54 protein-coding genes and 1 tRNA gene (1 of these 55 only partly in view) are annotated in these 56,286 nt (G+C 66.2%); 24 read left to right on the top strand and 31 right to left on the bottom strand.

Translation table 11 applies throughout. The features are described 5' to 3' along the window. A protein-coding gene (gene leuS, locus QX132_RS31405; RefSeq protein WP_315784989.1) for a leucine--tRNA ligase crosses the window boundary here: on the bottom strand, positions 1-1,448 show its 5' portion. Its footprint begins 1,177 nt before the window's first position; the window shows 1,448 of its 2,625 coding nt (coding positions 1-1,448); it begins with the start codon at positions 1,446-1,448; its stop codon lies beyond the left edge, outside the window. A 324-nt stretch (positions 1,449-1,772) separates the two neighbouring features. On the opposite strand from leuS, the gene QX132_RS31400 reads away from it, so the two are divergent. After that, positions 1,773-2,759, top strand: a complete 987-nt coding sequence (locus QX132_RS31400; protein ID WP_316163708.1) for a GGDEF domain-containing protein — start codon at positions 1,773-1,775, stop codon at positions 2,757-2,759. A gap of 23 nt (positions 2,760-2,782) precedes the next feature. On the opposite strand, the gene QX132_RS31395 is transcribed toward QX132_RS31400, so the two are convergent. Continuing rightward, entirely contained in the window at positions 2,783-4,480 is a 1,698-nt protein-coding gene (locus tag QX132_RS31395; protein ID WP_316163692.1) for a diguanylate cyclase domain-containing protein, read from the bottom strand. Between the two features lie 112 nt (positions 4,481-4,592). Between QX132_RS31395 and QX132_RS31390 the strand changes: the two genes are divergently transcribed. Then, positions 4,593-5,276 carry a YggS family pyridoxal phosphate-dependent enzyme gene (locus QX132_RS31390; protein ID WP_315759092.1) on the top strand — a complete coding sequence of 228 codons (684 nt, stop codon included), beginning with the start codon at positions 4,593-4,595 and terminating at the stop codon, positions 5,274-5,276. Positions 5,277-5,301: 25 nt separating this feature from the next. On the opposite strand, the gene QX132_RS31385 is transcribed toward QX132_RS31390, so the two are convergent. Both QX132_RS31385 and QX132_RS31380 read right to left on the bottom strand, forming a co-directional pair. After that, the gene (locus tag QX132_RS31385) at positions 5,302-6,087 is read right to left on the bottom strand and encodes a fumarylacetoacetate hydrolase family protein (RefSeq protein WP_315798583.1); all 786 of its coding nucleotides are present in this window, start codon (positions 6,085-6,087) and stop codon (positions 5,302-5,304) included. Positions 6,088-6,107: 20 nt separating this feature from the next. Beyond that, on the bottom strand, positions 6,108-6,629 hold the full coding sequence (locus tag QX132_RS31380) for a L,D-transpeptidase (protein ID WP_315798584.1): 522 nt from the start codon (positions 6,627-6,629) through the stop codon (positions 6,108-6,110). Between the two features lie 274 nt (positions 6,630-6,903). Between QX132_RS31380 and QX132_RS31375 the strand changes: the two genes are divergently transcribed. Together QX132_RS31375 and QX132_RS31370 are read left to right on the top strand one after the other, a co-directional pair. After that, positions 6,904-7,590 carry a response regulator transcription factor gene (locus tag QX132_RS31375; RefSeq protein WP_315716813.1) on the top strand — a complete coding sequence of 229 codons (687 nt, stop codon included), beginning with the start codon at positions 6,904-6,906 and terminating at the stop codon, positions 7,588-7,590. A gap of 66 nt (positions 7,591-7,656) precedes the next feature. Beyond that, a complete protein-coding gene (locus tag QX132_RS31370; protein WP_315740402.1) occupies positions 7,657-8,100 on the top strand; it encodes a cyclic nucleotide-binding domain-containing protein in 444 nt (147 codons plus the stop codon). A gap of 33 nt (positions 8,101-8,133) precedes the next feature. Here QX132_RS31370 and QX132_RS31365 read toward each other — a convergent pair whose 3' ends face one another. From QX132_RS31365 to rsmI, 4 genes are all read right to left on the bottom strand, one after another. Further along, the gene (locus tag QX132_RS31365) at positions 8,134-8,952 is read right to left on the bottom strand and encodes an exodeoxyribonuclease III (protein ID WP_315784980.1); all 819 of its coding nucleotides are present in this window, start codon (positions 8,950-8,952) and stop codon (positions 8,134-8,136) included. Between the two features lie 115 nt (positions 8,953-9,067). Further along, positions 9,068-10,009, bottom strand: coding sequence for a glutathione synthase (gene gshB, locus QX132_RS31360; RefSeq protein ID WP_315813465.1), 942 nt, complete (start codon positions 10,007-10,009; stop codon positions 9,068-9,070). 33 nt (positions 10,010-10,042) lie between these two features. Further along, complete coding sequence (locus QX132_RS31355; RefSeq protein ID WP_315778149.1) at positions 10,043-10,453, bottom strand: YraN family protein; 411 nt, start codon at positions 10,451-10,453, stop codon at positions 10,043-10,045. Continuing rightward, positions 10,440-11,399 carry a 16S rRNA (cytidine(1402)-2'-O)-methyltransferase gene (rsmI, locus tag QX132_RS31350; protein WP_316163691.1) on the bottom strand — a complete coding sequence of 320 codons (960 nt, stop codon included), beginning with the start codon at positions 11,397-11,399 and terminating at the stop codon, positions 10,440-10,442. Before rsmI ends, QX132_RS31355 begins: the two co-directional genes overlap by 14 nt. Before the next feature lie 303 nt (positions 11,400-11,702). On the opposite strand from rsmI, the gene QX132_RS31345 reads away from it, so the two are divergent. Then, the gene (locus tag QX132_RS31345) at positions 11,703-12,911 is read left to right on the top strand and encodes a penicillin-binding protein activator (RefSeq protein ID WP_315740397.1); all 1,209 of its coding nucleotides are present in this window, start codon (positions 11,703-11,705) and stop codon (positions 12,909-12,911) included. Positions 12,912-12,924: 13 nt separating this feature from the next. Here the strand turns inward: QX132_RS31345 and hemW are convergent, their stop codons facing one another. From hemW to rph, 3 genes are read right to left on the bottom strand one after another with little or no spacing between them, the layout of a single operon-like run. Then, the gene (gene hemW / locus QX132_RS31340; RefSeq protein ID WP_315740396.1) at positions 12,925-14,082 is read right to left on the bottom strand and encodes a radical SAM family heme chaperone HemW; all 1,158 of its coding nucleotides are present in this window, start codon (positions 14,080-14,082) and stop codon (positions 12,925-12,927) included. Further along, a complete protein-coding gene (gene rdgB / locus QX132_RS31335) occupies positions 14,069-14,713 on the bottom strand; it encodes an RdgB/HAM1 family non-canonical purine NTP pyrophosphatase (protein WP_316163690.1) in 645 nt (214 codons plus the stop codon). The genes hemW and rdgB overlap by 14 nt, the downstream gene beginning before the upstream one ends. Continuing rightward, a complete protein-coding gene (rph, locus tag QX132_RS31330; RefSeq protein WP_315759102.1) occupies positions 14,710-15,423 on the bottom strand; it encodes a ribonuclease PH in 714 nt (237 codons plus the stop codon). The genes rdgB and rph overlap by 4 nt, the downstream gene beginning before the upstream one ends. Positions 15,424-15,607: 184 nt before the next feature. Here rph and hrcA point away from each other — a divergent pair, with 184 nt between their 5' ends. Both hrcA and grpE read left to right on the top strand, forming a co-directional pair. Then, entirely contained in the window at positions 15,608-16,696 is a 1,089-nt protein-coding gene (gene hrcA / locus QX132_RS31325) for a heat-inducible transcriptional repressor HrcA (protein ID WP_315740393.1), read from the top strand. A gap of 132 nt (positions 16,697-16,828) precedes the next feature. Beyond that, positions 16,829-17,449, top strand: a complete 621-nt coding sequence (grpE, locus tag QX132_RS31320) for a nucleotide exchange factor GrpE (RefSeq protein WP_315740392.1) — start codon at positions 16,829-16,831, stop codon at positions 17,447-17,449. A gap of 164 nt (positions 17,450-17,613) precedes the next feature. Here grpE and QX132_RS31315 read toward each other — a convergent pair whose 3' ends face one another. Then, a complete protein-coding gene (locus tag QX132_RS31315; RefSeq protein ID WP_315778145.1) occupies positions 17,614-18,549 on the bottom strand; it encodes a hypothetical protein in 936 nt (311 codons plus the stop codon). Positions 18,550-18,757: 208 nt separating this feature from the next. Beyond that, a complete protein-coding gene (locus tag QX132_RS31310) occupies positions 18,758-20,266 on the bottom strand; it encodes a hypothetical protein (protein ID WP_315784961.1) in 1,509 nt (502 codons plus the stop codon). Between the two features lie 421 nt (positions 20,267-20,687). On the opposite strand from QX132_RS31310, the gene dnaK reads away from it, so the two are divergent. The 8 genes from dnaK (at position 20,688) to QX132_RS31270 (ending at position 27,943) form a co-directional block, all read left to right on the top strand. Then, positions 20,688-22,583: a molecular chaperone DnaK gene (dnaK, locus tag QX132_RS31305; protein ID WP_315740389.1), complete on the top strand. Its 1,896-nt coding sequence runs from the start codon at positions 20,688-20,690 to the stop codon at positions 22,581-22,583. A gap of 145 nt (positions 22,584-22,728) precedes the next feature. Beyond that, positions 22,729-23,859 carry a molecular chaperone DnaJ gene (dnaJ, locus tag QX132_RS31300; protein WP_315740388.1) on the top strand — a complete coding sequence of 377 codons (1,131 nt, stop codon included), beginning with the start codon at positions 22,729-22,731 and terminating at the stop codon, positions 23,857-23,859. Between the two features lie 236 nt (positions 23,860-24,095). Continuing rightward, positions 24,096-24,698, top strand: a complete 603-nt coding sequence (locus QX132_RS31295; RefSeq protein WP_315740387.1) for a class I SAM-dependent methyltransferase — start codon at positions 24,096-24,098, stop codon at positions 24,696-24,698. 45 nt (positions 24,699-24,743) lie between these two features. Further along, positions 24,744-25,322: an NAD(P)H-dependent oxidoreductase gene (locus QX132_RS31290; protein ID WP_316163689.1), complete on the top strand. Its 579-nt coding sequence runs from the start codon at positions 24,744-24,746 to the stop codon at positions 25,320-25,322. Between the two features lie 6 nt (positions 25,323-25,328). Beyond that, positions 25,329-26,060, top strand: coding sequence for an orotidine-5'-phosphate decarboxylase (gene pyrF, locus QX132_RS31285; protein ID WP_316163688.1), 732 nt, complete (start codon positions 25,329-25,331; stop codon positions 26,058-26,060). A 32-nt stretch (positions 26,061-26,092) separates the two neighbouring features. Then, positions 26,093-26,395 (top strand): DUF1330 domain-containing protein, encoded by a 303-nt coding sequence (locus QX132_RS31280; RefSeq protein WP_315759109.1) that lies wholly within the window; start codon positions 26,093-26,095, stop codon positions 26,393-26,395. Between the two features lie 81 nt (positions 26,396-26,476). Continuing rightward, a complete protein-coding gene (dapB, locus tag QX132_RS31275) occupies positions 26,477-27,295 on the top strand; it encodes a 4-hydroxy-tetrahydrodipicolinate reductase (RefSeq protein ID WP_316163687.1) in 819 nt (272 codons plus the stop codon). A gap of 24 nt (positions 27,296-27,319) precedes the next feature. Further along, complete coding sequence (locus QX132_RS31270) at positions 27,320-27,943, top strand: 2,3-bisphosphoglycerate-dependent phosphoglycerate mutase (RefSeq protein ID WP_316163686.1); 624 nt, start codon at positions 27,320-27,322, stop codon at positions 27,941-27,943. 363 nt (positions 27,944-28,306) lie between these two features. Here QX132_RS31270 and QX132_RS31265 read toward each other — a convergent pair whose 3' ends face one another. The 4 genes from QX132_RS31265 to QX132_RS31250 all read right to left on the bottom strand — a co-directional run bounded on the left by QX132_RS31265 (position 28,307) and on the right by QX132_RS31250 (position 31,580). Then, positions 28,307-29,056, bottom strand: coding sequence for a DUF3800 domain-containing protein (locus QX132_RS31265; protein WP_316163685.1), 750 nt, complete (start codon positions 29,054-29,056; stop codon positions 28,307-28,309). A gap of 367 nt (positions 29,057-29,423) precedes the next feature. After that, entirely contained in the window at positions 29,424-30,323 is a 900-nt protein-coding gene (locus tag QX132_RS31260) for a bifunctional helix-turn-helix domain-containing protein/methylated-DNA--[protein]-cysteine S-methyltransferase (protein WP_316163684.1), read from the bottom strand. 229 nt (positions 30,324-30,552) lie between these two features. Next, positions 30,553-30,888 (bottom strand): GIY-YIG nuclease family protein, encoded by a 336-nt coding sequence (locus tag QX132_RS31255; RefSeq protein ID WP_316163683.1) that lies wholly within the window; start codon positions 30,886-30,888, stop codon positions 30,553-30,555. A 158-nt stretch (positions 30,889-31,046) separates the two neighbouring features. Then, entirely contained in the window at positions 31,047-31,580 is a 534-nt protein-coding gene (locus QX132_RS31250; RefSeq protein WP_316163682.1) for a DUF2244 domain-containing protein, read from the bottom strand. A 22-nt stretch (positions 31,581-31,602) separates the two neighbouring features. On the opposite strand from QX132_RS31250, the gene nth reads away from it, so the two are divergent. The 4 genes from nth to QX132_RS31230 all read left to right on the top strand — a co-directional run bounded on the left by nth (position 31,603) and on the right by QX132_RS31230 (position 35,808). Further along, the gene (gene nth, locus QX132_RS31245) at positions 31,603-32,427 is read left to right on the top strand and encodes an endonuclease III (RefSeq protein ID WP_316163681.1); all 825 of its coding nucleotides are present in this window, start codon (positions 31,603-31,605) and stop codon (positions 32,425-32,427) included. 209 nt (positions 32,428-32,636) lie between these two features. After that, positions 32,637-33,689 (top strand): type III polyketide synthase, encoded by a 1,053-nt coding sequence (locus QX132_RS31240; protein ID WP_316163680.1) that lies wholly within the window; start codon positions 32,637-32,639, stop codon positions 33,687-33,689. Further along, entirely contained in the window at positions 33,686-34,192 is a 507-nt protein-coding gene (locus QX132_RS31235; RefSeq protein WP_315716838.1) for an isoprenylcysteine carboxyl methyltransferase family protein, read from the top strand. The genes QX132_RS31240 and QX132_RS31235 overlap by 4 nt, the downstream gene beginning before the upstream one ends. Continuing rightward, positions 34,189-35,808 carry a DHA2 family efflux MFS transporter permease subunit gene (locus tag QX132_RS31230; protein ID WP_315813480.1) on the top strand — a complete coding sequence of 540 codons (1,620 nt, stop codon included), beginning with the start codon at positions 34,189-34,191 and terminating at the stop codon, positions 35,806-35,808. Before QX132_RS31235 ends, QX132_RS31230 begins: the two co-directional genes overlap by 4 nt. Here the strand turns inward: QX132_RS31230 and QX132_RS31225 are convergent. Further along, positions 35,746-36,498: a sulfate transporter family protein gene (locus QX132_RS31225; RefSeq protein WP_316163679.1), complete on the bottom strand. Its 753-nt coding sequence runs from the start codon at positions 36,496-36,498 to the stop codon at positions 35,746-35,748. The two genes, QX132_RS31230 and QX132_RS31225, sit on opposite strands and share 63 nt — an antisense overlap. A gap of 76 nt (positions 36,499-36,574) precedes the next feature. Further along, the gene (locus tag QX132_RS31220) at positions 36,575-39,274 is read right to left on the bottom strand and encodes a heavy metal translocating P-type ATPase (RefSeq protein ID WP_316163678.1); all 2,700 of its coding nucleotides are present in this window, start codon (positions 39,272-39,274) and stop codon (positions 36,575-36,577) included. Positions 39,275-39,320: 46 nt separating this feature from the next. Between QX132_RS31220 and QX132_RS31215 the strand changes: the two genes are divergently transcribed. Further along, positions 39,321-39,596, top strand: a complete 276-nt coding sequence (locus QX132_RS31215; protein ID WP_315716843.1) for a metal-sensitive transcriptional regulator — start codon at positions 39,321-39,323, stop codon at positions 39,594-39,596. Between the two features lie 16 nt (positions 39,597-39,612). Here QX132_RS31215 and QX132_RS31210 read toward each other — a convergent pair whose 3' ends face one another. Next, on the bottom strand, positions 39,613-40,590 hold the full coding sequence (locus tag QX132_RS31210) for a YiiX/YebB-like N1pC/P60 family cysteine hydrolase (protein WP_315758191.1): 978 nt from the start codon (positions 40,588-40,590) through the stop codon (positions 39,613-39,615). Positions 40,591-40,783: 193 nt separating this feature from the next. Between QX132_RS31210 and QX132_RS31205 the strand changes: the two genes are divergently transcribed. After that, positions 40,784-42,196 carry a flavin monoamine oxidase family protein gene (locus tag QX132_RS31205; RefSeq protein WP_316163677.1) on the top strand — a complete coding sequence of 471 codons (1,413 nt, stop codon included), beginning with the start codon at positions 40,784-40,786 and terminating at the stop codon, positions 42,194-42,196. 134 nt (positions 42,197-42,330) lie between these two features. Here the strand turns inward: QX132_RS31205 and QX132_RS31200 are convergent, their stop codons facing one another. The 8 genes from QX132_RS31200 to infC form a co-directional block, all read right to left on the bottom strand. Continuing rightward, positions 42,331-43,275, bottom strand: coding sequence for an MBL fold metallo-hydrolase (locus QX132_RS31200; RefSeq protein ID WP_316163676.1), 945 nt, complete (start codon positions 43,273-43,275; stop codon positions 42,331-42,333). A gap of 33 nt (positions 43,276-43,308) precedes the next feature. Beyond that, positions 43,309-44,085 (bottom strand): sulfite exporter TauE/SafE family protein, encoded by a 777-nt coding sequence (locus QX132_RS31195; RefSeq protein WP_315784929.1) that lies wholly within the window; start codon positions 44,083-44,085, stop codon positions 43,309-43,311. Further along, on the bottom strand, positions 44,082-46,490 hold the full coding sequence (gene pheT / locus QX132_RS31190) for a phenylalanine--tRNA ligase subunit beta (RefSeq protein ID WP_316163675.1): 2,409 nt from the start codon (positions 46,488-46,490) through the stop codon (positions 44,082-44,084). The genes QX132_RS31195 and pheT overlap by 4 nt, the downstream gene beginning before the upstream one ends. Continuing rightward, the gene (locus tag QX132_RS31185) at positions 46,487-46,987 is read right to left on the bottom strand and encodes an endonuclease domain-containing protein (protein ID WP_315740368.1); all 501 of its coding nucleotides are present in this window, start codon (positions 46,985-46,987) and stop codon (positions 46,487-46,489) included. Before QX132_RS31185 ends, pheT begins: the two co-directional genes overlap by 4 nt. A gap of 155 nt (positions 46,988-47,142) precedes the next feature. Next, positions 47,143-48,225, bottom strand: coding sequence for a phenylalanine--tRNA ligase subunit alpha (gene pheS / locus QX132_RS31180; RefSeq protein ID WP_316163674.1), 1,083 nt, complete (start codon positions 48,223-48,225; stop codon positions 47,143-47,145). A gap of 143 nt (positions 48,226-48,368) precedes the next feature. Then, positions 48,369-48,728 carry a 50S ribosomal protein L20 gene (gene rplT / locus QX132_RS31175; RefSeq protein ID WP_012040570.1) on the bottom strand — a complete coding sequence of 120 codons (360 nt, stop codon included), beginning with the start codon at positions 48,726-48,728 and terminating at the stop codon, positions 48,369-48,371. A 77-nt stretch (positions 48,729-48,805) separates the two neighbouring features. Beyond that, positions 48,806-49,006, bottom strand: a complete 201-nt coding sequence (gene rpmI, locus QX132_RS31170; RefSeq protein ID WP_008539890.1) for a 50S ribosomal protein L35 — start codon at positions 49,004-49,006, stop codon at positions 48,806-48,808. A 453-nt stretch (positions 49,007-49,459) separates the two neighbouring features. Then, entirely contained in the window at positions 49,460-49,999 is a 540-nt protein-coding gene (gene infC / locus QX132_RS31165) for a translation initiation factor IF-3 (protein WP_315740503.1), read from the bottom strand. Between the two features lie 326 nt (positions 50,000-50,325). Between infC and QX132_RS31160 the strand changes: the two genes are divergently transcribed. Beyond that, complete coding sequence (locus QX132_RS31160; protein ID WP_316163673.1) at positions 50,326-51,111, top strand: alpha/beta hydrolase; 786 nt, start codon at positions 50,326-50,328, stop codon at positions 51,109-51,111. A gap of 11 nt (positions 51,112-51,122) precedes the next feature. Here QX132_RS31160 and queG read toward each other — a convergent pair whose 3' ends face one another. Together queG and QX132_RS31150 are read right to left on the bottom strand one after the other, a co-directional pair. Beyond that, positions 51,123-52,307 carry a tRNA epoxyqueuosine(34) reductase QueG gene (queG, locus tag QX132_RS31155; RefSeq protein ID WP_316163707.1) on the bottom strand — a complete coding sequence of 395 codons (1,185 nt, stop codon included), beginning with the start codon at positions 52,305-52,307 and terminating at the stop codon, positions 51,123-51,125. After that, positions 52,256-52,948: a glutathione S-transferase family protein gene (locus QX132_RS31150; RefSeq protein WP_315758183.1), complete on the bottom strand. Its 693-nt coding sequence runs from the start codon at positions 52,946-52,948 to the stop codon at positions 52,256-52,258. Before QX132_RS31150 ends, queG begins: the two co-directional genes overlap by 52 nt. Positions 52,949-53,305: 357 nt before the next feature. Here QX132_RS31150 and QX132_RS31145 point away from each other — a divergent pair, with 357 nt between their 5' ends. Then, a complete protein-coding gene (locus QX132_RS31145) occupies positions 53,306-54,112 on the top strand; it encodes an undecaprenyl-diphosphate phosphatase (protein ID WP_315740364.1) in 807 nt (268 codons plus the stop codon). 109 nt (positions 54,113-54,221) lie between these two features. Here the strand turns inward: QX132_RS31145 and QX132_RS31140 are convergent, their stop codons facing one another. Continuing rightward, entirely contained in the window at positions 54,222-55,190 is a 969-nt protein-coding gene (locus tag QX132_RS31140; protein ID WP_316163672.1) for a complex I NDUFA9 subunit family protein, read from the bottom strand. Positions 55,191-55,412: 222 nt separating this feature from the next. On the opposite strand from QX132_RS31140, the gene QX132_RS31135 reads away from it, so the two are divergent. Next, positions 55,413-55,499, top strand: a tRNA-Leu gene (locus QX132_RS31135). Positions 55,500-56,286 lie beyond the last annotated feature (787 nt).

Below are 56,286 nucleotides of genomic sequence, written 5' to 3'. Positions count from 1 at the left end.
TGGTCGAGCGCGTTGCCGGGCTTGTCGAAGGTGACGTCATCAGGCAGCACGACCGGCAGGTCCTGCGCCGGCACCGGCACGACATCGCATTTGGGGCAGTGGATCACCGGGATCGGGCAGCCCCAATAGCGCTGGCGCGAGATGCCCCAGTCGCGCAGGCGGAAATTGACCTGGCGCTCGCCGACCGGCGCGCCGCCGCGCGGCTCGCTCTCGAGCCGCCTGGCGACCTCGTCCTTGGCCTGCGCGATCGTCATGCCGTCGAGGAAGCGCGAATTGATCAGGCGGCCGTCGCCGTCGAACGCGGTGTCGGTGATGACGAAGCTCGCTGGGTCCTGGCCCTCGGGGCAGACCACCGGGACATTGCCGAGGCCGTATTTGTTGACGAAGTCGAGGTCGCGCTGGTCATGCGCCGGGCAGCCGAAGATGGCGCCGGTGCCGTACTCCATCAGCACGAAATTGGCGACATAGACCGGCAAGGTCCAGCTCGGATCGAACGGGTGCACGGCGCGGATGCCGGTGTCGAAGCCCTGCTTCTCCGCGGTGTCGATCGCCTCCTGCGCGGTGCCGATCCGCTTGATCTCGGCGATGAACGCGGCGAGCTCCGGGTTCTTCGCCGCCGCGGCCTGGGCCAGCGGGTGGTCGGCCGAGATCGCCATGAACTTGGCGCCGAACAGCGTGTCCGGCCGGGTCGTGAAGATCTTCAATTCGGTCTCGCCGGCCGGCGTCGTCGCCGGATCCAGCGCAAAACGGATCAGCAGGCCTTCCGAGCGGCCGATCCAGTTGCGCTGCATCAGCCGCACCTTGTCGGGCCAGCGGTCGAGACCATCGAGCGCGTCCAGCAGCTCCTGCGAGTACTTCGTGATCTTGAACACCCACTGGTTCATCTCACGCTGTTCGACCACCGCACCGGAGCGCCAGCCGCGACCGTCGATGACCTGCTCGTTGGCGAGCACGGTCATGTCGACCGGATCCCAGTTCACCTTGCGCTTCTCGCGCTCGACCAGCCCCGCCTGCATGAAGTCGAGGAACATCTTCTGCTGGTGCTTGTAGTAGGACGGATCGCAGGTCGCGAACTCGCGCGCCCAGTCGAGCGACAGCCCGATCGAGCGCAGCTGCTTCTTCATCGCGGCGATGTTGTCGTAGGTCCACGCCTTCGGCGCCACCTTGCGCTCGATCGCGGCGTTCTCCGCCGGCAGGCCGAACGCATCCCAGCCCATCGGGTGCAGGACGTTGAAACCCTTGGCGCGCATGAAGCGGGCCAGCACGTCACCGAGCGTATAATTACGGACGTGGCCGATATGGATGCGTCCCGACGGATAGGGAAACATCTCGAGTACGTAGTATTTCGGGCGCGGATCGTCGTTCTTCGTGGCGAAGATCGCCTTCTCGTCCCACTGGCGCTGCCAGCGCGGCTCGGCTTCACGGGCGTTGTAGCGTTCGGATGTCATGGAATCGCTTATAATTTTCGAGGATTCGCGTCGTTTGAAGACGGCGGACTAGGCCACAAAAGCGGCAGCCCGGTCAATGGGGCGACAGATGATGATACCATTTTGGGCATCGGCTAAGCGACGGTAATCGTGAGTTTTTTTGCGGGCTCTGCCGGCAGTGTCGAAGGTCCGATTGAGGCACGGTTAAGACTTGAATGGGAGACTGAGTGCATACATCCAGGCATCCGCCCGCATCTGGGGTCACTCCACATCGTGTCCGGCGCTACGTTCGACGAGCTTGACTTCGAGTACGCGACGACGGTCGCGGAAAAGGCCATGAAATCCATGGCTCAACAGCGCGTGCCACCGACGCCTAACAACTTCCATCTGTGGTTCAAGTACTCCCTGGGCTCGGCGTCGGACCTCAAGCGCGCCGTCGACATCCTGGTCAGCAACAAGCGCAAGTTCGACAAGACCACCAACCAGGCGCTGTTCGACATGTACATCGGCCAGCAGGGTACGGAAGCGGCCGTCGTCCACAAAGTCTCGCAGCAGTTGCATGGCGTGATGGACTCCGCCAAAAGTTATCTGACCGCCGCGATCGCCGACAACCGCACGCACATGGCGGCGATCGATGGCGTTGCCGAACGCAGCGAGCAGGGCGTCGATCCGAAGATCCTGATCGAGAACCTGGTCAGCGAGCTCGCCCAGGCGACCGCGCGTGCTGCGAAGCTCGAAGTGAGCTTTGCCGAAAAGTCACGCGAGCTCGACACCATCAGGGACTCGCTCAACAAGTCCGAGCAGCGCGCGCGCACCGACACGCTGACCGGATTGCCGAACCGCCGCGCGCTCGAGGAGTTCTTCCGCCACGCGCAGATCGAGGCGATGGAGCGCGACGAGCCGCTCAGCATTCTCCTGATCGACGTCGACCACTTCAAGAAGTTCAACGACAATTACGGCCATGGCGTCGGCGATCAGGTGCTTCGCCTTGTCGCCAAAGCCTTGCGCGAGCGCGTCCGCGACAACGATCTTCCGGCGCGCTATGGCGGCGAGGAACTGATCGCGGTGCTGCCGCAGACCGACCTCGAAGGTTGCACTGTCATCGCGGAGCGGATCCGACGCACCATCGCCGACTGTCAGTTCACGCGTCGCTCGACCGGCGAGGTGTTGCCGCAGATCACGGTGTCGATCGGCGTCGGCCAGTTCCAGTTCGGCGAATCGATGGCTGATCTCATCGACCGTTGCGACCGCGCGTTGTATCTTGCCAAGAAGCTCGGTCGCAACCGCGTCGTCACCGAGCTCGAGCTCGACCGCAAGCTCGCGGTCGGCTGACTGCGGGCCGCGGCCGCAGCGTCCTATCCGGCGCGCACTACGTCGCTCCTGTCGTCAGCGAAATCCGCGAAGCCATGTGCAACCACCGTGTTGCGACCGCGATGCTTGGCCGCATAGAGCGCGGCGTCGGCGGCTTCGATCAGGTCGGAGGGCATCAGTGATTCGTTCGGCCGCGTCGAGGCGACGCCGACGCTCACGGTGACGCATTGATGCGCCGAGGTCGCATGCGGCAGCTCGAGCTCCAGCACCGTGGCGCGCACCTGCTCGCCGATCGCGAGCGCCTCTCTGGCACCCATGCCCGGCAACAACAGGCAGAACTCCTCACCGCCATAGCGGCCGGCGAAAGCCGTCATTGCGCCGGCGATCTGCGACAGCGTCTCGCCGAGACGTGACAGGCAGGCGTCACCCTCGGGGTGACCATAGGTGTCGTTGTAGAGCTTGAAGTGGTCGACATCGATCATCAGCAGCGACAGCTCGGTGCCGGCCTGCTGCGCGCGGCTCCATTCGACGTCGATGCGGTTCTGGAAGCCGCGGCGGTTGGCGAGCCCCGAGAGCATGTCGATCGACGCCATCACCGTCAGCCGGTCATTCGCGGCGACCAGCTCGCGCTCGCGCTGGCCGAGTTTGGCGGCCATCGCATTGAAGGACTTTGCCAGCGGCACGAACTCCGACGGCAGATGCTTGGTGGTGACGCGCGCCGACCAGTGGCCATGGCCGAAGCGCTTGGCGGTCGCGGCGAGCATGCTGACGGGCTTCACGATCAACTTCTCGGCGGCGATCAGCGCGCCGAGCAGCACGATCAGGCAGACCAAGCCGGCCTGCAGATAGGCGTTGCGGATCTCGCGGTCGATGGCGGCGGTGACGCGGGTCTCATCGATGCTGACGATCAGCCGCGATCCAGTGTCGGCGATCCGGGTGAAGGTGATCGCGCGCTTGGATCCATCCGCCGCCGTGAAGCCCATCGTCTCGGTCGGCTTCCCCGAACTCAGCGCGGTCTCGGCAACGGCCGACAACAACGGCACGCTGTCGAGCGGCCGGCCGATCAGCTCGGTGCGGTCGACGGGCGCCGCCAGCACGGTTCCTTCGCTGTCGACCAGCACCGCCGTGATGCCGGGGCGGCCGCCAAGATTGTTCATGATCTTGGACATCCATTCCAGGTTCACGCTCGCCAGCATCACCGCGTCCGGCTCGCCGGTGATCGCGCCGACCGGATAGGCGGCCATGACGATCGGCACGTGCGACGGTTTCGACAGCAGGTAGTCGCTGAACACGAAATCGCGTGATTCCTGGGCGCCACGGAAATACGGCCGGTCGCTGAAATCGAGCCCGACATATTGGTTGTTGGTCGAGCACTGGATGCGGCCGTCGCGGCCGGCGATCATCAGGGTGCGGATCCAGGGCAGGGTCGCCGGCAGGCTGGCGCGCATCATGTCGCAACTGCGGCTCACGCCGGTGCTCGACGCCCGGACATAGGCGGTCGACTTCAGCACCGTCTCCACCGACATGATGACCTCGCGCTGCATGTCGGCGCTTTGCCGGGCGAGGCCGAAGAATTCCTCCGATGCGAGCGCGATCTGCCTCGTCCTGGCGCTTTCCAGGGAGCGCGCGCGTTCCAGCATCAGCGGCGCCACCAGGATCAGGGCGAGCAGCGCCAGCCGGGCGCGGATCCCCATCAGCCGGTTCAGCTTCACTCTATTGCGATTGAAGCGGATGCTTGGCATTTCTTTCCCCTACCCCGGCCGTGCAGGGTAAGGAGAAGGGCTCAAGAACCTTTTCTCGAACTCTGTAAAATTGCAGCCAAACCCGCAAATCTAACGACCGACGGACGCCATCGTGCCTGAATTGAACGCCTCATCCCCGTCCTCGCCGTCTGCGCTCGCCGCCGTCGAGCAGGAGATTCTGCGCGCCTGCCGCGATGCCGAGCGCGATCGCGCCTCGGTCACGCTGATCGCCGTGTCGAAGACCTTCGATGCCGAGGCAATCGAGCCGGTGATCGCGGCCGGACAGCGCGTGTTCGGTGAAAATCGCGTTCAGGAAGCCAAAGCCAAGTGGCCGCCACTGATGGCCGCGCATCCGGGACTCGCACTGCACCTGATCGGGCCGCTGCAATCCAACAAGGCCAAGGAGGCGGTGGCGCTGTTCGAGGCCATCCATTCGGTGGACCGGCCAAGCCTGTGCGCGGCGCTCGCCAAGGAGATTTCCGCCCAGGGCCGGCATCCGCAGCTGTTCGTCCAGATCAATACCGGCGAGGAGCCGCAGAAGGCGGGAATCGCGCCCGGCGACGCCGACGCCTTCATCGCCGCCTGCCGCAAGGACTACGGGCTCGCGATTTCAGGGCTGATGTGCATTCCGCCGGTAGAGGACGCGCCCGGTCCGCATTTCGCGCTGACCGCCAAGATCGCCGCCCGCAATGGCCTTGCGCATCTGTCGATGGGCATGAGCGCCGACTTCGCCACCGCCATCCAGTTCGGCGCCACGCATGTCCGTGTTGGCTCGGCGATCTTCGGGCATCGCTGAAGGGGGGCGCAATCGCGGCCGGCCCCTACTCGAACCGCACCGATACCTGCCCCAGATCGCCGAAATCGGCCTCCATGTGGTCCCCGCTGCCGATCGGCAGCGGCGCATGACAGGTGCCGGTCGTGACCACCTGCCCTGCCCGCGCGGGCACGCCAAGCGCGCTGAGCTCGTTGACCAGCCAGGCCAGCGCTATCAGCGGATCACCAAGCACGTTGCGGCCGTGGCCGATGAAGGTCTCGCCACGCAGCGCGATGCGCGGCCGCTCCGCGATCAGGTCGCGGCTGCGCCAGTCGGCGGTGGTGGCCTCGCCCAGCACGAACAGATGCGCGCAGGCATTGTCGGCGATCAGTTGCGCCTCGCCGGCGCTGACGAAGTCGGCGAACCGCGAATCCGGGATCTCGATCGCGGGATGCAGGGTGTCGACCGCGGCCAGCACCTCTGCGACATCATAGGGTGTCGGCCGCGGCAGCAGGTCCGCTCCCAGGCGGAACGCGAACTCCGGCTCCGCGACCCGCATCGCGTTACCGGCCATCGCTGCGGTGCCACCCGCTGGCAACACCGTCTCGGCCAGGATCCGCCCGGCCATCGGACCGGCGACATTGATATGGCGCTGGCCGGCCTCGCTGGTCGCCGCAATTTTCCAGCCAAATAGTGGCTTGGGCGAGTGGCGCTCGAGTTCGGCCTGGATGGCATAGCCCTCGGCGCGGTCCCTTGGACGCAACTCCGGCGGCAGCGCCGCCAGCTTCCGGCCTTCGCTCCAATGCTGACGCAGAAGGCCCGCGGCGCTGGCTGGCTGATCCGGTGCGCGCATGCCGTCCTCCCCTTCTCTTGTTATTGGATGACGATCCTGGTGCGCGGGCCGATCCTTTGCAACAGACGCAGCATCGCCGGGCGGGTCATGGCCACGCAGCCTGCGGTCGGGCCGAAGTTCGGCCGCGCCAGATGCAGGAACACGGCACTGCCGCGGCCCGCGATCCGCGGCCGCGTGTTGTGGTCGATCTCGATGATGAAATCGTACAGATGGTCCTGGCGCGCCAGCCGGTCTCCGGGCCGGTCGCCGCGCAGCCGGATCGCCTGATTGTAATGCCGGTCGGCCGGGTCCTCGCACCAGGCATCCTCCGGACCGATCGGCCGAACCGGCAGGACCGTGTGTGGGCGGGGGTGACGGTCGGCCCGCCACCACAGCCGCCGCGGCCGGAACACGCCTCGTGGCGTACCACCATCGCCTTCGCGCTTGTTGGCCAGGATGCCGCCGCGGCCGAGCGCCACCGGGATGACCTGGCCCCAGACCTGGATCCAGCCGCGCTGCCGCGACCCCGCCGTGGCGCGAATCGAGATCAGCGATGCTGGCATGCCAGGCTTCACCTTCCATAACGACATGAAACAACGCGCCTTTTCATTGCCCTTTATTGCCCGGTAATTGCCTTAATGTCGGCAAATGGTCCGCCGCGAGGGTCGAACAGGACAATCATCTCAATCCCTGCCCAATTCTGAAGTAGAGTCCGGGCGCTTGTGAATCGGTAACAGCCCCCTACTTCAAGACGGAACAGGGCTGATGAGCCTGTTTGCCCACCGTTTGACGGCGCCACCCATCCGATCCCGCCGGCGCCACCTAGAGGATTGTACAATGGCCAATGCCCGCAAGATCCTGATCGTGGATGACGACACCGATCTGCGCGATGCCCTGATGGAGCAGCTCTCGCTGCATGACGAGTTCGAAGCCCAGGCCGTCGATACCGGCGCCAAAGGCGCCACCGCCGCAAAGGCCAATTCACCCGACCTGGTTCTGATGGACGTTGGCCTGCCCGACACCGATGGCCGCGAAGTGGTGCGGTCCCTGCGCAAGGGCGGCTTCAAGGCGCCGATCATCATGCTGACCGGGCACGATACCGATTCCGATACGATTCTCGGGCTCGAATCCGGCGCCAACGACTATGTCGCCAAGCCCTTCCGCTTCGCCGTGCTGCTGGCCCGCATCCGCGCCCAGCTTCGCCAGCACGAGGCCAGCGAGGACGCGGTGTTCTCGGTCGGCCCCTACAGCTTCCGGCCGGGCTCGAAGATGCTGACGGGCGCCAACGCCCGCAAGGTCCGCCTGACGGAGAAGGAAACGGCGATCCTGCGCTTCCTGTACCGCGCCGGCCAGCAGCCGGTGTCACGCGAGACCCTGCTCCAGGAGGTCTGGGGCTACAATTCCGGCGTCACCACCCACACGCTGGAAACGCACATTTACCGTCTGCGGCAGAAGATCGAGAAAGATGCCGCGAATCCAGAGATTCTGGTGACGGAGGCCGGTGGCTACAAGTTGGTACCGTGATAGGTTCGGGGATGGCGGTTTCGCCATTTATGATATTGGTTCCATTCCGCCTTCCCCGGGCCCTTGATGTCGATCGAAGACGATATTGCGCTATTGGAGCGCGTCCCAACATTGCGCCTGCTGGGAAGCGACTCGCTTCGCATGATCGCCATCGGCTCCGAGCAGCGTAACATCCAGAGCGGCGAGACCCTGTTCCGCGAAGGTGACACCGCCGATTGCGGCTATGTCGTCCAGCGTGGGTCATTGCGCATCAGCGACGAGGTCGGTGCCGAGATCGTCGCCACGCCGACCATGCTGATCGGCGAGCTGGCGCTGCTGGTCGAGATGCGGCGCCCGGCGACCGCGACGGCCCTGGAATATTCGACCGTGGTGCGGATTTCGCGCAGCCTGTTTCAGCGTGTGCTCGAGAGCGACGCCATGGCTGCGCGCCGGCTGCGCGACGAGTTCGCCCACCGCGCCAGCCGAATCGCCAATGACATCATGGCGGCCGGGACCAAGCTGACGTCGTGATCTTCTTGTCCGGGCGGGTCAGCTTCGCTTTCGCTACGACACGTCCAGCGTCACCGTGACCGGCACATGATCCGACGGCCGCTCCCAGCTGCGGGCGTCGCGCAGGATCCTGAAGTCGCTGACCCGGTCCTTCAGTGCGCGTGACACCCAGATGTGGTCGAGCCTTCGGCCGCGATCACCGACGGTCCAGTCGGCGGCACGGTAGCTCCACCAGGTGTAGACCTTCTCCGACATCGGGATGCGCTCGCGGGCGACGTCGACCCATTCGCCATGGGCCTGCGCCGCCAACAGCTTCTCGCATTCGACCGGCGTGTGCGACACCACCTTCAGGAGCTGTTTGTGCGACCAGACATCGTGTTCATGCGGCGCGACGTTGAGATCGCCGACCAGGATGTGCCGGTCGTCGCCGCGCGGATGCAGCGGCTCGCACGCCTTCATCTCGTCGAGGAATTGCAGCTTGTGCTCGAATTTCGGGTTGAGCGCGGGGTCGGGAATGTCGCCCCCTGCGGGCACGTAGAAATTGTGCAGCACCAGCGGCTGCGCGAGCTGCGCCTTCTCGCCGAACGCCACCGTGATGTGGCGCGAATCCACCTTGTCGCAGAAGGTGCGGACGTTGGTCTCCTCGAACGGCCATTTCGAGATCACGGCGACGCCGTGATAGCCCTTCTGCCCGTTCAGCGCGACGTGCTCATAGCCGAGCCGCTTGAAACGCTTCAGCGGGAAAGCGTCGTCGATGCACTTGGTCTCCTGCAGGCACAGCACATCGGGCCTGACCTGCTTGATGAGCTTGGCGACGAGGTCGATGCGCAGGCGCACCGAATTGATGTTCCAGGTGGTCAGGACGAGACGCATGAGACCCGCGTCATATCATGAAATGCGTCGATGTCGGCGATTCCGCTCCGCTTCTGACGCATCGGAATGACCGCGTTGGCTGGCCTTATCCCCAGCCATGTGGGACGGTGCCTGATCAGCGCCGCTTGCTCTCGATGACGTCCCATACGCGGGCGGCGATGTCGGGGCCCCCGAGCCGCGAGATCGCGCGGATGCCGGTCGGCGACGTCACGTTGATCTCGGTGAGGTTGCCATCGATGACGTCGATGCCGACCAGCAGCAGGCCGCGCGCGCGCAATTCCGGACCCAGCGTGTCGCAGATCTCGCGCTCACGGGCGCTCAGATCGGTGGCCTGCGCGGCGCCGCCGCGCACCATGTTGGAGCGCAGATCGTCCGCCGCCGGCACGCGGTTCACGGCGCCGGCGAACTCGCCGTCGACCAGGATGATGCGCTTGTCGCCATGCTTCACCTCGGGGAGGAAGCGCTGGATCACCCAGGGCTCCTTGAACGTCACCGAGAACATGTCGAACAGCGAGCCGAAATTCATGTCCTGCGGCATGACGCGGAACACTGCCGCGCCGCCATGGCCATGCAGCGGCTTCATCACGACAGCGCCGTGCTGATCGCGGAAGGCGTTGATCTCGTCGAGATCGCGCGAGATCAAGGTCGGCGGCATCAATTGCGGGAAGTTCATCACGAACAGCTTTTCCGGCGCGTTGCGCACGCTGGCGGGATCGTTGATCACGAGCGTCTTCGGATGGATGCGCTCGAGGAAATGCGTCGAGGTGATGTAGGCGAGATCGAACGGCGGATCCTGGCGCAGCAGCACGACGTCGAACGAGGTCAGCGCCGTCGGCTTGGGCTCGCCGAGCGTGAAGTGGTCGCCGACCTGGTCGCGCACGGTCAGCGCCTGCACCGGCGCGTACAGCTCCTCGCCGCGCAGCGACAGCTTGTCCGGCGTGTAGTAGCACAGGCCATGTCCGCGCCGCTGTGCTTCGAGCAGCATCGCAAAGGTCGAGTCGCCGCGGATGTTGATGCGCGCGATCGGATCCATCTGGACGGCGACATTCAGTTTCATGGGCAGGTCCCTGCTCTCTGCAGTCAGTTCATGTCAGGTGCTGGCGTCGAAGGCCGCCATCAGATGGCGCGGCAGGCTGCGCGGCGCAACCAGAATCGCATCGAAGCGCAGCTCGAATTCGGCATGGTCCGGATGAGCCATCAGCCAGGCCTGGGCGGCATCGATGATGCGCTGCTGCTGGCGAGGCGTCACGGCATAGGCCGCATCGTCGAGCGAGGCGCGCGCCTTGACCTCGACGAAGGCGACCAGGCTGCGCTTGCGCACTATGATGTCGATCTCGCCATGGGGCGTGCGGAAGCGTCTGGCGAGGATGCGGTAGCCCTTGGCGATCAGCAGCGCTGCGGCACGGGCTTCCGCCGACAATCCGGTGCGGAAGGCGGCGACGCGCTCGGGTGCCGCCGTCTTCGCCGGCTTGTCTGGGGAGGCACGCTCAGTCTTCGCCATCGGCCTCCCCCGACCGCGCGCCCTTCGAGAGCTCGAGCGCGCGCGCATACACCTCGCGTCGCGGCCGGCGCGACAGCTCGACGGCATGCATCACGGCGTCCTTGACGCTCGATCGCTGCAACAGATCCCTGAGCACGGCGTCCAGTGCGTCCTGGGTCAGCACCTCGGCATCGCGAGGCGGTGGACCGATCACCAGCACGAATTCGCCGCGCGTTTCGAGATCGCCGGCCCGTGCAGCGAGATCGCCGATTGCTCCGCGCAGCACCTCCTCGTGCAGCTTGGTGAGCTCGCGGCAGATCGCGGCCTGACGCCCAGCCATGGCATCGGCGAGATCGGCCAGCGTCTCCTGCACCCGGCTGCCCGCCTCGAACAGAACCAGCGTCGCCTCGATCCGCGCGAGCTCGGACAGCCGCGTGCGCCGCGCCTGCTGCTTGGCCGGCAGGAATCCCTCGAAGAAGAAGCGGTCGGTCGGCAACGCCGCCACGCTCAGCGCCGCGAGCACGGCGGAAGGTCCCGGCAGCGCGGTGACGGCGTGTCCGGCCTCACAGGCCTCGCGCACCAGCTTGTAGCCGGGATCGGAGATCAGCGGCGTGCCGGCGTCCGACACCAGCGCGATGGCTGCCCCTCTGGCCAGACGTTGCAGGATCCGCGGCCTGACCGCTTCGGCATTGTGCTCATGATAGGCTGCGAGTTCCGCGCCCAGGCCGTAGCGCTCGGTCAGGCGCCGCGTGATTCGCGTGTCCTCGCAGAAGATGATGTCGGCGCCGGCCAGGGTTTCCAGTGCACGCAGCGTGATGTCGCCGAGATTGCCGATCGGCGTTGCCACCAGATGCAATCCAGGCCGTGCCTTGGGTGCCACGACGATTTGACCCGCCACCAGGTAGGTCGACGTGGTGGAAGATTTGCCGTCGTCTGGCGACGTCTTGGGGATTGCCTTCGCGCCCATCGAGGTAATTTAAAGGGCATGCCGCGGGATTGCCACAGGGGAACAGCCGCGCAGCAATTTTGAAGTTCCGATCGGCATGGGCGTGTGGCCGTTCATCGAACCTTCAAGTCCGAAACTGCACGTCAATGGGGATGTGTACGAGCAGGGGATAGGCCGTGCAAAACGTCGAATTGATCGGCTTTGTGGCGGTGACAGCCTTTTGTTTTGCTTAACTATTCGTCGACAATATGAGTGAATCAGCACGGCTTGGCGGACGTGCGTTTGGGGAACTTCTGGCCGGTCTTGGCCGAACGAAGAGATGCCATGGTGGGCCCGCGTCATCCCAACTCTCTCGGTCCGGGACCCCATGGGGTCGCCCGGCGAACGGCGCTGGGCCTGATCGTCGGCGCGCCGCTGCTGTCGGCGTGCTCCAACGTCCAGCAGGGCTTCAATCCGTTCGAGCAGCCGACGGCGCCGGCGGGACCGCCGCAGCAGCCGGCGGTTGCCGGTAACGGCCAGGTGAAGGTCGGGCTGATTCTGCCGCTGTCGGCGTCGGGCAATGCCGGCGTGGCTGCGCAATCGATGAAGAACGCGGCCGAGATGGCGCTCGCCGAGTTTCAGAACCCCAACATCCAGCTCCTGATCAAGGACGACGCCGGCAGCCCGCAAGGGGCGCAGCAGGGTGCGCAACAGGCCTGCGACGAAGGCGCCGAGATCATTCTCGGTCCGCTGTTCGCGGGCTCGGTACCGGCGACCGCCCAGGTGGCGCGCGCGCGCAACATCTCGGTCATCGCCTTCTCGACCGATTCGAGCGTGGCTGGGCGCGGCGTCTATCTGCTCAGCTTCCTGCCGGAGTCCGACGCCAGCCGCATCGTCGAATATTCCGCCAGCGTCGGCAAACGCTCGTTCGCGGCGCTGCTGCCCGACAATGCCTATGGAACCGTCGTCGAGGGTGCGTTCAAGACCGCGGTCAGCCGCCGCGGCGGACGCATCGTTGCGTTCGAGAAATATTCCAGCGACCGCGCCGGGCCTGCGCGCACGGTGGCGCAGGCGCTCGGCGGTGCCGATGCGCTGCTGCTTGCCGACGACGGCGAATCGGTCGCGGCGACGGCCGATGCGCTGACCGCTGCCGGCGCCAATCTGCGCAACATTCAGTTGCTCGGCACGGGGCTGTGGGACAATCCGCGCGTTTATGCCAGCGCCAGCCTGCAGGGTGGCCTCTATGCTGCGCCGGATCCCTCCGGCTTCCGCGCCTTCGCCGGTCGCTACCGGACGCGGTTCGGTGGCGATCCCGTGCGCACGGCAACCCTTGCCTACGATGCGGTGGCGCTCGTGGCCGCTTTGGCGCGCACCCAGGGCAACCAGCGCTTCGCGCCCGATGTCCTGACCAATGCATCGGGCTTTGCCGGCATCGATGGGCTGTTCCGGTTCCGCAGCGACGGCACCAATGAGCGCGGGCTTGCCGTGATGCGCGTCGGTTCGGGTGGCGGACAGACGGTCGCCGGCGCGCCGAAGAGCTTCAGCGCGACGTGAGTCGCAGCATCCTTCAGGCGGCGAGATCGGCGACGACCGCGTCGAGCACCGGAAAGCCATCCTGAGTCACGCGCAGCCGTCCATCCGGATCGACCGCGATGGCGCCCTCCTCGCGCAGCAGCGCGATGCGGCGCGGATCGAGCGCACGGCCGGAGATCGCGGCATACCGCCTGGGGTCGATGCCTTCGGCCAAACGCAGCCCCATCAGCAGGAATTCGTCGGCGCGCTCCTCGCGGTTGAGCTCGTCGTCGGTCATCACACCATGACCGTTGGACTCCACCCGCATCAGCCAGGCCTCCGGCCGCTTGTCGGTCGCGGTCGCATGCCTGATGCCGCCGATGTCGAGACGACCATGGGCGCCGGGGCCGATGCCGGCATATTCGTGGCCGCGCCAATAGATCAGATTGTGCCGGCACTCCGCGCCCGGGCGGGCATGATTGGAGATCTCATAGGCCGGCAGTCCGTGACGGCCACAGATCTCCTGCGTGACGTCGTACAAGGTGCGGGCCAGGCCTTCATCCGGCGTCTTCAGCTTGCCTGCGGCGTGCAGGCCGAAGAACGGCGTGCCTTCCTCGATCGTTAGTTGATACAGCGACAGGTGCTCAGCCGCCTCACCGATCGCGCGCGTCAGCTCCTCGGTCCACATCGCCGGCGTCTGGTCGGGCCGGGCGTAGATCAGATCGAACGAATAACGCTCGAACGCATTGCGCGCGATCGCCACCGCCTTCATCGCCTCCTCGGCGGTGTGCAGGCGTCCCAGCATCTTGAGCGACGCATCGTCCATCGCCTGGACGCCGAGCGAGACCCGGTTGACGCCGGCGGCGCGATAGCCGGCAAAGCGTGTCGCCTCGACGCTGGTCGGATTGGCTTCGAGTGACACCTCGACATCGCCAGCGACGTGCCAGTGCTTGCCGATCGCGTCGAGAATGGCGCCGACCGTCTGCGGCTGCATCAGCGACGGCGTGCCGCCGCCGAGAAAAATCGACGTGACGGTGCGCGGCCCGATGCGGGCGGCCGTGGTCGCGATCTCCTGCGCAAAGGCGCGGGCGAAGCGGTCCTGATCGATGGCGGCATGCCGGACGTGGCTGTTGAAGTCGCAATACGGACATTTCGACAGGCAGAACGGCCAGTGCACATAGACGCCGAACGCTTCGCTGTCAGCGCTGGTCAAGGCAGATCTCCGCGAGCTTCACAAAGGCGCGCGCCCGGTGCGACAGGCCGAGCCCGAGCGGCGGCAGGCCATGCTTCTCGATGCTGGTCATCTCGCCGAAGGTCCGGTCGTGCCCCTCGGGCAGGAACATCGGGTCGTAGCCGAAGCCGGCCGTGCCGCGCGGCGGCCAGACCAGGGCGCCGTCGACCCGCGCCTCGACCTCCTCGACATGACCGTCCGGCCACGCCACGCACAGCGCCGAGACGAAATGGGCGGTGCGCTTGTCGGCACTCCTCGCGCCCCGCTCCTGCAGCAGGCGCTCGATCCGCGCCATCGCGCTGGTGAAATCCTTGTCCGGTCCGGCCCAGCGCGCCGAATAGATCCCCGGCGCCCCATCGAGCGCATGAACCACGATGCCGGAATCGTCGGCAAAGGCAGGAAGCTGCGCGGCCTTGGCCGCGGCGACCGCCTTGATGCGGGCGTTGGCCTGGAAGGTCTCGCCGGTCTCGTCCGGCTCGTCCAGGCCGAGATCGCCGGCCGACACCGCCTCGACGCCATGGGGAGCGAGCAGCTCCCGCATCTCGGCAAGCTTGCCGGGATTGTGGGTCGCGATGACGAGGCGCCCCGTGAGCTTGCGATGACCGCTACTCACGCGACCGCCATCTTCTGCAGGTCGACCAGTCGCGCCACGCCCTTGCGGGCCAGTGCCATCAGCGCCAGGAGCTCGGCCTCGGTGAACGGCGTCTTCTCCGCCGTGCCCTGCACCTCGATGATGCGGCCGTCGCCGGTCATGACGAAATTGGCGTCGGTCTCCGCCTCGGAATCCTCGGCGTAGTCGAGATCCAGCACCGGCGTGCCGTTGTAGATGCCGCAGGAGATCGCGGCGACGTTGGCGCGCAGCACCTCGGTCTTGATCATGTTGCGCGACTTCATCCACTTGATGCAGTCGGCCAGCGCCACCCAGGCGCCGGTGATCGACGCCGTGCGCGTGCCGCCGTCGGCCTGCAGCACGTCGCAATCGACCGTGATCTGGCGCTCGCCGAGCGCTTCCAGGTCGATCGCGGTGCGCAGCGAGCGGCCGATCAGACGCTGGATCTCGACGGTGCGACCGGTCTGCTTGCCGGCGGAGGCCTCGCGCCGGGTCCGTTCCAGCGTGGCGCGCGGCAGCATGCCGTATTCGGCCGTGATCCAGCCGCGCCCCTGGCCCTTGAGCCAGGGCGGCAGCCGGTCCTCCAGCGTGGCGGTGACCAGCACATGGGTGTCGCCGAACTTCACCAGGCAGGAGCCCTCGGCGTATTTGACGACGCCGCGTTCCAGGCTCACGGCCCGCAGTTCATCCGGTGCACGGCGGCTCGGCCGCATGATTCTCTCCGTGAAAGCGCGCGAAAGACCGACTTTGACCGGCCTTGTAGGAGCCGCGACCGGCAGCGGCAAGGGCTTATCAAGGGTTTATCATGGCCTCGTCGCGCCCGAGAGCGCGCGACGACCGGCTTGCCACCGAGCCGCCGCATGGACACATTATAGGCAGCTGCGAGGAGAGCATCTGGTGGCCCACCACGATCCGATCAACCTGATGACACCGCCGGCCGGTCTGGCGCAGCTCAACGAGCGCTCGCGCGAGATCTTCCGGCAGATCGTCGAAAGCTATCTGGCGACCGGCGAGCCGGTCGGCTCGCGCAACATTTCGCGGCTGATCGCGGTTCCGCTGTCGCCGGCCTCGGTGCGCAACGTCATGGCCGATCTCGAGCAGCTCGGCCTGATCTACGCGCCGCACACCTCGGCCGGCCGGCTGCCGACCGAGGCCGGCCTGCGTTTCTTCGTCGATGCCCTGATGCAGGTCGGCGACATGACCGAGGCTGAGCAGCAATCGATCCAGAGCCAGCTCGCCGCGGTCGGGCGGGCGCAATCGGTCGAGGCCGCCCTGGACGAGGCGCTGACCCGGCTGTCGGGTCTGACCCGTGCCGCTGCCGTGGTTCTGACCGCCAAATCCAACACCCGGCTGAAGCACATCGAGTTCGTCAGGCTCGAGCCCGAGCGTGCGCTGGTCGTGCTGGTGGGCGAGGACGGGCAGGTCGAGAACCGGGTTCTGGTTCTGCCGCCGGGCGTGCCATCCTCGGCGCTGACTGAGGCGTCGAATTTCCTCAATGCCCGCATCAGAGGCCGGACGCTGGCGGAAGCACGGCTCGAGCTCGAGACGGCGCTGGCGCATGATCGCGCCGAGCTCGACCTGCTGACGCAGAAGGTGATCGCCGCCGGTGTCGCGAGCTGGTCCGGAGGGGACAGCGACGAGCGGCAGCTCATCGTGCGCGGCCACGCCAACCTGCTCGAGGACTTGCATGCGCTCGAAGATCTCGAGCGCGTGCGGCGGCTGTTCGACGATCTCGAGACCAAGCGCGGCGTCGTCGATCTCCTTGGACGGGCAGAGAGCGCGGAAGGTGTCCGCATCTTCATCGGCTCGGAAAACAAGCTGTTCTCGCTGTCGGGCTCGTCGACGATCGTATCGCCCTATTCCGACGCCACGGGTCGCATCGTCGGCGTGCTCGGCGTCATCGGTCCGACCCGGCTCAACTATGCCCGGGTGATCCCGACGGTCGATTATGCCGCGCGTCTGGTCAGCCGGCTGCTGGGCGGCTGACGCGTGACATGATTAACCCGCGGACAGCGCCTCCGGGCGCGATGGTCAGGCTGCGCTTGATTTTCGACGTTCAAAGCACGATATCCCGCCCCATACCCCCAAAACCCGTCAGCCGAACTTGCGAGTCTGTCCATGACCGATCCCGACCTGCACAAGAATGATCCGGAAAACCCGGCGCAGGCCAGCGACCCCGTCGTCTCCAAGCCCTACATCATGCCCGACGATCCTGAGACCGGCTCGGCCGAGGCCCTTGCCAAGGAGGCGGCCGACGCGCGCGACAAGATGCTGCGCACGCTGGCGGAGATGGAGAACCTGCGCAAGCGGACGGCCCGTGAAGTCGCCGATGCACGCATGTACGGCATCACCGGCTTCGCGCGCGACGTGCTCGACATCGCCGACAATCTGCAGCGCGCGCTCGATGCCGTGCCGGCCGAGACACGCGCCAATGCCGATGCAGGCCTCAAATCGTTGATCGAGGGCGTCGAGCTGACCGAGCGCTCGCTGCTCAACACGCTGGAGAAGAACGGCGTCAAGAAGTTCGATCCGACGGGACAGAAGTTCGACCCCAACTTCCAGCAGGCGATGTACGAGGTCCCGGATTCGTCGGTGCCGTCGGGCACCGTGGTGCAGGTCGTGCAGGCCGGCTTCATGATCGGCGAGCGCATCCTGCGTCCCGCGCTGGTCGGCGTGTCCAAGGGTGGCGCGAAGGCGGCGCCCGCGCCGAGCAACGATCAGTCGAACAGCGCCGCGTGACGGCGAGCATAGGCAGGCCTTCTCCTGCCGTCCTGTCAGTCCAACGAAGAAGCCACGGGCGGTGATGCCCGTGGCTTCTTGTTTGTCGGCGCGAGTTTGTAGTTCATGTCGCGGCAAGTGGACCGCGGCCGATGAGACCGCGGCGTCCGGATACCGAGTTGGGCTCAGCCTCTCGGCTGGATGCCGTCGCGGACGGCGCGGAAGCGCGGGAAGGCTACCGACCACTGATCGCGCGGCGCGCTGCCGATGATCCGCAGCGTATTCGGCCCGCCGAAGCGCAGCCATTGCACCACGGTCACCGGCGTATTGTCCTTGCCGCTGGTGGCTTCGAGCCGGGTCTCGTAGGCCGGCTGGCCGTCGATGCGGATCGGCTCGGACATCGTGATGCGCGCTTCGCGGACGCCCGGAATGGTGGTGGCCGCCTGCTGGGCGACACGCGCGCGGTCGCCCGCCTCCGGGGCCACCCCGGCCACGAGCCCGATCACCACGAAGGGCGCGGCTTCGAAGCCCTTGTCCTCTTCGCCGTCGGCCAGGATCAAGGCACCCGGCCCGAGCGTGCGGATGGTCTTGAACCCGGAGAGCTCGGTCACCTTGAACGGCATCATCGCGAGCTGCTCGTCGACGGGAACGTCCTTGCGGACGACGGCGGAGGCGAACATCTGACGCACGGCATCGTCGGTGTAGATCCGGCTCGCGGTCTCCGGGATCTGCACGGCCACGTAGCCGGAGAAGCCGTTGCCGGGCAGGATCATCGAGTAGCGCCGCACCGGCGTGGCGCCATCCCGACCGTTCTCAACCGTGTAGTAGGCGGTGCCGGCGGCGGTCTCGATGCTCTCCGGCTTGACGCTGCCGGTCCCGGCGGGATTGGCGGTAAACGCATTCTTCACCTCGCCATAGGCGGCCGCCGGCAGTTCGGTCAGCAGCACCTTGACGCTCTGGTCCTCGGTTTCGAAGCCGGAAAACGTCTTGGCCTTGGCGAGCCCCACCAGCGGCGCGAGCCCGATGCGGACGCCGGGCGGAAATATGGCTTCGGCGGCCATGGCGGAGTGCAGCAGCGACATCAGCAGGGTAGCCGCGGCGAAGAATCGAACGATCATCATCAAACATTGCCTCGTTGACCGAGGCCTCGCGCCGAGGCGGTCGGGGGTCCTCGCCAGCGTGGTCTTCGGCGGCACGCTTTTAGCGGCTTTGCGCCCCCCGCAACAGGCCGGGCGCGCGGTTTTGATCGCCTGCGGCGATCAGCGCGCCCTGCGGGTCGCATTTCCCAGGTCATTTCGCCTCGAAAGGCGGGTTGATGACGGTGCCGTGCTAGCCGCGCTTCAGGATTTCGACGCCATCGACGGTCTGCACCAGCACATAGGGCGCGAGCAGAGCCCTGATCTCGGGGTCGGAACGCGCCCAGTCGCCCCAGTCGCTGTTCTGATTGTCGATCAGGACGACGTCGGGCGGTTGCCTCCGGAAGTCGGCGATGATCCCGGCGCGTTCACGTTCCACATAGGGCGCGAGCCTCTGCGCAGTTTGTGAATCGATGGTTCCGTCTTGTTGCGACCGGCGAACGATTTCCCGGACCCAGAACGCCTCCTGGCGCGAGATCCAGGTGCCATCAAGGGTCCGCACCATGGGGTGCCCGATGACCGCCGCCGCGCTGAGCACCAGCATGCTCGGGCGCGGCCCGAGCCGGGCCACCTGGGCTTCGATCTGCTGGACGTCGACACTACCATTGAACCAGAAGCAGGTCTGCACGAAGAGCACGGCGCCGGCGAGAGCGGTGGCGACACGCGGCCAGCGTCGCGCGTCGCGGCTGGCGTCGATCGCCGACACGGCAAGGCCGGCGGCAAGCAGCGCCAGCGCCACCATCGGATAGGCATGGTAGCCCCAGCCCTTTTGCTGCGCGACGAATGACACCAGGAACCCGAGTGATGCGGCCAATGTGGTGAACGATGCGGCGTCGCGCTCGTGCTGCGTGCGCTGAAGAATGAGGATGATGACTGCTGCAGCCAGCCACAGGCCCATCGGCAGGGTCACGAGGATGGTCGGCACGGGCGCCTTCAGAAGCAGATAGACGTCGCGGACCAGCGGATAGATGACCGTGAAATATTCGGGAAAGAACAGGTAGATGCACGCCGCGTTGATCAGCACCAGGGCCGCGGCGATCCAGTTCTCCAGCGCGAACAGCACGCGCCAGTCGCGCGCCTGAGCCGCGGCGGCGAGTATGCAGAAGCCGACGCTGAAGGCGAAATAAGGCTTGAAGCTCATCGTGAGGCCGGCACTGAGCCCGGCGATGAGCATGGCCGCCGGGGCCACCCGCTCGCGCCTGGCGCGCAGGATGTACACCGCGATCGCCGGCAATATCGTGATCAGGGCCAGATGTTCCCGCTGGCCGAAATCATACATCGGCGCGATCAGAAGCAGGGCGGTCGTCCACGCCGCCAGCCTGCCGTCGGCGAGGCGATGGCGCAGGGCCGATGTCCGCAGCACCAGCCATACCAGCGTCAGGGATGCCGCGGTCAGCACGAAGATCAGGATATTCGTCGCCAGCTCGGGCCTGAGATGGATCGCACGCGCCAGCGCGACGGCCAGCAGATAGACCGACCCAGCCATCGGCGGGTTGGTCTCGAGGATGTCGACGTAGAGCCGCTGTCCATCGAGCATGCGCTCGCCGACGAGGAGCCACCAGCTGACATCGACATTGAGGGGAAGGACGTACCGCAGCCACGCCGCTGCAACCACGATGGCGCAGATCAGCAGTCCCGGGAACGTGGCTTGGCCGGCTTCGCGCGCGCGCTGCGGAAAGCTCCAATCGGAGTCGATGACCATGCCTCATTCCCGTCCCAGGAGTGCGGCAGGCTAGGGCCCGTGGGTTAACAACGCATTTCGGTCATTGGGGCAGATCAGCGGTACCGGATTTGTCGCACTTGCCCGCGACCGCACCCTCCTATTTCGCACGGGGCCATTCGACGTGCCGGCAGGTGGATTCGCGCAGTCGCCTCCGGTCCGAGCCGCCGTTTCGCGTCGCCGCCAATTCCGATGGGCCGCTCTGATGTCTCCATGAGGTCGTTCGGCGACGGCCGTGATTTTCGTTGGGTCGAACCCCTGGTCCGGTCCTTGCGGGCCAGTCCCCCCCTCCTATATGACGCTCATCGTCGCAATATCGCGAGCATTTGATCTGAGGGGGTTTTGGATGGGGGCGCCGTCAGGGCCCCACCCAACCTGCCGCAAAAAGAAGGAATATGAGACCATGGGAAAGGTCATCGGGATCGATCTCGGCACCACGAATTCGTGCGTGGCCGTCATGGACGGCAAATCGTCGAAAGTCATCGAGAACGCCGAGGGCATGCGCACGACGCCGTCGATCGTCGCGTTCAGTGACGATGGCGAACGCCTGGTCGGCCAGCCGGCCAAGCGCCAGGCCGTGACCAACCCCGAGCGCACCTTCTTCGCGGTCAAGCGACTGATCGGCCGCCGCTACGACGACCCGATGGTCGAGAAGGACAAGAAGCTCGTCCCCTACAAGATCGTCAAAGCCGGCAACGGCGACGCCTGGGTCGAGGCCGACGGCAAGACCTATTCGCCCTCGCAGGTCTCCGCCTTCATCCTGCAGAAGATGAAGGAGACCGCGGAAGCCCATCTCGGCCAGAAGGTCGATCAGGCCGTCATCACCGTCCCCGCCTACTTCAACGACGCCCAGCGCCAGGCCACCAAGGACGCGGGCAAGATCGCGGGCCTCGAGGTTCTGCGCATCATCAACGAGCCGACCGCGGCTGCGCTCGCCTACGGCCTCGACAAGACGAAGGCCGGCACCATCGCCGTGTACGACCTCGGCGGCGGCACCTTCGACGTCTCGATCCTGGAGATCGGCGACGGCGTGTTCGAGGTGAAGTCGACCAACGGCGACACCTTCCTCGGCGGTGAAGACTTCGACATGCGTCTGGTCAGCTACCTCGCTGACGAATTCCAGAAGGAGCAGGGCATCAACCTGCGCAACGACAAGCTCGCCCTGCAGCGCCTCAAGGAAGCTGCCGAGAAGGCCAAGATCGAGCTGTCGTCGACCACGCAGACCGAGATCAACCTGCCCTTCATCACCGCGGACCAGTCCGGTCCGAAGCATCTGACGATGAAGCTGACCCGTGCCAAGTTCGAGGCGCTGGTGGCCGACCTCGTCGAGAAGACCATCGAGCCGTGCCGCAAGGCGCTGAAGGATGCCGGCCTGACCGCCGGCGAGATCGGCGAAGTGGTGCTGGTCGGCGGCATGACCCGCATGCCGAAGATCCAGGAGATGGTGAAGCAGTTCTTTGGCAAGGAGCCGCATAAGGGCGTCAACCCCGACGAGGTGGTGGCGATCGGTGCGGCGATTCAGGCCGGCGTGCTGCAGGGCGACGTCAAGGACGTGCTGCTGCTCGACGTGACGCCGCTGTCCCTCGGCATCGAAACCTTGGGCGGCGTGTTCACCCGCATCATCGACCGCAACACCACGATCCCGACCAAGAAGAGCCAGGTGTTCTCGACCGCCGAGGACAATCAGAACGCGGTCACCATCCGGGTCTTCCAGGGCGAGCGCGAGATGGCGGCCGACAACAAGATGCTCGGTCAGTTCGACCTGATGGGCATTCCGCCGGCCCCGCGCGGCATGCCGCAGATCGAGGTGACCTTCGACATCGACGCGAACGGCATCGTCAACGTCTCGGCCAAGGACAAGGCCACCGGCAAGGAGCAGCAGATCCGCATCCAGGCCTCGGGTGGTCTGTCGGAAGCCGACATCGACAAGATGGTCAAGGACGCCGAGGCCAATGCCGCGGCGGACAAGAAGCGCCGCGAGGCGGTCGACGCCAAGAACCATGCGGACGCGCTGGTGCACTCCACCGAGAAGGCGCTGGCCGAGCATGGCTCGAAGGTCGCCGACACCGAGCGCCGCGCCATCGAGGATGCCGTCAGCGATCTCAAGGAAGCGCTGAAGGGCGACGATGCCGAGGCGATCAAGGCCAAGACCAACACGCTGGCCCAGGCGTCGATGAAGCTCGGCGAGGCCATGTACAAGCAGCAGGCCGAGACCGATGCGGCCCGCGACGCCGCCAAGGATGACGTGGTCGACGCGGAGTTCACCGAGGTCGACGACGACAAGAAGAAATCTGCTTAACTGAGGCAGAGGTAGTGACCATGACCCCCATGCCAAAGAGCGCACTTTGCGGCTCGTTGGATGGGGGTCATTTTCATTGACCCGGAACGCGCGCGGCGATCGCGCCAGCCGTTCCTATTGGGCGAAGTTCGGGCGGGTTTGATTGATGTCCACCAAGCGCTGCTACTACGAGACCCTGGAAGTCGAGCGCGACGCCGACGAGACCAAGCTCAAGGCCGCCTTCCGCAAGCTGGCCATGAAGTGGCATCCGGACAAGAATCCGGGCGATGCCTCCAGCGAAGTGAAATTCAAGGAAATCAACGAGGCCTACGAGGTGCTGCGCGACGCCGACAAGCGCGCCGCCTACGACCGCTATGGCCACGCCGCCTTCGAGCAGGGCGGCATGGGCGGCGCGCACGGCTTCGGCGCCGGCTTTGCCTCCTCGTTCTCTGACATCTTCGAGGACCTGTTCGGCATGGCCGGGCAGCGACGCGGCGGCACCGGGCGCGAGCGCGGCGCCGATCTGCGCTACAACATGGAAATCACCTTGGAAGAGGCGTTCCAGGGCAAGACGGCGCAGATCGAGATTCCGGTCTCGGTGACCTGCGAATCCTGCTCCGGCACCGGCGCCAAGGCCGGCACCAAGCCGAAGACCTGCTCGATGTGCGGCGGCGCCGGCCGCGTGCGGCAGGCGCAGGGCTTCTTCACCCTGGAGCGGACCTGCCCCGGCTGTCACGGCCGCGGCCAGATGATCGAGGACCCCTGTCCGTCCTGCTCCGGCTCTGGCCGCGTCACCCGTGACCGCACGCTGTCCGTCAACATTCCCCAGGGCGTCGAGGACGGCACCCGCATTCGTCTTGCCGGCGAGGGCGAGGCGGGGCTGCGCGGCGGACCGCCCGGCGATCTCTACATCTTCCTGTCGCTGACCCAGCACGAGTTCTTCCAGCGCGACGGCGCCGACCTGCATTGTCGGGTGCCGATCTCGATGGTGACGGCGGCGCTTGGCGGCGAGTTCGAGGTGCCGACGATCGACAAGGGCAAGACCAAGGTGAAGATTCCCGCCGGCGCGCAGTCCGGGCGCCGGTTTCGGATCGCGGCCAAGGGCATGCCGGTGCTGCGCTCGCGCCAGACCGGCGACATGTATGTCCAGATCGTGGTCGAGACGCCGCAGAACCTGACCAAGAAGCAGCAAGAGCTGCTGGCCGAGTTCGAGAAGCTGTCCTCGGGAGCGACCCAGCCCGAGGCGGCTGGCTTCTTCACCAAGGTCAAGGATTTCTTCGGCAAGGCGGCGAGCTGAGCCGTGAGTTCAAGCAAGCACGGCCAGGTGGCCTCGCCGAATGACTTCGGGATTCATGTGTCGAGCGAATTTGCTGCTTTGCACATGCAAAAAATTATCGAATGCAACTGTAAGAGCGCGGACCCGCCAGCCTTAATCGTACGTTACGGTTCGGCTTGACCGCCCCGCCTGCGCCCTATACGTCTTTGTGACTCTTTTCTGACATCGCCGTGAAGACGGTCCCGTCTGGTACTGAGATGCCCTTGCAAACGTCCGTGCGTGCGTCGAAAAAGCCTCTCCGTCTGGACGACGAAGTGCGCTTCCTCCGCTCATGGATCGAAAAGCCGCTGCACATGGGCGCCGTCATGCCGTCGAGTCGGCTGCTGGCCCGCACGATGGCGCAGTACGTCGATCCGCACGGGACAGGCCCCGTCATCGAGCTCGGACCGGGCACCGGCGCGATCACCAATGCGCTGGTCGAACATGGGATCGATCAGAAGCGGCTGGTGCTGGTCGAGTACAATCCGAGTTTCTGCGCCCTGCTGCGCGATCGCTACCCGCAGGCCAAGGTGGTCCAGGGCGACGCCTATCGCCTTCGCGACACGCTCTGGAACGTGCTGGGCGCCCCGGCCTCCGCCGTCGTCTCCGGCCTGCCGCTCGTGACCAAGCCGATGCTGACCCGCATGAAGCTGATCCGCGATGCGTTCGCGGCGATGTCGCCGAATGCGCCGTTCGTGCAGTTCACCTATTCCGTCGTACCGCCGATTCCGAAGTCGCTGCCCGGCGTCACCACGCAGGCATCCGAGCGCATCTGGATGAACCTTCCGCCGGCGCGCGTCTGGGTGTATCGCAAGCCCTGACCGGCGGCCGCGATCCTTCGTGGCGGGTCGTTGACCGACCTCACGATGTCCGCGCTGAAGATCCTCATCATCCCCGGTTCGACGCGGGTCGGCTCGCACAACGCGAAGCTCGCCGCGGCAGCCGCCTATCAGTTCGTGCAGGCCGGCGCCGACGTCACACGCATCTCGCTCGCCGACTTCCCGCTGCCGATCTACGACGCCGACCTCGAGGCGCAATCGGACATTCCATTTCACGCCGTGAATCTGACGCGCATGATCGGCGTTCATCATGCCGTGCTGCTGGTGACGCCGGAATACAACGCCTCGGTGCCGCCGCTGCTGACCAACGCCATCACCTGGATCTCGCGCGTCGACGAGCCGCCGGGCAGTCGCGGCGCGGTGTTCCGCAGCAGGCCGTTTGCGATCGCCGCCGCCTCCGAGAATCGCTTCGGCGGCGTGCGTGCACTCTCGGCGTTGCGGCTGATGCTGACTGCCTGCAACGCGACGGTGATCCCGAGCCAGCTTGCGCTGGCCTTCGCCGACAAGGCCTACAACGACATGGACCGGCTCAAACTGCCCGCCGACATCACGGCGCTCGACGCCCTGGTGCGGGAGCTGATCGTTGTCGCGCAACATACGATGTGAGGTGACATGCCGACCGAGATTGCTCCCCGCGACCGCCTGATCGTGGCGCTCGATTTGCCGAGCGTGGCGGATGCCGAAGCCATGATCATCAGGCTCGGCGACGCCGTGACATTCTACAAGATCGGCATGGAGCTGACCTATGCCGGCGGCCTCGGCCTCGCCGAACGGCTTGCGGCCGAGGGCAAGCACGTGTTCATGGACCTCAAGCTGCACGACATCCCGACCACCGTCGAGCGCGCCACCCGTCAGATCGCCAGGCTCGGCGCGCGCTTCCTCACCGTGCACGGCTTCTCCCAGAGCATGAAGGCCGCGCTCGCCGGCGCCGCCGGCTCCAGCCTCGAGCTGCTCGCCGTCACCGTGATGACGTCCTACGACGATGCCGACCTCGCCGCCGCCGGCTACGCCATGGGCGTCAAGGAGCTCGTGGCGCACCGCGCCAGGCAGGCCAAGGAGATCGGCATCCACGGCCTGATCCTGTCGCCCGAGGAGACCGAGCTGGTGCGCCCGCTGGTCGGCCCTGACATGCAGCTCGTCACCCCCGGGATCCGCCCGGCGGGATCAGACGTTGGCGACCAGAAGCGCATCATGACCCCGGTGCTGGCGATCGCCGGCGGCGCCGACCGCCTCGTCGTCGGCCGCCCGGTCACCGCCGCCGCCGATCCGGCAGCGGCCGCCGAGAGCATTGTCGCCGACATCGCCAGCGCCGTCGCGCTGGTCGGCAAGACCAACCGAACCTGAGCAAGGCGACCGAGAGCAAGGAGACGACAGGGATGCCCAAGGCCTATTGGATCGCGCGGATCGACGTGCACAACATGGACGGCTACAAGGACTACGTCGCGCAGAACGGCGCCGTGTTCCACCAGTACGGCGCCAAATTCCTGGTCCGTGGCGGCCAGTACGAGACCAAGGAAGGCACCTCGCGCTCGCGCAACGTCGTGATCGAGTTCAAGGACTACGCCACCGCGCTGGCATGTTACAATTCTGCCGAATACCAGCGGCTGGTGGCGATGCGCGCGCCGCATTCGCAAGGCGACCTGGTGATCATCGAGGGCTATGACGGACCGCAGCCCTGAGTGCGGCCCGGCTGCCCGCCGGCCTCGGTTGCCGCCGCCGCGCGCCCCGGCTATAGCCCTCGAAGGGGCGGAGGAGTTGACATGTCCAAGATGCGCTTGATCGTTGCCGGAGCCGGCGGCCGCATGGGCCGCGCCCTGGTGCGTGCGATCGCCGAGACCGACGGCGCCGTGCTGGCGGGCGCGCTCGAAGCTCCGGGCTCGGAGCTGATCGGCAAGGACGCCGGCGTTCTCGCCGGCCTGCCCGCCAACGGCATCACACTGTCGGGCGACCTCTGGACCATGTCGGCGGAGGCCGACGGCATCCTCGATTTCACCGTCCCGGCCGCGACCATCGCCAACGTCGCGATCGCCGCCGAGCGCGGCCTCGTCCACGTCGTCGGCACGACCGGCCTGTCGTCGTCGGACGACGCCGTCATCAAGAGCGTCACCAAGCGCGCCGTCGTCGTGCAGTCCGGCAATATGAGCCTCGGCGTCAACCTGCTGGCGGCACTGGTGAAGCAGGTGGCGAAGTCGCTCGATGCCGGCTTCGACATCGAGATCCTCGAGATGCATCACAAGCACAAGGTCGACGCGCCCTCGGGCACCGCGCTGATGCTCGGCCGCGCCGCCGCCGAGGGCCGCGGTATCGCGCTCGAGGAGCATTCCGCCCGTGGCCGCGACGGCATCACCGGCGAGCGCCGCAGCGGCGACATCGGCTTCGCCTCGCTGCGCGGCGGCACGGCGGCGGGCGATCACAGCGTCATCTTCGCCGGTCCCTCGGAGCGGCTGGTGCTGTCGCACCAGGCCGAGGACCGCATGATCTTCGCCCATGGCGCGCTGAAGGCGGCGCTGTGGGCGCATGGCAAGCCGCCGGGCTACTACACGATGGACGACGTGCTCGGCCTCAAGGACCTTTTCTAGTTCAACGTCGATGGAAGCGAACTGATGAGCGAACGTCTCCTGGTGCTGGTGCGCCACGGCCAGAGCGAGTGGAATCTGAAGAACCTGTTCACCGGCTGGAAGGACCCGGACCTGACTGAGCAGGGCGTCGCCGAGGCCAAGGAGGCCGGGCGCAAGCTGAAGGCGCAAGGGCTGATCTTCGACGTCGCCTTCACCTCGGTGCTGACGCGCGCCCAGCACACGCTCGATCTGATCCTGACCGAGCTCGGCCAGACCGGCCTGCCGACCAGCAAGAACCTCGCGCTCAACGAGCGCGACTATGGCGACCTCTCCGGCCTCAACAAGGACGACGCCCGCGCCAAATGGGGCGAGGAGCAGGTCCACGTCTGGCGCCGCTCCTACGACGTCCCGCCGCCCGGCGGCGAGAGCCTCAAGGATACGCTGGCCCGCGCGTTGCCGTACTACGTCCAGGAAATCCTCCCCGGCGTCCTCCGCGGCCAGCGCACATTGGTCGCCGCCCACGGCAACTCGCTCCGCGCCTTGATCATGGTGCTGGAAAAGCTGACGCCCGAAGGCATCCTGAAGCGCGAGCTCGCCACCGGCGTGCCGATCATCTACCGGCTGAACGCGGATTCGACCGTGGAGTCGAAGCTGGATCTGGCGAGCTGATCCAGCACGCGAGGTCAAGCGAGCTTAATAGCTCGTCATGCCCGGGCTTGACCCGGGCATCCATCCCCTTCAGCAGAAGGGCCGTCCAAGAAGATGGATGGCCGGGTCAGGCCCGGCCATGACGGTGGGAGGACTTAACAGAGGCACGGCTCTGACCTCGCGCAGCTTGCGGATACGTGCCTTCGCCCGCTCCGCTTGACGAGGCCGCGCCGAATGCGCAACCCATTGAAGTGATTCGCAAAACTGTGCTTAAAAATATCTTGACTAATCAATGGGTTAATCTTATATTTCATTTCGAAATGGATCGGCATAGTCGGTCGGCGCTAAAGAAAGGTCACGGTCGCAGCCGTGGCCTTTCTGCTGTCATGGGAAGACCTTTAGACCGTACCCATAGATGTTACCGAACATCGATTTACGAATTCGCTTTTTGACAACGGTCCAATCCTTACGAGATTCATCACCCGTTTCTACAAATCTCGCGACGGTGTACGCGGCCAAATCTGCATACTGATGACCGCCGACATTTTCGGCCTTCTTCTTGAAGTCGATTTCAAAATGAAAAGTTTGCCCACGAAAATTATTTCCGGAACAGATCTCGGTGAACCACTCGAGCGTGCGGGCATCTTCGTTCCCGCCTCTTTCCTCAAAAACGCAAAGCAATCTGTTTGTTGGAGTAAGCTTGCCCGACCAGTGCATATGCAATCGCTCAAGGACAAACTGAAGGCTAAGGAAGAACGGATTCGTAGGGTTAGAGTACTGTTTGACGAGCTTTGGCTTATCAATGGCGGCAGCAACTATGTGGCCGTCCAAATTATCGAAGAGATAGCAAATTTTCTCCATAAACCGTTGTTGCGCTGCCGGGTCTTTTAAGAATAGGAATGGCTGCGCTTTCTTCCGAATTTTATGACCATGAATCACAACGCACTCGTGGCCGAAAAAGTAGTACTTCATTGCCGTCAGGTTGGACGCCGCATTCACAACGTACTTCTCGACAGTCATCGTGACCGCGCAGATGGCGAAAACCGGAAACTTAGGATCGATCTTTTCAATCCCGTGATCGCCAGTTTCGTCAATAAAAGCGATATAGGTAGGATTTCGCGCTGAAAACGCCATCAAAGCAGGGCTCGCGGCTCGATGCGTGGATAAAAGCCGGTTCAATGCAAAGTTGCAATGGCTAAGGGGCGATTTTCGAAAGCAGATGCTGCACCGACCCTGCTCGAATCGGACAAAGCTGCCCTCCGCTGAATGCGGAGCATCGCCTACTCGCATCGTCGTGGATAGCAAGAGCTTCGATGGCTTCGTCTAGCGCCTATATCCTGAGCGTTCAAACGCCGAGACAGTTCTGAAATTCGCGACGACTGGATCGTCGGCCGTCGCAGACTAGGACAGCGGGATGTTACCAACACCGGCTCGGCGCGGCTGCTGGCGTTAACTTGTGCAAGAGACCCTGCGGGGGGAGGTGGTTAAGGCATTTGGCCTTCTACCCCATCCCCACCTGCCCAGCCTCCCACCCAAGCATCGCCTGCTTGCGTGTCAGCCCCCAGTGATAGCCCGTCAGCGCTCCGCTCTTGCCGAGCGCGCGATGGCACGGCACCACGAACGAGATCGGGTTCTTGCCGACCGCGGCGCCCACGGCGCGCGAGGCCTTCGGGGACTCCAGTCGCGTCGCGATGTCCGAGTAGCAGACGGCGCGGCCCATCGGGATCTTGAGCAGGGTCTCCCAGACGCGGACCTCGAAATCGGTGCCGATCAGCACGACGCGGAGCGGCTGGTCGGGGCGCCACAGGGTCTTGTCGAAGATGCGCTGGGCGAGGCCGGCGGTGCCGGGGACGTCCTCGACGTAGGTGGCGCGGGGCCAGCGGCTCTTCATGTCGGCGAGTGCGGAGGCCTCCTCGCCGGGGTCGGCGAAGGCGAGGCCGGCGAGGCCGCGCGGGGTGGCCATCACCAGCGCGATGCCGAACGGACAGGGGTGGAAGCCGTAACGAAGCGTGGTGCCGGCGCCGCCGGTCTTCCATTCACCGGGCGACATCGCCTCATGGGTGACGAACAGGTCGTGCAGCCGGCCGGGGCCCGACAGGCCCGAGTCGAGCGCGGCGTCGAGCACGCTGGCCGAGCCCTTCAGCAGGCCCTTGGCGTGGTCGAGCGTCAGCGCCTGCATGAACGCCTTCGGCGTCAGGCCGGCCCAGCGCCGGAACAGATGGTGCAGCTCGTCGGGCGTCAGGCTGGCGGCGTCGGCCATGTCCTCGATGGCCGGCTGCCGGCGCCAGTGTTCCGAGATGAAGGCGATGGCGCGGCGCACCGAATCGTAGTCGCGCAGCGCCGCCGTCTGTTGCGGGCCCGGCTTGGCCAGGGCGGAGTCGTGAATGGCGAGGGTCATCATGGGTTTGGATGTAGGGCGGCCGGGGCGGGTACTCCACCCGATTTCTGATCGGGGGGCTATGGCGAATGTGATCGGCTGGGCTGATCGTTTCGGGCCTCATGGTTCGAGACGCGCCGCTTGGGCGGCGCTCCTCACCATGAGGGTCAAGCGCCGCAAACGGCCGCTGCACGCAAAACCACGAACACGCCGACAGCGTGTTTATGGCGAGGGAATGGACCACTGCTTCATCTTATCGCCTTGGGGTCTCTTTGCGGGCGAAGGTCTTCCCCCCGAAAGCCGCTCTGCGCGCTGAGAGAGCCTGCAGCGCATCGAGATCGCCGCGGATCAAGGCCTCTTTCTTGGCGCGACTCCATTTCTTCAGGCGGCGTTCGCTTTCGATGGCATCCGTGATCCGCTCGAACCACTGCGAGTAGAGCAGTTTGACGGGACGCCGGGTCAACGTGTACCCGCCGAAGGTCCCGTCATTATGCTGGGCGACCCTCAGCTCCAGCGATGTCCTCGTGGTTCCGACGTACAGGCGTCCGTCGGCGCAGAGCACGATGTAGAGATACGCGCCTTCGGTCATGACGATCCTCGTGCCCTGTCTCTCCTCACCCTGAGGAGCCCGCCGAAGGCGGGCGTCTCGAACGGCGAGGCCCGTGCTGTGGCCTCATGGTGCGAGACCCAAGGACGGCCGCGGGGTTGCTCCTCGTTCCCCAGGGGAGTGCTGGCCGAGATAACGCCCTACAGCGGATTGTACACCGGCCCCCGCTTCGCCGCCTGCAACCCCGCCGTCAGCGCCTTGGCAAAGCTCGCCTTCTCCTCCGGGCCAAGGAAGCTCGCGATGGCGACGCGCTGGCCGCGGGCGACGAGGTAGAGGCGCTCGATGCCGAACTCCTCGTGGGTTTCCTGGTCGAGCCGCACCCAGAGCGGGTTGAAGCGCCATTCCATGACGTGGCCCTTGTGGCTGACGCGGCGCAGGCGCAGCTCGGTCAGGGTGATCGAGACGTCCTCATAGGCGTTGGCGCGGCGGAAGTTGACCTTGAAGGCCCAGTAGATCGCCAGCGCATCCAGGCCGAAGAAGCCCAGCACGGGCCAGGCGCCCATCAGCAGCGAGGCGATGCCGCCGATGAAGCTGATGGCGCAGACCACGACCATCAGCACCAGAAACCCGGTGCGGCTGAGCGAGCGATGCGGCGTCAGCCGGGCCGCGAACAGCTCGGGATCAGCGGCGTCGGTGCCGGTCTCCTGATACGCAAAAGCGTTGCCTGGCGTCATGGGGCCTCAGTATACCCGGATCATGGCCAAAATCACCCGCCCCCAACGCGCCAAGCCGGCGCCGGTTCGCAGCCCCTTGAAGAAGGCCGCTCCCAAGGCAGCTCCCAAGTCAGCCCCTAAGGCCGCCTCGAAACGGTCCGCCAAGAAGGCCCCGACGGCCAAGCCGAAGAGCCCTGCCCGGTCGGTCAAGAAAGCGTTGAGCGCGGCCAGGCCCTGGACCCCGGCCGAGATCCGCGAGGCCTTCAGCCGCTTCGCACAGGCCAATCCGGAGCCGAAGGGCGAGCTCGAGCACCTCAACCCCTACACCCTGCTGGTCGCCGTGGTGCTGTCGGCGCAGGCGACCGACGCCGGCGTCAACAAGGCGACGCGGCCGCTGTTCGCCGTCGCCGACACGCCGCAAAAGATGATCGCGCTCGGCGAGGACAAGCTCCGCGACACCATCAAGACCGTCGGCCTCTACCGCACCAAGGCCAGGAACGTGATCGCGCTGTCGCAGAAGCTGATCAGCGAATTCGGCGGCGAGGTGCCGCGCACGCGCGCTGAACTGGAATCGCTGCCGGGCGCCGGCCGCAAGACCGCGAACGTCGTGCTCAACATGGCGTTCGGCGAGCACACGATGGCGGTCGACACCCATGTGTTCCGCGTCGGCAACCGCACCGGCTTGGCCCCTGGCAAGACGCCGCTGGAGGTCGAGCTCGGGTTAGAGAAGGTGATCCCGGCCGAGTTCATGCTGCACGCGCATCACTGGCTGATCCTGCACGGCCGCTACACGTGCCTGGCGCGCAAGCCGCGCTGCGAGCTGTGCCTGATCAAGGACCTCTGCCGCTGGCCCGAGAAGACCGCCTGATACGTTGTGCGTGACGAACGGTTTCGCCTGAGAACGCGTTTGACAGTCACTATTGTGTCACGGCGCGACGCCGTCTCACCATGGCCGGGCCACATCGCCGCCCGCATTGGACATAAGATGACACCCATAATCCGGGGCGATGTGAGTGGCGCGTGACGATTCCCGCGTTCTCGGACCTTTCTGCGCCGGGACGTTGAAGGATCAGCCGCATGGACCATACCGCCGCACTCGTGTCGCTCGCGACCTCGGTGCCACCGCATCAGTTCCGCCAGAACGAGGTGATGGAGGCCGCACGCGTGGTGCTGTCGCCGCGCTTTCCGCAGTTCGACACGATGGCGAGCCTGTTCTCCAACACCGGCATCCGCCAGCGCTACGGCGTCAAGCCGATCGAATGGTACATGGAGCGCCGCGGCTGGCCCGAGCGCACCGAGGCCTATCTCGAAGGCGCCGAGGCGCTGTTCATCGATGCGACCAACAAGGCGCTCGCGCAGGCCGATCTCGCAGCCGCCGACATCGATACCATCGTCACCGTGAGCTCGACGGGCATCGCGACGCCGACGCTGGAAGCGCGCGTCGCCGGGCGCATGGGTTTCCGCGCGGACGTGTCGCGCGTGCCGGTGTTCGGCCTAGGCTGCGCCGGCGGCGTCTCGGGCCTGTCGATCGCCGCGCGGCTGGCGCAGGCCCGGCCCGGCACCAATGTGCTGCTGGTGACCTTCGAATTGTGCACGCTGGCTGTGCGCCATGATGAGTTGACGAAAGCCAACATCGTCGCGCTGAGCCTGTTCGGCGATGGTGCCGCAGCGGCGATCCTGCGCGCCGGCGATGGCGGCGCTATCAGGGTCGAGGCGACCGGCGAGAAGCTGTGGCCGGATACGCTGGATATCATGGGCTGGAGCGTCGATCCCGAAGGCTTCGGCGTGATCTTCCAGCGCACCATTCCTGACTTCGTTACCGAGAACATGGGCCCGGCCGTCAACGAGATCCTGGACCGGATGAAGCTCGCGCCGTCCGACGTCGATCGCTTCGTCTGCCATCCCGGCGGCGCCAAGGTGATCACGGCGCTGGAGCGCGCGCTGTCGCTCGGCCAGGGCACGCTGGATCATGAGCGCGAGATCATCGCCGACTACGGCAACATGTCCGCGCCGACCGTGCTGTTCGTGCTGGAGCGCGCCCGCGCCCGGGGCTTGCCGCCGCGCTCCGTGCTGACGGCGCTCGGACCTGGGTTCACCGCAAGCTGCGTTTCATTGAGGCACGCCGCATGACCTTCGCCGCCTTCGTCCTCGCCCTCGTCACCATGCAACGGCTCGGCGAGCTCGTGCTCGCCCGCCACAACACCAAGCGCCTGCGCGCCATGGGCGCGGTCGAGGTCGGGGCGGATCACTATCCGCTGATGATCTCGATGCATGCGGCCTGGCTGGTGTCGCTGTGGCTGCTCGGCGCCGACCAGGAGGTCGACCCGTGGCTCTTGAGCGGCTTCGTGCTGCTGCAGGGGCTGCGCTGGTGGGTGCTGGCGACGCTTGGCCCGCGCTGGACGACGCGCATCATCATCCTGCCCGGTGCGCCGCTGGTGACCGATGGTCCCTATCGCTACATCTCGCATCCGAACTATCTGGTGGTCGCAGCCGAGATCGCGCTGCTGCCGCTGGCGCTGCATCTGCCGCTGATCGCGCTGATCTTCTCCGGCCTGAATGCGGCGGTGCTGTTCATCCGCATCCGCGCCGAATCGGAAGCACTCACCGGCATCGGCGGCGGCCAGACCGCATGAGCGCATCGGCCGCGCCGCAGGATCGTCCGAGCCTCGCCACCTGGCTCGGCTTCATCCTGATGTGCGTCGGCATGTTCATGGCGATCCTGGACATCCAGGTGGTGGCGACGTCGCTGCCGACCATCCAGGAGGCGCTCGGCATCACGCCGGACGCGATGAGCTGGATCCAGACGGCGTATCTGATCGCCGAGATCATCGCCATTCCGCTCACCGGGCTGCTCACGCGCGTGTTCACGTTGCGCTGGCTGTTCGTCGGCGCCGTTGGCATCTTCACCGCCGCCTCGCTCGGCTGCGCGTTCAGCGGCGATTTTCACACGCTGCTGGCGTTTCGCGTGCTGCAGGGCTTCTTCGGGGGTCTCCTGATCCCCGTCGTGTTCTCCGCCGTGTTCCTGCTGTTTCCACCGCGCCTGCACGCGGTCGCGACGACGATCGGCGGCGTGGTCGCGGTGCTCGCACCGACCATCGGCCCGGTCGTCGGCGGCTTCATCACCAACACCTGGTCGTGGCCCTGGCTGTTCCTGATCAACATCGTGCCCGGCATCATCGCCGCGTTGATGACGCCAAGCCTGCTGCCGAAGCAGCGCATGGATCTCGCGGAGCTCGACAAGCTCGACCTGTTTGCGCTGTTGCTGCTCGCGGTGTCCCTGGCCAGCCTCGAGCTCGGGCTGAAGGAGGCCCCGAAGGGCGGCTGGCTGTCGTCGAACTGCATTGCGTTCCTGGTGCTGAGCGCGTCATGCCTCACTTTGCTGATCCAGCGCCTGCTGGCCTCGCCGCATCCGATCCTGCGGCTCGGCAGCTTTCAGCGGCGGTCGTTCACGCTCGGCTGCCTGTCGAGCTTCTGTCTGGGCATCGGGCTGTTCGGCTCGGTCTATCTGATGCCAGTGTTCCTCGCCTTCGTGCGCGGCCACGACGCGTTCGAGATCGGCAAGATCATGCTGGTCACCGGCGTAGCGCAACTGATCGCCGCTCCGCTGGTGACGGCGCTGGACGGCAAGGTCGACGCGCGTCTCCTGACGGCGTTCGGCTTCGTGCTGTTCGGCTTCGGTCTGGCAGCGAGCGCGTTCCAGCCGCCGACTGCGGACTATCAGGAGATGTTCTGGCCGCAGGTGGTGCGCGGCGTCGGCATCATGTTCTGCCTGCTGCCGCCGACGCGGATCGCGCTCGGTGACCTGCCGCAGGCCGAGGTCGCCGATGCCAGCGGGCTGTTCAACCTGATGCGCAATCTCGGCGGCGCCATCGGCATCGCGCTGATCGACACCATCATCTATGGCCGCGTCGCCATGCATGCCCAGGCGTTTCGCGACCGCCTGCTGGCCGGCGATACCGCGGCGGCCAAGGCGATCGGGCTCGCGCCGGAGCTGCTGCGCAACCGGCCGCGCGGCGTCTCGGAGGAGCAGGCGATCGCCTATGTCCGGCCGCTGGTGGAGAAGGCCTCGCTGGCGCTGTGCGTCAACGAGGCCTGGTCGCTGCTCGCCGGTGTCGCGCTGCTCGGCTTCCTGCTGATCCCCTTCGCCCGCGCCAAGGCGGCGAGCCTGTCGCCGCGGATGATGGCGCTAGAGGCTGCGCAGCCGGCGCTCCGGCGACGGCTCGATCAGTTCGGGCCGCGGTCCGGATAGGCGCTTGTGCAGGTGGACCATGAAGGCCATGCCGAACAGCGGCGTCGCCAGGTTCACGATCGGGATGGTGACGAAGGCCGCGATGATCAGCCCCGCGGTGAACACGGTCACCGCATTGTCGCGCCGCATCGCCTTGGCCTCCGCCGGCGGCCGGAAGCGCATCGCGGCCAGCTCGAAATATTCGCGGCCGAGCAGCCAGGCCGTGGCGAGGAAGAAGATCACGAAGCCGGCGCCGGCCAGGAACACGAAGGGCAGGGCGACCAGATAGATCAGGATGGTGAGGCCGGCGGCCTTGAGGCCCTCGATGATGGCGACGCCGAAAGGCAGGGCGGCGCCGGGGCGCTCGGCCGGATAATGCTCGCGCTCGACGAGGTCCGCGACGTCGTCGACGAACAGGCTCGCGATCACCGAGGTGATCGCCGGCATCAGCATGATGCCGCCGAACACGACGCCGAAGCCGGCGGCGATCGAGATGATCCAGGTGAGCACTTCGAGGGTGCCGTGCGAGTTCGGCCCGAGCATGGCCTCCGCCCAGCCCTCGCCGGCGGTCGCAAGCCAGGTCAAGAGCCGCTGCAGCCCGATCGCGAGCACCGTGACCAGCACCAGCGCCAGCCCGATCGCGCGCCACAGGATCGAGCGCATCGGCGGCGACAAAATCTGCGAAATCGCCTTGATGGCGGCGTCGATCATGGCGGGGTCCCTCGCTGCAAAGCCCGCGGCAGAGGTAGACATGCCGGCGGGCTTCGGCAAGTCCGCCGGCATCGTATCAAAGTTCGGTCGCCCGCAGTCGCAGCGCGTTGCCGACCACGCTGACCGACGACAGCGACATCGCGGCGGCGGCGATGATCGGCGACAGCAGGATGCCGAACAGGGGATAGAGGACGCCCGCGGCGATCGGGATGCCGGCGGCGTTGTAGATGAACGCGAAGAACAGGTTCTGTCGGATGTTGCGCATCGTCGCCGCCGACAGCTTTCGCGCCCGCGCGATACCGCCGAGGTCGCCCCGCAACAGCGTGATGCCGGCGCTCTCCATCGCCACGTCGGTGCCGGTGCCCATGGCGATGCCGACGTCGGCCGCGGCGAGCGCCGGCGCGTCGTTGACGCCGTCGCCGGCCATCGCGACGATCTTGCCGCTGGCGCGCAGACGCGCGACCACCGCGCTCTTCTGCTCGGGCAGCACCTCGGCCTCGACCTCGGTGATGCCGATCTTGCGCGCGACCGCGGTGGCCGTGGTGCGGTTGTCGCCGGTCAGCATGATCACCTTGATGCCGTCGGCCGCGAGGGCCTTCAGCGCCTCCGGCGTCGAGGCCTTGACCGGATCGGCGATCGCAAACAGCGCTGCCGGCTTGCCGTCGACAGCCATCGTGATCACGGTGGCGCCCTCTTCGCGCAGCCGCTTGCTCTCGACACCGAGCGTATCGGTGATGATGCCGAGCGAGGCCAGGTAGGTGGCGGTACCGAGCACGATGGATTTGCCGTCGACCTCACCGCGGGCGCCCTTGCCGGTCGGCGCGTCGAAGCTCTTGACGTCGGCGAGCTTGATGTTGCGCTCGGTGGCATGACGGACGACGGCAGCGGCGAGCGGATGTTCGCTGGCGCGCTCCACGCTTGCCGCGAGCCGCAGCGCCTCGGTCTCGTCGAAACCATCAGCGGTGACGATCGCCGTCACCTTCGGCCTGCCCTCGGTCAAGGTGCCAGTCTTGTCGACGACCAGCGTATCGACCTTCTCCATCCGCTCCAGCGCCTCCGCGCTCTTGATCAGCACGCCGGCCTGGGCGCCGCGACCGACGCCGACCATGATCGACATCGGCGTCGCGAGACCGAGTGCGCAGGGACAGGCGATGATCAGCACGCTCACGGCGGCGACGAGGCCGAAGGCGAAGCGCGGCTCGGGACCGAACGCGTACCACGCGACGAAGGCGGCAATGGCAGCAGCGATCACCATCGGCACGAACCAGCCCGCGACCTGGTCGGCGAGGCGCTGGATCGGCGCGCGCGAGCGCTGCGCGTCGGCGACCATCTGCACGATCTGCGACAGCAGGGTCTCGCGGCCGACCTTGTCGGCGCGCATCACGAAGCTGCCGGTCTGGTTCAAGGTGCCGGCGATGACGCGCTCGCTTTCGGCCTTGGTCACGGGCATCGACTCGCCCGTCACCAGCGATTCGTCGAGCGAGGAGCGGCCTTCGAGAATGATGCCGTCGACCGGCACCTTCTCGCCGGGACGCACGCGCAGGCGATCGCCGACCGCGAGCTCGGCGATCTCCACCTCGTGGTCGTTGCCGTCGGTGTCGAGCCGCCGCGCCGTCTTCGGCGCCAGCTGCAGCAGCGCCTTGATCGCGCCCGACGTCGCGTCGCGCGCGCGCAGCTCCAGCACCTGGCCGAGCAGGACGAGAACGGTGATCACGGCGGCCGCCTCGAAATACACCGCGACCGCGCCGCCATGGCCGCGGAACGCCGGCGGAAACGTCTGCGGCGCCAGGGTCGCGATCACGCTGTAGACATAGGCGACGCCCGTGCCCATCGCGATCAAGGTGAACATGTTGAGATTGCGCGTCTGGACCGATTGCCAGCCGCGGACGAAGAACGGCCAGCCGGCCCACAGCACGACTGGTGTCGCCAACGCGAGCTGGATCCAGTTCGACAACATCGGATCGACAAAGCCATGGCCGCCGACGAGGTGGCCGCCCATCTCGAGCACGACGACGGGAGCGGCGAGCAAGGTGCCGATCCAGAATCGCCGCGTCATGTCGGCGAGCTCGGGATTGGGCGCGTCGTCGAGGCTGATGACGTCGGGCTCCAGCGCCATGCCGCAGATCGGGCAGGTGCCCGGGCCCACCTGCCGGATCTCGGGATGCATCGGGCAGGTGTAGATCGTGCCTGCCGGCATCGCGGGCGGCGACTCGCGTTCGCCGCGATATTTGTCGGGATCAGCCGCGAACCTGGTGCGGCAGCCGGCCGAGCAGAAATGGAAGGTGTGACCCTCGTGCTCGAAGCGATGCTTCGAGGTCGCGGGATCGACGCTCATGCCGCAGACGGGATCGATGACCTTTGCCTGGTCATGCTGATGCGCATGGTGCTCATGACCGCCACAGCACGACTGCGCGGCTGCAGGTGCAGTGGCGGCTGCGAGATACTTGGCGGGATCGGCGGCGAACTTGGTGCGACACCCGGCCGAGCAGAAATGGAAGGTGTGACCCTGATGCTCGAAGCGATGCGTCGAGGTCGCCGGATCGACCGACATGCCGCAGACCGGATCCGTGACCTTCGCCGGTTCAGGCGCAGCGTGGTCCGAGCCGCCGCAGCAGGCCCCCGAATCGCCGTCAGGCGCCGCGCCGGCACGATCGCTGCAACAGTTGTCCGCGGATGCTTGGTTGTGTCCGGTTTCCACCGCGCGCGCGTGCGATCCACAGCCGCATCCGCCCTCGCCGGCGGCCGCGCCACCATGCTCGTGTTTGGTTTCCGACATCGCCCAGCCTCTTGAAACCTATACCCTGTAGGGGTATATAGGCCCCATGCGCGAGGACATCAAGACATCCTGTCAGAAACGTTTGAGCCGGATCGAAGGGCAGGTCAGGGGCCTGTCGAAGATGGTCGAGGACAACCGCTACTGCATCGACATCGTGACCCAGATCTCCGCTGTGCGGGCGGCGCTGCGCCGGGTCGAGGAGGAGATCCTGCGCGACCACGTCGCGCATTGCGTCGAGCACGCGATCGCCTCCGGCGACAAGGCCGATCAGCGGCAGAAGATCGCGGAGCTGATGGACGTGATCGGCCGGTCGGATCGCTGAGCAGAATGGATGACGATCAAACCGCGACCTTGCGCCGTCGGGCAGCCGCGCGCGGCGCGACCTGCCGCACCGGCTCGGCGACGAGGTAATGCTCGTTGACCACGAGCCGTTCGCTGACTTCCTCGATCATCATTTCCTCAGCCGGAACCGGCTGCGCCGCCTCTTCGTCAGCCGCCTCAGGAACGAGCGGCGGCGCTGTGACGGAGCCTGGAAACACGGCGAACTCGCCCGCTACCTCCGCGAGCGGCTTCTGCTTGTCGGCCCAGTGCAGCGTCGTGTAGTCGAATCCATTGACGATGGTCGGCTTGACGATCTCGAAATAGGGCGAGATGTCGAAGTCGCGCGGCATGTAGAGCGACGAATCGCGGATGTGCAGGATCTCGCGCTTGGCACGCCGTGAGGGGGCCCGCGTGATCTTCGGCAGGATCGGATAGCGGACCGCGTCGAACGCCTGCGCGATCAGCGCCGAGCAGATCATCTTGGTCGGATCGCCCGAACCCAGCGCGATCATGCGCCGCCGCCAGCGTTGCGGAACCGGCATCGGGATCAGATAGCGCATCAGGTCGATGATGTTCTTGGTGTCGTAGCCGAAGCCGATGCGATTGATGGCGTAGCGGCACACCGTGTGCCGGTCCTCATAGGTCAGGCCGACCGGACGGCACACGCGGGTATGATAGGCGAAGTATTTCGACAGCGGCGCCGAGATCACGCCGTCGCCGACATAGGCCTCGACCAGCACATGCGGCTCCCCGTCGGGCTCGACGGCGCCATCGATGGGGCCGACATAGAGCGCGGCGTGCGACCAGGTCGACTGCGTGAGATATTTGATGATGCCGGAGATGCGGCTGTTGCCCTCGACCAACAGCACGTCGCCGGGCTGGACGTCCTTGCGCAGGTAGTCCGGATCGCTCGGCGTGAACGGCTCATAGCCGGGGATCTCCTTCTGGAGATAGGCGGCAATCAGCTTGCCGATCTGGTCGAGCACGATACCCATAACGCTCCCCAGGCGACCTTGGCCGGTCGCCGGCTTTTTCCCTTCTTCCATGATGGTCGATTGCGGTTGCAATTTGGTTCATAGTCGAAGCAGTCCGCACGGTATCGCGTTTACCATCCCGGTTGCCGCAGCGCGGCAGATACGGCAAATTCGGTCGGTATTCGTTTCGTTCAAAGCTTTCGGAAACCATGTCATGAACTTCACGCGCCGCGGCTTCCTCTCCGCTTCCGCGGCGCTGGCCGCGCTGCCCATCTCAGGCGGCGCCGCGCAGGCGGCTGTTCCACGCGAGGCTGACATTGTCGTGATCGGGGCGGGTGCGGCGGGAATCGCCGCGGCGCGCCGGATCGTGGCCGCCAACCGCAAGGTCGTGGTGCTGGAGGCCTCGCCGCAGCTCGGCGGCCGCTGCAGCACGGATGTCGCCACCTTCGGCGTGCCGTTCGATCGCGGCGCCCGCTGGCTGCTCAGCGCCGACAGCAATCCCATCGGAAGGCTCGCGCGCGGCGTCGGACTCGATCTCGTCGCGGCTCCCGTCGGGCAAAAGATCCGGGTCGGCCGGCGCAATGCGCGGCCCGGCGAGACCGAGCAGTTCCTGGCCGGGCTGGTGCGCGCCAATCGCGCCATCGACGAGGCGGCGCGCGGCAAGCTCGATACCTCCTGCGCCGCGGCGCTGCCGAAAGATCTGGGCGACTGGACCAGCACCACCGCGTTCGTACTCGGCGCCAGCGCGACCGGAAAGGATCTCGCCGATCTCTCCGCGATGGACAAGGCGCGCGCACAGGGTCGCAGCGCTCCGCTGGCCTGCCGGCAGGGGTTGGGCACGTTCCTCGCCAAGCTCGGCGAATCGTTGCCGTCATCGCTGTCGACTCCGGCAACGCGCGTCGTGTGGACCAACCGCGACGCCGCGGTGGAAACGCCGGCGGGGCGAATCGCGACGCGCGCCATCATCCTCACGGTGTCGACCAACGTGCTGACATCAGGCGCCATCAAGTTCGTGCCCGAGCTGCCGAAGCGGCAACTCGACGCCGCCGCCAAGCTCAGCCTCGGCAGCTATGATCACATTGCGCTGATGCTGGCGGGCAATCCGCTCGGCCTGTCGCGGGACGAGGTCATCATCGAGCAGAGCAATTCCAACCGCACGGGTCTGCTGCTTGCCAATATCGGTGGATCGTCGCTTTGTACCGTCGATGTTGCCGGCGCCTTCGGCCGCGAACTATCAGTGCAGGGCGAGGCGGCGATGGCCGACTTCGCCAGGGAGTGGATCGGCAAGCTGTTTGGAAGTGAAGCCGCCGCAGCGGTGAAGTCGTCAGCAGCCACGCGCTGGAACCAGGTGCCGGGCGTGCTCGGCGCGATGTCGGCGGCCACGCCCGGCAGCCAGGGCGCCCGCAAAATTCTCGGCGAACCGTTGGGCCCGCTGTTCCTGGCCGGCGAGGCCACGCACGAAACGCTGTGGGGCACGGTCGACGGCGCCTGGGACTCCGGCGAGCGCGCCGCCGAAGCCGCGCTGCGCCGGATCGGCGCGATCAAGGACGCCGAGCCGGAGCCGAGCAGTGAGCGGCAGCGACCGCGCCGTCGCGGCAAGGTGCGCTCGGCCTCGCCGGAGGATTGACCGTCGATCCGCAAACTCATCAGCAAGATGGTGGGCACGGCGCAACTGCGATCTCCAGCGTTGAAATGGCACGGCTGCGCCTTTGCCCACCCTAGGGCTGATGCAGGCGAGCTGCCGATTGAAGCACGCCTTGGCTACACAGGCAGCTTCAATTCCATCAGGTCTTTCGCGACCACGATGCGGCCCGCGTAGTTCTTCTTCACCTCCCGCGTCCAGTCCTCGTCCGTCACTTCGGGATCATCACCGGGTACGAAGTGGCTGAGCACCAGCACTTTCACGCCTGCAGCCGCGGCGATGCGTCCGACGTCTTCCGTGGTCGTGTGACTGTCGAGCAGGTGCTTCTTCAGCGTCGAGCCGTTCTTCGTCTTGGCGACCAGCCGATCGACCGCGGGCACATAGAGGCATTCATGCACGAGCACATCGGCGCCCTTGGCAAACTCTGCAAGCTTCGGGTTATAGGCGGTGTCGCTCGAGAACACGATCGTGCCGTCGGGCGTCTCGAACTTGTACGCGAAGTTGTCGGTGATCGGCGGATGTGGCGTGCGGAACGCGGTCACCGTCACGTTCGCCGTCTTCAGCACGACGCCGTCCGTGTCGATATCCTTCGCGACCAGGAGTGGCCGCGGATCTGGCCGGCCTTCGTCCGCGATGCGGGTGTCGACGTCGAACTTGTTAGTTTCCCAGAAGCTCCTGGTCATCGCCTCCAGGCCCCTCGGTCCGAACGACTGGATCGGCGTCGATAATCCTGCGGCCCAGGCGTTGTAGAACAGATTGCCGTATTCGAGATTGTGATCGGAATGGTGATGGCTGATCAGGATGTACTTGATCGATGGGATCGGAACCCCAGCACTGACGAGCTGACGGCTGACGCCCATGCCGCAATCGATCACGAACGGCGTGCCGTTGACGACGACGAGGTTGGCCGGATTTGAAGCGCCCACGCCGACGCGTGGGCCGCCCTTGGTGCCGAGGAAGACGATGCGCGTGCCGGACTTCGCGCCTTGCGCGAACGCCGCGGGCGCCGCGATGGCGCCGGCCGTTCCCAGCGCAAGCTTGAGCATCGTTCGCCGATGGATCACGGTGGCCTCCCTGTCTGCTTCGTTGGAGGAAGGCTAACCCCGCCCGAGCACGCCGTCGAGGGCCGGCAGGCCGGCGATCACGGCGATTGCGATCAGCGCGTAGCAGATGGCGCGAAACACCTGCTCGCTGGCACGGCCGAACAGCGACGCGCCGAACGCGACACCAAGCGCGTAGACCGGACCGATCAGCAGCGAAAGCTTCAGCGAATCCCAGGTGATCAGCCCGCTCATTGCGTAGCTCACCATAGCGAAGAAGTCCGATGCGCCGAAGAACAGTACGATATTCGCTCGCGCGATCTTTGGCGGGATCGGGCGTCCCAGCCAGTAGCCGACGATCGGCGGGCCCCCGGTCTGCGCCAGTCCGCTGCAGAATCCGGAGATATAGCCGACAGCGACCGACAGCGCGGTGTACTCCCTGCCGCGATAGCGCCAGCCGGACAGCAGCAGCGCAAGCAGCGCGATCACGAAACCGGTGATGATCCAGCGTACGGTGACAGGGTCCAGCCGGCTGAGGAAATAGGTGCCCACGGGCACGCCGACCAACGCACCCGCGACGATCACGGCGGTGGCCTTGCGGTCGGCCTCACGCCAGGCCGGCGCCACCATTGGGGCCATCGATACGAAGTCGATCACGAGAAGCAGGGGCGCGACCAGGCGCGGCGTCGCAAAACTGCTCGCGAGCGGCATGAAGATCAGCGCCGCGCCGAAGCCGGAGAAGCCGCGCGCGGTCGCGGCGATGAAAGCGACGATCGCCAGCGCGATCGTCGCGAACGGGCTGAGATCGGCAGGGATGAGCCCGGACAGGCTCATCCGCGCAACGTGCCGCCGGTCTTCTTGGCGACGTCCGCGGTGATCTTCGCCGCCACGGCATCGATCTCCTCGTCCGTCATCGTCTTGTCGCGCGGCTGCAGGGTGACGGCGATCGCCACCGACTTCTTGCCGTCCTCGATGCCCTTGCCCTCGTAGACGTCGAACACGGCGACATCGGTGATCAGCTTCTTGTCGACGCCCTGCGCGGCGCGCACGATATCGCCGGCCTTGACCTTGCGGTCGACGATGAAGGCGAAGTCGCGCGACACCGGCTGGAATGCGGACAGCTCCAGCACCGGCTTGGCGCGCGTCGGCTTCGCCTTGGCGGCCGGAATGCGATCGAGGATCACCTCGAAGGCGACGAGCGGCCCGTCGGCTTTCAACGCCTCCAGCGTGCGCGGATGCAGCTCGCCGAAATGGCCGAGCACGTTCTGCGGTCCCATCTGGATCGTGCCGGAGCGTCCCGGATGCATCCAGGCGGGGCCGCCGGCGACGATCTGCAGCGACGCCATCGGCGCGCCAGCGGCCGCGAGCACGGCGAGCGCGTCGGCCTTCGCGTCGTAAGCGCTCGCCGCCTGCGATCCCGTCCAATGTCGGCCGAGACCCTTCGCCGACGCGACGCCACGGCGGATGCTGCTCGCCGCCATGAGCTGGTCCGCGGGGCCATCGCCCTTGAAGATCTGCCCGACCTCGAAGATCGCGGCATCGCCGAAGCCACGATCGGCGTTGGCCTGCACGGTTGCGATCAGTCCCGGCAGCAGGCTCGGCCGCATGTCGGAGAGATCGGCGGCAATCGGGTTCGCAAGCGCGAGCTCGGCCTTGCCGCCGCCGAACAGCTCGGCCGCCGGCTTGGAGATGAACGACCAGGTCACGGCCTCGACCATGCCGCGCGCCGCCAGCGCGCGCTTGGCGCGCCGGGTGCGCAGCTGGATCGGCGTCAGCACCGGCTTTCGAGGGGCATCGCCGCGCTCGAACGGCGTCATCGGCACCTTGTCGACGCCAACGATGCGCACGACCTCCTCGACGATGTCGGCCTTGCCATGCACGTCGCTGCGCCAGGAGGGCACCGCGACCTTCACGACCGGGCCGTTGCCGGCGACCACGAAGCCGAGATGCGTCAGGATCCGCCGCATCTCGGTCAGCGGCACCTCGATGCCCGCCAGCCGCTTCACCTCGGTCAGCGGGAAATCGATGATACGGTCATCACCAAACGGATTGCCGACGACGACGGTCTCCGACGGCGTGCCGCCGCACAGCTCGAGCACGAGCCTGGTCGCCATCTCCAGGCCCGGCACCATGAAGGCCGGATCGACGCCGCGCTCGAAGCGGTAGCGCGCGTCGGAATTGATGCCGAGCTTGCGGCCGGTCTGGGCGATGTTGATCTCGTTCCACAGCGCCGATTCGATCAGCACGTCGGTGGTGTCTTCATCGCAGCCGGAGGCTTCGCCGCCCATGATGCCGGCGAGCGATTCGACGCCGGAATCGTCGGCGATGACGCACATCGAATGGTCGAGCGTGTAGGTACGGCCGTCGAGCGCGAGCAAGGTCTCGCCGTCACGCGCGCGGCGGACGACCAGATTGCCCTTCACCTTCTTGGCGTCGAACACGTGCAGCGGACGCGCGCGGTCGAAGGTCATGTAGTTGGTGATGTCGACCAGCGCGTTGATCGGGCGCAGGCCGATCGATGTGAGGCGCTGCTGCAGCCACTTCGGCGACGGGCCGTTCTTGACGCCGCGCACCAGTCGCAGCGCGAAGCCCGGACACAGCTTCTCGTCCTCGACCGTGACCTTCACCGGGCAGGGGAGCTCGCCCTTCACCGGCCTGATGCCGGGGTCCTTCAGCTTGCCCATGTCGGCGGCGGCGAGGTCGCGGGCGATGCCGTGCACGCCGGTGCAATCCTGGCGGTTCGGCGTCAGGTTGATCTCGAACATGGGATCGCCGAGGCCGGCCCACTCCGCGTAAGGAGTGCCGATCGGCGCATCCGCCGGCAGCTCCATGATGCCGTCGTGATCGTCGGAAATCTGCAGCTCGGCCGCCGAGCACAGCATGCCGCGGCTCTCGACGCCGCGGATCGTGCCGACCGAGAGCGTGATGTTCTTGCCGGGGATGTAGGTGCCGGGCGGCGAGAACACCGACACCAGGCCCGCGCGCGCGTTCGGCGCGCCGCACACCACCTGCACCGGCGCGCCACCGTCACCGGTGTCGACCATGCAGACGCGCAGCCGGTCGGCGTTCGGGTGCTGCTCGGCGGAAACGACGCGCGCGATTCTGTAAGGCGCGAGCAGCTTCGCCTTGTCCTCGAGATGCTCGACCTCGAGGCCGATCATCGTGAGCTTGTCGGCGAGCGTCTCGACCGACTCATCGGTGTCGAGATGGTCCTTCAGCCAGGACAGCGTGAATTTCATGGCTGCATGCCTCGGATCTTGCTGGTGTTTGTATCGTGTGTGTTGGCTTCGTATGTGCCGTCTTGGCCGCTTGCACAGCTCTCTCCGCTCCCTCCCCCCTTGTGGGGGAGGGTTGGGGAGGGGGGTAAGCCACGGGCGCGGACGGCGAGAGCCTGACGGATGGCTTCAACGACGCCTTCCAAGTTCGAAGTCACCTGCTCGTTGGTGAAGCGGTGGACTTCAAAGCCTTCGGCTGCGAAGAATGCGTCGCGTTGGGCGTCTCTTGCCTGCCGTTCGGCGAAATCATGCGATTCCCCGTCGAGTTCGATGACAAGCTTTGCCGAGAAGCAGACGAAGTCAGCAATGTAGTTACGAAACGGGACTTGGCGGCGAAAGCTGGCGCCATCGATCCGGTTCGCCTTGATGTAGCGCCAGAGCAGTGTCTCGGCGCGCGTCATCGCCTGGCGAAGTTGCTTCGCCCGGCGGCGATGGCGCTCGCTGACAACTGCGTGCGGCATCCGGGGCTACCCCCCTCCCTGACCCTCCCCCACAAGGGGGGAGGGAACGGAGAAACCGGTGGTTGTCGAAGCGCGCGCGCGGGGGATCCAGCCCTCCCCCGCAAGCGGGAGAGGGAGTCCTACCGCCCGAGCGGAGACAGCGAGGCCGGCAACGCTCACGCGCTCAATCCCCCCGCGAGCGTCGGCACATCCAGCGGCTTGAAGCCGTAGTGCGACAGCCAGCGGACGTCGCCCTCGAACAGCTGGCGCAAATCGCTCATGCCGTATTTCAGCATCGCGATGCGGTCGATGCCCATGCCCCAGGCAAAACCCTGGTACTCGTCGGGATCGATGCCACAGGCGCGCAGCACGTTCGGGTGCACCATGCCGCAGCCGAGAATCTCCAGCCAGTCCTCGCCCTCGCCGAAGCGGATCTCGCCCTTGTCGCGGCGGCACTGGATGTCGACCTCGAGCGACGGCTCGGTGAACGGGAAGAACGACGGCCGGAATTTCATGTTGATGTGGTCGACCTCGAAGAACGCCTTGCAGAACTCGTGCAGGATCCATTTGAGGTGGCCGAGATGCGAACCCTTGTCGATGACGAGGCCCTCGACCTGGTGGAATTGCGGCGTGTGGGTCGCGTCCGAATCGATGCGGTAGGTGCGGCCCGGGCAGATCACGCGGATCGGCGGCTTCTGGCTCAGCATGGTCCGCACCTGCACCGGCGAGGTGTGGGTCCGCAGCAGCATGCGCGAGCCGTCCGGCTTCGGATTGAAGAAGAACGTGTCGTGCATCTCGCGCGCCGGATGGCCTTCCGGGAAGTTCAGCTTGGTGAAGTTGTAGTCGTCGGTCTCGACATCGGGGCCTTCCGCAATCGAGAAGCCCATGTCGGCGAAAATCGTGGTCAATTCGTCCAACACCTGGCTGAGCGGATGGATGCGGCCGGTCTCGGCCGGCGAATCCTGCAGCGGCAGGGTGACGTCGATGGTCTCGGCCGCGAGCCGCGCGTCCAGCGCAGCGGCCCTGAGCACCTCGCGGCGCGCGGTGAGCGCCTGTGTGACCTTGTCCTTGGCGAGGTTGATCGCAGCACCCTGCGTTTTGCGCTCGTCCGGCGACATCTTGCCGAGGGTGGCCAGCAGCGCCGAGATCGAGCCCTTCTTGCCGAGGGCGGCGACGCGCACGGCTTCCAGCGCGGCTTCATCGCCGGCGGTGGCGATCTGGTCGAGGATCGAGGTCTCGAGCGAGGCGAGGTCGGACACGGTCAAAATCTCCGCGGGACAAAGGCGGCTGGGTTGTCGCCGCGCGGGCGACAGGGGTCAAGCGAAAGGATCGATGTCGCCGAACAGCAAAAAGCGGCCGAGATCGTCGGCCGCTTTGCAGTCCTCGCGATGAGGAAGGGCGATCAGGCGGCGAGCGCCGCCTTGGCCTTCTCAACGATCGCCTGGAACGCGGCGGGCTCGTTGATCGCGAGATCCGACAGCACCTTGCGGTCGACAGTGATGCCGGACTTGGACAGGCCGTCGATAAATCGGCTGTAGGTCAGCTCGAACGGACGCACAGCGGCGTTCAGGCGCTGGATCCAGAGCGCGCGGAAGGTGCGCTTCTTGCGCTTGCGATCGCGGAACGCATACTGGCCGGCCTTCTCGACGGCCTGCTTGGCGGTGCGGATCGTGTTCTTGCGGCGGCCGTAATAGCCCTTGGCGGCCTTGAAGACTTTCTTGTGCTTGGCGTGGGCGGTCACACCGCGTTTGACGCGAGACATGCCGGGTATCCTTGGATTCAGAGATGACGATCAGCCGCGGCTTGGAGGCGGCCAGGGTTTCGGAAGCGAGAGGCCGGTCAGGCGTTCGGCAAGAAGTACTTCTTGACGTTGTCGCCGTCGGTCTTGAACAGCACGCGGGTGCCGCGCAGCTGCCGGATCTGCTTCTTCGTCCGCTTGATCATGCCGTGGCGCTTGCCGCGCTGGGCGTGCATCACTTTGCCGGTGGCAGTCACCTTGAAGCGCTTTTTGGCGCCGGATTTGGTCTTCAGCTTGGGCATTTGGCTCTCCTTCATGCCAACGGCAAGCCGCCCGCAAAAGCGGCGCCATCAGGCGAAAATGCTCGTTAGAGCGTTGGTTGTGCTCAGGTATTGGGTCCAAACAAGGATCCACCCGCACAGGGACATCGCCACGGCAGCCCTTGATCAGCCGGGCGACGAAGGCCGCGCTTATGCCAGAGACGGTGGCTCTTGGCAACGCTGAACCGCCGAATCGGCTCGTCCGAGCCATGGTCAGCCGACATGCGAGCCGCGGGTACAGGTATCCCAGGGCGGCCCTCGGCCACCAGCACCGGCCGGCTCCGTTCGGTGGAGCCGCAAAGGCTCCTCCGGCAGCTGCAGCGGGCGGTGGCAGGTCCTGATCCACGCCCGCAAAGAGCGGTTCTGACGGGGCCCTCAAGAGAAAAGCCCGCCAGACGTGTGGCGGGCTCGGTTTGGTGCGTCGGTGGCTGGCGACTAGCGCGGGGCCAGAACCATGACCACCTGGCGTCCCTCGAACCGCGCGTCCTGCTCGACCTTGGCGAAAGCCGCGACGTCGGACTTGACCTTGTCGAGCAGCTTGGTGCCGATCTCCTGGTGCGCCATTTCGCGGCCGCGATAGCGCAGTGTGATCTTAACCTTGTCGCCCTCTTCGAAGAAGCGCTGCATCGCCCGCATCTTCACGTCGTAGTCGTGATCATCGATCATCGGGCGGAGCTTGATCTCCTTGATCTCGACGACCTTCTGCTTCTTGCGGGCCTCGGCGGCCTTCTTCTGCGCCGAATACTTGTACTTCCCGTAGTCCATGATCTTACAGACGGGAGGATTGTTGTTCGGCGAAATCTCGACCAGATCCATGCCGGCATCAGCGGCCATCTTGATCGCAACCACGGTCTCGACAGTGCCGCGGTTGGTACCTTCTGAATCGATCAGCTGGATCTGCGCATTGCGAATCTCATCATTTGTGCGCGGCCCGTCTTTGACGGCAGCGGGCGGGGCTCGATTGGGGCGGCGAATGGGTAGTTCTCCAAGGTTGTGGAAGAAGGCGACTATTTTGAAGGAAGATGCCCTCGCGGGCAAGACAGCTGGCGTCCCGTGCGTCGAATTAACATCCGGCCGTCATGGCTCCTGCGTCGCACGCGCAGGACTTCGGCGCGGCCGTGCATTCCCCAAAGGGACCACATGGCCAAGAATGGCGATCAAAACCGCACTTTCGAGGCCTCGTGGTTCCGCTCGCGGACATAGAGTGCGCGGGGCCCTTTCGCAAGCGGCAGTGCCCGGTCGAGCGGATTGACGCGACCGGCTGGTTCGCCCACACAGCCCCCGAAATCGAGTAACGATCCATGAACCCTGCTGCAGAAAATGCCGATACACCCGTCTTCGTCACCGTCGGCGCGGGCGAATCGTCGCGCCGGATCGCGGTGCGGGCGCGGCCCGGCCGCCCGCCCGGGCTGTTCTGGCTCGGTGGCTTCAATTCCGACATGAAAGGCACCAAGGCGCTGGCGCTCGACGCCTGGGCCGCCGAGCGCGGCCGCGCCTGCGTCCGCTTCGACTATTCCGGTCACGGTGAATCCGGCGGCCGCTTCGTCGACGGCACCATCGGCCGCTGGCTCGAGGAGAGCGTCGCGGTGTTCCGGCAAATCTGCCGCGGACCGCAGGTCGTGATCGGTTCCTCGATGGGCGGCTGGATGGCGCTGCTGCTGGCGCGCGAGCTGCTCAAGGACCCGGCGGAGGCGACGCTGGCTGGCCTGGTCCTGATCGCCCCGGCGCCCGATTTCACCGAGGAGCTGATGTGGAAGGGCTTCCCGCCGGCGGTCCAGACCGAGATCGAGTCCAAGGGCGTCTGGATGCGTCCGTCGGAGTATGGCGAGCCCTATCCCATCACCAGGGCGCTGATCGAGGACGGGCGCAATCATCTCCTGCTCGGCGGTGCCATCAAGGTCGGCTGCCCGGTGCGCATCCTGCAGGGCGCGCAGGACCCGGACGTCCCCTGGCAGCACGCGTTCGCACTGACCCACCGCCTGCCGGCCGAAGACGTGGTGCTGACCATGATCCAGGACGGCGACCACCGGCTGTCGCGTCCGCAGGACATCGCGCGTATGCTGGCCGCGGTCGGTGAGATGGGCTGATGCGGCCCGCTTCAGCATCGGGCTTGCCATTCCGCGCGGACGCTCTCGTCGGTCTCTGACGTCAGCGCCGCCTCCGCACGTCGCGCGAAGGCGGCCTCGTCGAGCAGCCGCGCGAGCGCCCAGGCGGCGGCACCGCGCACCAGTGGACTCGGATCGGCGGCAAGCCGTTCGGCGGCCGGCGTCAGCGCCGCATCGCCGGAGTTGCCGATCGCGATCAGCACGTTGCGCAGGAAGCGGTCGCGGCCGACGCGTTTGATCGGCGATTTCGTGAACAGGGCGCGAAACGCGGCGTCGTCGAGCGCCGCCAGCGCGGCGAGATCGGGGGACCGCAGCGATTCGCGGGCCGCCAGCTTCGCCTCGCGCCCCGCTTGCGCGAACTTGTTCCACGGGCAGGCGGCGAGGCAGTCATCGCAGCCGTAGATGCGGTTGCCCAGCGCCTTGCGGAACTCGCGCGGGATCGGCCCCTTGTTCTCGATGGTGAGATACGAGATGCAGCGCCGCGCATCGAGGCTGTAGGGGGCCGGGAACGCCGCGGTCGGACAGCTGTCGAGGCAGGCTCGGCACGAGCCGCAATGATCGCGCTCCGGCGCATCGGCGGGCAGGTCCAGCGTGGTGTAGATGGCGCCGAGGAACAGCCAGGAGCCGAAACCGCGCGACACCAGGTTGGTGTGCTTGCCCTGCCAGCCGAGCCCGGCCGCTTCGGCCAGCGGCTTCTCCATGACGGCTGCGGTGTCGACGAACACCTTCACATCACAACCGGCCTGTGCGACCAGCCAGCGGGCGAGCGTCTTGAGGTTCTTCTTGATGACGTCGTGATAGTCGTCGCCGCGGGCATAGACCGAAATCGCAGCGTTGCTGCGCTGGGATAGGACCGCGCGCGGATCCTCGTCGGGGCCGTAATTGACGCCGAGCATGACCACGCTGCGGACCTCCGACCACAACGTGGCGGGATCAGTGCGGCGGGACGGCTCGCGCGCCAGCCAGTCCATGTCGCCGTGCTGGCCGGCGGCGAGGAAGCGTTCGAACGCGGCGGCCCGCTCGGCGCTCACGACCGGGTCGGTGATGCCGATGGCATCGAAGCCCAGCCGTTGCGCCTCGGCGGCCAGCGCCGCCTTCAACGTCTCCGGCGTGGGCCTATCGGCGCTCAGAAGTCCAAGTCCACATAGGTCCGCGACGCCGGCACGCCCGCCAGCCAGTCGGAGAGCAGCGGTCGGAACGACGGCCGCGACTTCACCCGCGCGTACCACGCCTTCGCCGCGTCGTCCTCGATCCATGGCACGTCGCCCAGATAGTCGATCGCCGACAGATGCGCGGCGGCGGCCAGGTCGGCATAGGTCAGCCGGTCGCCCGCCAGGAAATTGCGCCGCTGCGCCAGCCAGCCGATATAGGCGAGATGATAGCGCACATTGGTCTTGGCGGCGCGAATCACGTCGGTCGACGGCGGCCCGCCGCCATCCTCCTCGCTCATGAAGCGCTTGTAGATGCGCTCGGTGACCAGCAGGTTCGAGGCCTCCTCGAAGAACTTGGTGTTGAACCAGTCCATCAGCCGGCGCACCTCGACGCGCTCGGCCGCCGACGCCGGCATCAGCCGGCGATCGCCCATCTCGGGCCCGCAGGTCTCGTCGATGAACTCGGCGATCACGCCGACACCGGGCACCGGCGGCAGGCCTTCGACCGACAGCACCGGCGTGGTGGCCGCGGGATTGAGCACGAGGAACGCCTCGCGGCGCTCCCAGGCGCGTTCCTCCACCAGGCGCAGATCGAGCCCGTATTCGCCGAGCACCAGCCGGACGAAGCGTGAATGCGGGCAGAAGGGATGGTGGTAGAGCGTGTACATGGAGCCTTTCGACGATTCCGCGGCTACGGCGCTTAACGAACAATCAACCATCGGTTCGCACCGACGCCTCGTCCCGATACCGGCGCGCGGGTGCGCTCGCGAATCGGACCATTAGCGCATGGTCGGCGAAAGTGTAAGCAGTAGGGCGACGGGCGGTCATGCGGGAAACGGCGCTTTCGGGAACAGCGATCAGCGCGCCCGATCCGCTGTCCGGCATTGCCTCGTTCTGATTCGCATGGCCGATCACACGCCGGTTCATTCATCGGATGTGGCCGGTTCGAGCGCTTTTTGCAATTGCGGGCGGGAGCCGAATAGGCGAGAAGGGCCGCGTTTTGCCGGCAATCCAGGATCCGATCAATGATGTCAGATACGCTGCGGGCGGTGCTTCTCGGCATAATCGAGGGCGTCACCGAGTTTCTTCCCGTATCCTCGACCGGCCATCTGCTGCTGGCGGAGCGCTTCTTCGGGCTCGGCGACGAGGGCTTCTGGAAGAGTTTTGCGATCCTGATCCAGCTCGGCGCCATCCTCGCCATCGTCGCGCTGTACTTCTTCAAGCTGTCGCGCGTCGCCATCGGCGCGATGTCGAACGCTGACGACCGCCGCTTCATCATCGGCGTGCTGATCGCCTTCCTGCCCGCCGTCATCATCGGCCTCATCGCCGGCAAGTACATCAAAGCGCTCCTGTTCGATCCCTGGGTCGTGTGCTTCTCGCTGATCGTCGGCGGCGCCATCCTGCTGTGGGTCGATCAGATCGATCTCAAGCCGCGGGAGCACGACGCCACGCGCTATCCGCTCATGATGTATCTGTGGATCGGCGTCGCGCAGTGCCTCGCGATGATCCCCGGCGTGTCGCGCTCCGGCGCCACCATCGTGGCGGCGATGCTGCTCGGCGGCGACAAGCGCTCGGCCGCGGAGTTCTCCTTCTTCCTGGCGATCCCGACCATGGTCGGCGCCTTCGTCTACGACTTCTACAAGAGCCGCGCCGAGATGACGTCCGATCACCTCGGCCTCATCGCGATCGGCTTCGTCGTCTCCTTCATCACCGCCATGATCGTGGTGAAGGCCTTCCTCGGTTACGTCACCCGCCACGGCTTCGTGCTGTTTGCCTGGTGGCGCGTGATCGTCGGCACCCTCGGCCTGATCGCGCTGGCGCTGGGGAAGTAGTTATCGCGTAGGGTGGGCAAAGGCGCGCAGCGCCGTGCCCACCGTTCTCACCGAGTATGCCAAAGCAAGGTGGTGGGCACGCTTCGCTTTGCCCACCCTACAGATACCCTCACGCGTTCTTGCGCTGGAACTGCCCGGACGGCCGGAAGCGCCAGAGATATTGCGGGGCGACCGCCTCGAGCGAGTCAGGCGTGATGCCGAGGCCCTGCAAGGTCAGCCCGGCCGCCTTTGCCGCCTCCGACACCACGTTGTCGTGGCGCAAGAGCTCGACCTGGTCCGGCGTCAGCTTCAGCGGCCCCGGCGCGAACTGCAGGATTGCGGCCTGCAGTTTGGCGAGCCCGAACGGCAGCGGCAGCAGCGCGCGGTCGCGATCGGTGATGTCGAGGATGATTTTCAGGATTTCCCGGAAGCTCAGCACCTCGGGCCCGCCGAGCTCGTAGGTCGCGCCCGGCTGCGCCTTGCCGTCGACCGCATCGGCCACCGCGGTGGCGACGTCGCCGACATAGACCGGCTGCATCTTCGTCTCGCCGCCGCCGATCAGCGGCAGGAACGGCGAGACCCGCGCGAGCGCCGCAAAGCGGTTGGTGAACTGGTCCTCGGGGCCGAACACGACCGAGGGGCGCATGATCACGGCCTCGGGCACCGCGGCCAGCACGGCGGTCTCGCCGGCCGCCTTGGCGCGGGCATAGCTCGAGGTCGACTCTGCGTCGGCGCCGATCGCTGAGACGTGCACCATGCGGGCGCCAGCGGCGGCCGCCGCCTTGGCGACGGTGGCGGCACCCTCGGCCTGCACGGCCTCGAAGGTCTGCGCGCCGCTCTCGGTCAGGACGCCGACGAGGTTGATCGCGACATGGCTGTCACGCAGCGCTGCCGCGACCGAGTCGGGATAGCGCAGATTGGCCTGTACGGCGTGGATCTGGCCGACCCGGCCAAGCGGCTGCAGGTGGCCGGCGAGCTCCGGCCGGCGCACCGCGACACGGATGCGGTAGTCGCGCTTGGCCAGCGCCCGGACCACGTTGCGCCCGACGAAGCCGGAGCCGCCGAAGACGGTAACCAATGTGTCCAGATTCGATGCCATGGAATGAGTCCTGGGATTGCCGGGCGGTCGGTCCGCCCCGGACGAGATAGCTGTCAGCGGCGATTCGCACCCCGCGGCCCGCCATCCTGGGCCGCTGTATAGCCCATCGTCCGCACTGCGGAAAAGAGAGCCGTGTTTTTGCGCATGGCGTCAGAAAAATTGTCATCTTGGGCGTTCAGCGGTTTGACAAGCGCCCGTTCGATCCGTACACAGCGCCCCCATGCCCAGGTGGCGGAATTGGTAGACGCGCTGGCTTCAGGTGCCAGTGGCTTAACGGCCGTGAAGGTTCGAGTCCTTTCCTGGGCACCATTTTGATAGTGACCTCCCCCGCACAAGAGATCTCCGACAGACGAGCGCGCTGATGCGCGTTGCGGTCGAATAGAGGTTGGTGTCGATTGGCCCGGTGTCTTCGACACATCGGCCTCACGGGTTTCCCCGAGATTGCGAACGATTTTGCTTCAGGCTTCCGTGATGCCGCTGATGCAAGCCGCGAGCTCCCACCCTCCCCCTCCAGGGGAGGGTGGGCACCGTCCGCGTGTCTACCGATCACCATGCTTGTGGCCCCTCTCGGAGCAAGACTGCTCAATCTCGCGACGCATCCCGCGCCCGAGCTGTGAAGATCGTCTCGCCCCCGTCAATCATGAGGGCGCAGGGAAGGCCGGGTGCCGACTGCACCCATGGCCCGCCAGCGGAAGAAAATGCTGGCGGCAGGAACCACAGGTACGCGCCGGATCATCCGGCCTTCCCTGCGCGAGTGGTTTTAACGGCTGCTTCGCATTCTCCCTGGTGCGCCGGGCTTGTTGGCCACCATCCTCAACCCGAAGCGAAAGCTTCGACGTGAGTTGATATCAGCGTCGGGATATCAGGACCGCGCGACTTGACCGTGCGTGCCTCGCCGTTCGTCCGCGCGAACTAATTCACGCTGCGTCGACACACGCCCATCGCATCCCACTGCCAACGATCCGTGACGGTCGCGAAACGCCCCTCATGCGGCAGCAGGGACGCGCGGAAATGTGCAGCTGATTTGCCCGACGAGGCTGGGCAAGAATCCGAATTAGGGGGGTGAGAGGGCTCGGCGCGGTGCAATTTCGAGCCA

Origin of the sequence: Bradyrhizobium sp. SZCCHNRI20481 (assembly GCF_032485055.1) — a bacterium.
Classification (GTDB): Bacteria; Pseudomonadota; Alphaproteobacteria; order Rhizobiales; family Xanthobacteraceae; genus Bradyrhizobium.
This window is presented reverse-complemented; position numbering and strand designations above follow the sequence as displayed.

Coding starts and splice junctions, on each gene's coding strand:
- QX132_RS31230 (WP_315813480.1), top strand. CDS start 34,189: ATGAGCGCATCGGCCGCGCCGCAGGATCGTCCGAGCCTCGCCACCTGG.
- QX132_RS31365 (WP_315784980.1), bottom strand. CDS start 8,952: ATGCGTCTCGTCCTGACCACCTGGAACATCAATTCGGTGCGCCTGCGC.
- QX132_RS31255 (WP_316163683.1), bottom strand. CDS start 30,888: ATGACCGAAGGCGCGTATCTCTACATCGTGCTCTGCGCCGACGGACGC.
- grpE (WP_315740392.1), top strand. CDS start 16,829: ATGACCGATCCCGACCTGCACAAGAATGATCCGGAAAACCCGGCGCAG.
- QX132_RS31235 (WP_315716838.1), top strand. CDS start 33,686: ATGACCTTCGCCGCCTTCGTCCTCGCCCTCGTCACCATGCAACGGCTC.
- nth (WP_316163681.1), top strand. CDS start 31,603: ATGGCCAAAATCACCCGCCCCCAACGCGCCAAGCCGGCGCCGGTTCGC.
- rpmI (WP_008539890.1), bottom strand. CDS start 49,006: ATGCCCAAGCTGAAGACCAAATCCGGCGCCAAAAAGCGCTTCAAGGTG.
- QX132_RS31145 (WP_315740364.1), top strand. CDS start 53,306: ATGATGTCAGATACGCTGCGGGCGGTGCTTCTCGGCATAATCGAGGGC.
- QX132_RS31315 (WP_315778145.1), bottom strand. CDS start 18,549: ATGATGATCGTTCGATTCTTCGCCGCGGCTACCCTGCTGATGTCGCTG.
- dnaK (WP_315740389.1), top strand. CDS start 20,688: ATGGGAAAGGTCATCGGGATCGATCTCGGCACCACGAATTCGTGCGTG.
- QX132_RS31260 (WP_316163684.1), bottom strand. CDS start 30,323: ATGATGACCCTCGCCATTCACGACTCCGCCCTGGCCAAGCCGGGCCCG.
- QX132_RS31140 (WP_316163672.1), bottom strand. CDS start 55,190: ATGGCATCGAATCTGGACACATTGGTTACCGTCTTCGGCGGCTCCGGC.
- QX132_RS31240 (WP_316163680.1), top strand. CDS start 32,637: ATGGACCATACCGCCGCACTCGTGTCGCTCGCGACCTCGGTGCCACCG.
- dapB (WP_316163687.1), top strand. CDS start 26,477: ATGTCCAAGATGCGCTTGATCGTTGCCGGAGCCGGCGGCCGCATGGGC.
- QX132_RS31265 (WP_316163685.1), bottom strand. CDS start 29,056: ATGGCGTTTTCAGCGCGAAATCCTACCTATATCGCTTTTATTGACGAA.
- QX132_RS31400 (WP_316163708.1), top strand. CDS start 1,773: ATGGCTCAACAGCGCGTGCCACCGACGCCTAACAACTTCCATCTGTGG.
- QX132_RS31345 (WP_315740397.1), top strand. CDS start 11,703: ATGGTGGGCCCGCGTCATCCCAACTCTCTCGGTCCGGGACCCCATGGG.
- QX132_RS31210 (WP_315758191.1), bottom strand. CDS start 40,590: ATGGGTATCGTGCTCGACCAGATCGGCAAGCTGATTGCCGCCTATCTC.
- QX132_RS31370 (WP_315740402.1), top strand. CDS start 7,657: ATGTCGATCGAAGACGATATTGCGCTATTGGAGCGCGTCCCAACATTG.
- QX132_RS31380 (WP_315798584.1), bottom strand. CDS start 6,629: ATGCCAGCATCGCTGATCTCGATTCGCGCCACGGCGGGGTCGCGGCAG.
- QX132_RS31150 (WP_315758183.1), bottom strand. CDS start 52,948: ATGTACACGCTCTACCACCATCCCTTCTGCCCGCATTCACGCTTCGTC.
- QX132_RS31185 (WP_315740368.1), bottom strand. CDS start 46,987: ATGCCGCACGCAGTTGTCAGCGAGCGCCATCGCCGCCGGGCGAAGCAA.
- rplT (WP_012040570.1), bottom strand. CDS start 48,728: ATGTCTCGCGTCAAACGCGGTGTGACCGCCCACGCCAAGCACAAGAAA.
- QX132_RS31290 (WP_316163689.1), top strand. CDS start 24,744: ATGTCCGCGCTGAAGATCCTCATCATCCCCGGTTCGACGCGGGTCGGC.
- QX132_RS31385 (WP_315798583.1), bottom strand. CDS start 6,087: ATGCGCGCACCGGATCAGCCAGCCAGCGCCGCGGGCCTTCTGCGTCAG.
- dnaJ (WP_315740388.1), top strand. CDS start 22,729: ATGTCCACCAAGCGCTGCTACTACGAGACCCTGGAAGTCGAGCGCGAC.
- rsmI (WP_316163691.1), bottom strand. CDS start 11,399: ATGGGCGCGAAGGCAATCCCCAAGACGTCGCCAGACGACGGCAAATCT.
- QX132_RS31270 (WP_316163686.1), top strand. CDS start 27,320: ATGAGCGAACGTCTCCTGGTGCTGGTGCGCCACGGCCAGAGCGAGTGG.
- gshB (WP_315813465.1), bottom strand. CDS start 10,009: ATGAAACTGAATGTCGCCGTCCAGATGGATCCGATCGCGCGCATCAAC.
- QX132_RS31195 (WP_315784929.1), bottom strand. CDS start 44,085: ATGAGCCTGTCCGGGCTCATCCCTGCCGATCTCAGCCCGTTCGCGACG.
- QX132_RS31375 (WP_315716813.1), top strand. CDS start 6,904: ATGGCCAATGCCCGCAAGATCCTGATCGTGGATGACGACACCGATCTG.
- QX132_RS31215 (WP_315716843.1), top strand. CDS start 39,321: ATGCGCGAGGACATCAAGACATCCTGTCAGAAACGTTTGAGCCGGATC.
- QX132_RS31160 (WP_316163673.1), top strand. CDS start 50,326: ATGAACCCTGCTGCAGAAAATGCCGATACACCCGTCTTCGTCACCGTC.
- QX132_RS31220 (WP_316163678.1), bottom strand. CDS start 39,274: ATGTCGGAAACCAAACACGAGCATGGTGGCGCGGCCGCCGGCGAGGGC.
- QX132_RS31310 (WP_315784961.1), bottom strand. CDS start 20,266: ATGGTCATCGACTCCGATTGGAGCTTTCCGCAGCGCGCGCGCGAAGCC.
- QX132_RS31355 (WP_315778149.1), bottom strand. CDS start 10,453: ATGGCGAAGACTGAGCGTGCCTCCCCAGACAAGCCGGCGAAGACGGCG.
- rph (WP_315759102.1), bottom strand. CDS start 15,423: ATGCGGCCGAGCCGCCGTGCACCGGATGAACTGCGGGCCGTGAGCCTG.
- QX132_RS31395 (WP_316163692.1), bottom strand. CDS start 4,480: ATGCCAAGCATCCGCTTCAATCGCAATAGAGTGAAGCTGAACCGGCTG.
- pyrF (WP_316163688.1), top strand. CDS start 25,329: ATGCCGACCGAGATTGCTCCCCGCGACCGCCTGATCGTGGCGCTCGAT.
- QX132_RS31205 (WP_316163677.1), top strand. CDS start 40,784: ATGAACTTCACGCGCCGCGGCTTCCTCTCCGCTTCCGCGGCGCTGGCC.
- QX132_RS31225 (WP_316163679.1), bottom strand. CDS start 36,498: ATGATCGACGCCGCCATCAAGGCGATTTCGCAGATTTTGTCGCCGCCG.
- QX132_RS31250 (WP_316163682.1), bottom strand. CDS start 31,580: ATGACGCCAGGCAACGCTTTTGCGTATCAGGAGACCGGCACCGACGCC.
- QX132_RS31280 (WP_315759109.1), top strand. CDS start 26,093: ATGCCCAAGGCCTATTGGATCGCGCGGATCGACGTGCACAACATGGAC.
- QX132_RS31295 (WP_315740387.1), top strand. CDS start 24,096: ATGCCCTTGCAAACGTCCGTGCGTGCGTCGAAAAAGCCTCTCCGTCTG.
- pheT (WP_316163675.1), bottom strand. CDS start 46,490: ATGAAATTCACGCTGTCCTGGCTGAAGGACCATCTCGACACCGATGAG.